Annotated in this window: 54 protein-coding genes and 1 riboswitch (1 of these 55 running past the window's edge); of the genes, 23 read left to right on the top strand and 31 right to left on the bottom strand. The window is 64.5% G+C overall.

Annotation, left to right across the window (positions count from 1 at the left end; genetic code table 11):
* The 3 genes in view from C7T96_RS19545 to C7T96_RS19535 are tightly spaced (at most 56 nt apart) and all read right to left on the bottom strand, a layout consistent with a single transcriptional unit that may run on beyond the window.
* A protein-coding gene (locus C7T96_RS19545; protein ID WP_106572941.1) for an alpha/beta fold hydrolase crosses the window boundary here: on the bottom strand, positions 1-601 show its 5' portion. Its footprint begins 185 nt before the window's first position; the window shows 601 of its 786 coding nt (coding positions 1-601); it begins with the start codon at positions 599-601; its stop codon lies beyond the left edge, outside the window.
* 20 nt (positions 602-621) lie between these two features.
* On the bottom strand, positions 622-1,188 hold the full coding sequence (locus C7T96_RS19540; protein ID WP_106572940.1) for an NAD(P)H-dependent oxidoreductase: 567 nt from the start codon (positions 1,186-1,188) through the stop codon (positions 622-624).
* A gap of 56 nt (positions 1,189-1,244) precedes the next feature.
* Positions 1,245-2,444 (bottom strand): acyl-CoA dehydrogenase family protein, encoded by a 1,200-nt coding sequence (locus C7T96_RS19535; protein WP_106572939.1) that lies wholly within the window; start codon positions 2,442-2,444, stop codon positions 1,245-1,247.
* Between the two features lie 299 nt (positions 2,445-2,743).
* On the opposite strand from C7T96_RS19535, the gene C7T96_RS19530 reads away from it, so the two are divergent.
* On the top strand, positions 2,744-3,496 hold the full coding sequence (locus C7T96_RS19530) for a LuxR C-terminal-related transcriptional regulator (protein ID WP_245414186.1): 753 nt from the start codon (positions 2,744-2,746) through the stop codon (positions 3,494-3,496).
* 101 nt (positions 3,497-3,597) lie between these two features.
* Here the strand turns inward: C7T96_RS19530 and C7T96_RS19525 are convergent, their stop codons facing one another.
* Positions 3,598-4,041: a YtoQ family protein gene (locus C7T96_RS19525; RefSeq protein ID WP_106572938.1), complete on the bottom strand. Its 444-nt coding sequence runs from the start codon at positions 4,039-4,041 to the stop codon at positions 3,598-3,600.
* A gap of 199 nt (positions 4,042-4,240) precedes the next feature.
* On the opposite strand from C7T96_RS19525, the gene C7T96_RS19520 reads away from it, so the two are divergent.
* The 7 genes from C7T96_RS19520 to C7T96_RS19490 all read left to right on the top strand — a co-directional run bounded on the left by C7T96_RS19520 (position 4,241) and on the right by C7T96_RS19490 (position 12,701).
* Positions 4,241-5,146, top strand: a complete 906-nt coding sequence (locus C7T96_RS19520; protein WP_106572937.1) for a helix-turn-helix domain-containing protein — start codon at positions 4,241-4,243, stop codon at positions 5,144-5,146.
* A 51-nt stretch (positions 5,147-5,197) separates the two neighbouring features.
* Positions 5,198-6,592 (top strand): amidase family protein, encoded by a 1,395-nt coding sequence (locus C7T96_RS19515; protein ID WP_106572936.1) that lies wholly within the window; start codon positions 5,198-5,200, stop codon positions 6,590-6,592.
* Between the two features lie 71 nt (positions 6,593-6,663).
* A riboswitch (cobalamin riboswitch) is annotated at positions 6,664-6,867 on the top strand.
* 193 nt (positions 6,868-7,060) lie between these two features.
* Positions 7,061-9,001 carry a TonB-dependent receptor gene (locus tag C7T96_RS19510; RefSeq protein ID WP_158264423.1) on the top strand — a complete coding sequence of 647 codons (1,941 nt, stop codon included), beginning with the start codon at positions 7,061-7,063 and terminating at the stop codon, positions 8,999-9,001.
* A gap of 5 nt (positions 9,002-9,006) precedes the next feature.
* Complete coding sequence (locus tag C7T96_RS19505) at positions 9,007-9,876, top strand: ABC transporter substrate-binding protein (RefSeq protein ID WP_106572934.1); 870 nt, start codon at positions 9,007-9,009, stop codon at positions 9,874-9,876.
* Positions 9,869-10,870, top strand: coding sequence for an iron ABC transporter permease (locus tag C7T96_RS19500; RefSeq protein ID WP_106572933.1), 1,002 nt, complete (start codon positions 9,869-9,871; stop codon positions 10,868-10,870). The genes C7T96_RS19505 and C7T96_RS19500 overlap by 8 nt, the downstream gene beginning before the upstream one ends.
* On the top strand, positions 10,867-11,673 hold the full coding sequence (locus C7T96_RS19495; protein ID WP_106572932.1) for an ABC transporter ATP-binding protein: 807 nt from the start codon (positions 10,867-10,869) through the stop codon (positions 11,671-11,673). Before C7T96_RS19500 ends, C7T96_RS19495 begins: the two co-directional genes overlap by 4 nt.
* The gene (locus C7T96_RS19490; RefSeq protein WP_106572931.1) at positions 11,670-12,701 is read left to right on the top strand and encodes a hypothetical protein; all 1,032 of its coding nucleotides are present in this window, start codon (positions 11,670-11,672) and stop codon (positions 12,699-12,701) included. The genes C7T96_RS19495 and C7T96_RS19490 overlap by 4 nt, the downstream gene beginning before the upstream one ends.
* A 42-nt stretch (positions 12,702-12,743) precedes the next feature.
* Here the strand turns inward: C7T96_RS19490 and C7T96_RS19485 are convergent, their stop codons facing one another.
* Positions 12,744-15,029: an NADP-dependent malic enzyme gene (locus C7T96_RS19485; protein ID WP_106572930.1), complete on the bottom strand. Its 2,286-nt coding sequence runs from the start codon at positions 15,027-15,029 to the stop codon at positions 12,744-12,746.
* A 200-nt stretch (positions 15,030-15,229) separates the two neighbouring features.
* On the opposite strand from C7T96_RS19485, the gene mutS reads away from it, so the two are divergent.
* The 7 genes from mutS to C7T96_RS19450 all read left to right on the top strand — a co-directional run bounded on the left by mutS (position 15,230) and on the right by C7T96_RS19450 (position 27,707).
* The gene (mutS, locus tag C7T96_RS19480; RefSeq protein ID WP_106573034.1) at positions 15,230-17,878 is read left to right on the top strand and encodes a DNA mismatch repair protein MutS; all 2,649 of its coding nucleotides are present in this window, start codon (positions 15,230-15,232) and stop codon (positions 17,876-17,878) included.
* 111 nt (positions 17,879-17,989) lie between these two features.
* Complete coding sequence (locus tag C7T96_RS19475) at positions 17,990-20,665, top strand: EAL domain-containing protein (protein WP_199190523.1); 2,676 nt, start codon at positions 17,990-17,992, stop codon at positions 20,663-20,665.
* An 84-nt stretch (positions 20,666-20,749) separates the two neighbouring features.
* Complete coding sequence (locus tag C7T96_RS19470) at positions 20,750-23,557, top strand: [protein-PII] uridylyltransferase (protein WP_106572929.1); 2,808 nt, start codon at positions 20,750-20,752, stop codon at positions 23,555-23,557.
* Positions 23,558-23,640: 83 nt separating this feature from the next.
* Complete coding sequence (gene murJ, locus C7T96_RS19465) at positions 23,641-25,233, top strand: murein biosynthesis integral membrane protein MurJ (RefSeq protein WP_106572928.1); 1,593 nt, start codon at positions 23,641-23,643, stop codon at positions 25,231-25,233.
* Between the two features lie 128 nt (positions 25,234-25,361).
* Entirely contained in the window at positions 25,362-26,429 is a 1,068-nt protein-coding gene (trpS, locus tag C7T96_RS19460) for a tryptophan--tRNA ligase (RefSeq protein WP_106572927.1), read from the top strand.
* A 109-nt stretch (positions 26,430-26,538) separates the two neighbouring features.
* Entirely contained in the window at positions 26,539-27,030 is a 492-nt protein-coding gene (locus C7T96_RS19455) for a universal stress protein (protein ID WP_106572926.1), read from the top strand.
* A gap of 107 nt (positions 27,031-27,137) precedes the next feature.
* On the top strand, positions 27,138-27,707 hold the full coding sequence (locus tag C7T96_RS19450) for a NifU family protein (protein WP_106572925.1): 570 nt from the start codon (positions 27,138-27,140) through the stop codon (positions 27,705-27,707).
* A gap of 102 nt (positions 27,708-27,809) precedes the next feature.
* Here C7T96_RS19450 and C7T96_RS19445 read toward each other — a convergent pair whose 3' ends face one another.
* Positions 27,810-28,427 carry a L,D-transpeptidase gene (locus C7T96_RS19445; protein ID WP_106572924.1) on the bottom strand — a complete coding sequence of 206 codons (618 nt, stop codon included), beginning with the start codon at positions 28,425-28,427 and terminating at the stop codon, positions 27,810-27,812.
* A 274-nt stretch (positions 28,428-28,701) separates the two neighbouring features.
* Here C7T96_RS19445 and C7T96_RS19440 point away from each other — a divergent pair, with 274 nt between their 5' ends.
* Positions 28,702-29,202 carry an MmcB family DNA repair protein gene (locus C7T96_RS19440; RefSeq protein WP_106572923.1) on the top strand — a complete coding sequence of 167 codons (501 nt, stop codon included), beginning with the start codon at positions 28,702-28,704 and terminating at the stop codon, positions 29,200-29,202.
* 37 nt (positions 29,203-29,239) lie between these two features.
* Here the strand turns inward: C7T96_RS19440 and C7T96_RS19435 are convergent, their stop codons facing one another.
* The 5 genes from C7T96_RS19435 to C7T96_RS19415 form a co-directional block, all read right to left on the bottom strand.
* Positions 29,240-29,653, bottom strand: coding sequence for a DUF1801 domain-containing protein (locus C7T96_RS19435; RefSeq protein ID WP_106572922.1), 414 nt, complete (start codon positions 29,651-29,653; stop codon positions 29,240-29,242).
* A 34-nt stretch (positions 29,654-29,687) separates the two neighbouring features.
* Positions 29,688-29,924, bottom strand: a complete 237-nt coding sequence (locus C7T96_RS19430) for a hypothetical protein (RefSeq protein WP_106572921.1) — start codon at positions 29,922-29,924, stop codon at positions 29,688-29,690.
* A 57-nt stretch (positions 29,925-29,981) separates the two neighbouring features.
* Positions 29,982-30,392: an SRPBCC domain-containing protein gene (locus C7T96_RS19425; protein ID WP_106572920.1), complete on the bottom strand. Its 411-nt coding sequence runs from the start codon at positions 30,390-30,392 to the stop codon at positions 29,982-29,984.
* Positions 30,389-30,712 (bottom strand): metalloregulator ArsR/SmtB family transcription factor, encoded by a 324-nt coding sequence (locus C7T96_RS19420; protein WP_106572919.1) that lies wholly within the window; start codon positions 30,710-30,712, stop codon positions 30,389-30,391. Before C7T96_RS19420 ends, C7T96_RS19425 begins: the two co-directional genes overlap by 4 nt.
* Positions 30,713-30,903: 191 nt before the next feature.
* Positions 30,904-32,514, bottom strand: coding sequence for a CHASE domain-containing protein (locus tag C7T96_RS19415; RefSeq protein ID WP_158264422.1), 1,611 nt, complete (start codon positions 32,512-32,514; stop codon positions 30,904-30,906).
* A gap of 225 nt (positions 32,515-32,739) precedes the next feature.
* On the opposite strand from C7T96_RS19415, the gene C7T96_RS19410 reads away from it, so the two are divergent.
* The gene (locus tag C7T96_RS19410) at positions 32,740-32,937 is read left to right on the top strand and encodes a CsbD family protein (protein ID WP_106572917.1); all 198 of its coding nucleotides are present in this window, start codon (positions 32,740-32,742) and stop codon (positions 32,935-32,937) included.
* Between the two features lie 104 nt (positions 32,938-33,041).
* On the opposite strand, the gene C7T96_RS19405 is transcribed toward C7T96_RS19410, so the two are convergent.
* From C7T96_RS19405 to C7T96_RS19395, 3 genes are all read right to left on the bottom strand, one after another.
* Positions 33,042-34,055: an HWE histidine kinase domain-containing protein gene (locus C7T96_RS19405; RefSeq protein WP_146149211.1), complete on the bottom strand. Its 1,014-nt coding sequence runs from the start codon at positions 34,053-34,055 to the stop codon at positions 33,042-33,044.
* 66 nt (positions 34,056-34,121) lie between these two features.
* A complete protein-coding gene (locus C7T96_RS19400) occupies positions 34,122-34,286 on the bottom strand; it encodes a DUF1328 domain-containing protein (RefSeq protein ID WP_106572915.1) in 165 nt (54 codons plus the stop codon).
* A 101-nt stretch (positions 34,287-34,387) separates the two neighbouring features.
* Positions 34,388-35,182 carry a response regulator gene (locus C7T96_RS19395; protein ID WP_106572914.1) on the bottom strand — a complete coding sequence of 265 codons (795 nt, stop codon included), beginning with the start codon at positions 35,180-35,182 and terminating at the stop codon, positions 34,388-34,390.
* A gap of 60 nt (positions 35,183-35,242) precedes the next feature.
* Between C7T96_RS19395 and C7T96_RS24550 the strand changes: the two genes are divergently transcribed.
* Positions 35,243-35,542, top strand: a complete 300-nt coding sequence (locus C7T96_RS24550) for a NepR family anti-sigma factor (protein WP_127599807.1) — start codon at positions 35,243-35,245, stop codon at positions 35,540-35,542.
* The gene (locus C7T96_RS19385) at positions 35,539-36,105 is read left to right on the top strand and encodes an RNA polymerase sigma factor (RefSeq protein WP_106572912.1); all 567 of its coding nucleotides are present in this window, start codon (positions 35,539-35,541) and stop codon (positions 36,103-36,105) included. The genes C7T96_RS24550 and C7T96_RS19385 overlap by 4 nt, the downstream gene beginning before the upstream one ends.
* On the opposite strand, the gene C7T96_RS19380 is transcribed toward C7T96_RS19385, so the two are convergent.
* On the bottom strand, positions 36,102-36,479 hold the full coding sequence (locus tag C7T96_RS19380; protein ID WP_106572911.1) for a hypothetical protein: 378 nt from the start codon (positions 36,477-36,479) through the stop codon (positions 36,102-36,104). The two genes, C7T96_RS19385 and C7T96_RS19380, sit on opposite strands and share 4 nt — an antisense overlap.
* Before the next feature lie 162 nt (positions 36,480-36,641).
* Here C7T96_RS19380 and C7T96_RS19375 point away from each other — a divergent pair, with 162 nt between their 5' ends.
* Positions 36,642-37,400, top strand: coding sequence for a Crp/Fnr family transcriptional regulator (locus tag C7T96_RS19375; RefSeq protein WP_106572910.1), 759 nt, complete (start codon positions 36,642-36,644; stop codon positions 37,398-37,400).
* 201 nt (positions 37,401-37,601) lie between these two features.
* Here the strand turns inward: C7T96_RS19375 and C7T96_RS19370 are convergent, their stop codons facing one another.
* The 6 genes from C7T96_RS19370 to C7T96_RS19345 all read right to left on the bottom strand — a co-directional run bounded on the left by C7T96_RS19370 (position 37,602) and on the right by C7T96_RS19345 (position 41,263).
* Entirely contained in the window at positions 37,602-37,850 is a 249-nt protein-coding gene (locus tag C7T96_RS19370) for a hypothetical protein (RefSeq protein WP_106572909.1), read from the bottom strand.
* A 102-nt stretch (positions 37,851-37,952) separates the two neighbouring features.
* Complete coding sequence (locus tag C7T96_RS19365; protein ID WP_106572908.1) at positions 37,953-38,465, bottom strand: DNA starvation/stationary phase protection protein; 513 nt, start codon at positions 38,463-38,465, stop codon at positions 37,953-37,955.
* Positions 38,466-38,576: 111 nt separating this feature from the next.
* Positions 38,577-38,921, bottom strand: a complete 345-nt coding sequence (locus C7T96_RS19360; protein WP_106572907.1) for a DUF883 family protein — start codon at positions 38,919-38,921, stop codon at positions 38,577-38,579.
* Positions 38,922-39,007: 86 nt separating this feature from the next.
* Entirely contained in the window at positions 39,008-39,802 is a 795-nt protein-coding gene (locus C7T96_RS19355; protein WP_348627259.1) for a PhzF family phenazine biosynthesis protein, read from the bottom strand.
* A 66-nt stretch (positions 39,803-39,868) separates the two neighbouring features.
* Complete coding sequence (locus C7T96_RS19350; RefSeq protein WP_199190522.1) at positions 39,869-40,552, bottom strand: class I SAM-dependent methyltransferase; 684 nt, start codon at positions 40,550-40,552, stop codon at positions 39,869-39,871.
* A gap of 114 nt (positions 40,553-40,666) precedes the next feature.
* Positions 40,667-41,263, bottom strand: coding sequence for a LysE family translocator (locus tag C7T96_RS19345; protein ID WP_106572905.1), 597 nt, complete (start codon positions 41,261-41,263; stop codon positions 40,667-40,669).
* A 684-nt stretch (positions 41,264-41,947) separates the two neighbouring features.
* On the opposite strand from C7T96_RS19345, the gene C7T96_RS19340 reads away from it, so the two are divergent.
* Together C7T96_RS19340 and C7T96_RS19335 are read left to right on the top strand one after the other, a co-directional pair.
* Entirely contained in the window at positions 41,948-42,133 is a 186-nt protein-coding gene (locus C7T96_RS19340; protein ID WP_245414185.1) for a hypothetical protein, read from the top strand.
* 280 nt (positions 42,134-42,413) lie between these two features.
* On the top strand, positions 42,414-43,769 hold the full coding sequence (locus C7T96_RS19335) for an integrase arm-type DNA-binding domain-containing protein (RefSeq protein ID WP_106572903.1): 1,356 nt from the start codon (positions 42,414-42,416) through the stop codon (positions 43,767-43,769).
* A 58-nt stretch (positions 43,770-43,827) separates the two neighbouring features.
* Here C7T96_RS19335 and C7T96_RS19330 read toward each other — a convergent pair whose 3' ends face one another.
* The 5 genes from C7T96_RS19330 to C7T96_RS19310 form a co-directional block, all read right to left on the bottom strand.
* Positions 43,828-44,556 (bottom strand): hypothetical protein, encoded by a 729-nt coding sequence (locus C7T96_RS19330; protein ID WP_106572902.1) that lies wholly within the window; start codon positions 44,554-44,556, stop codon positions 43,828-43,830.
* Positions 44,553-47,534, bottom strand: a complete 2,982-nt coding sequence (locus tag C7T96_RS19325) for a TrlF family AAA-like ATPase (RefSeq protein ID WP_106572901.1) — start codon at positions 47,532-47,534, stop codon at positions 44,553-44,555. The genes C7T96_RS19330 and C7T96_RS19325 overlap by 4 nt, the downstream gene beginning before the upstream one ends.
* A gap of 15 nt (positions 47,535-47,549) precedes the next feature.
* The gene (locus tag C7T96_RS19320; RefSeq protein WP_106572900.1) at positions 47,550-48,578 is read right to left on the bottom strand and encodes a nucleotidyl transferase AbiEii/AbiGii toxin family protein; all 1,029 of its coding nucleotides are present in this window, start codon (positions 48,576-48,578) and stop codon (positions 47,550-47,552) included.
* Entirely contained in the window at positions 48,571-49,164 is a 594-nt protein-coding gene (locus C7T96_RS19315; protein WP_106572899.1) for a DUF6088 family protein, read from the bottom strand. Before C7T96_RS19315 ends, C7T96_RS19320 begins: the two co-directional genes overlap by 8 nt.
* A gap of 142 nt (positions 49,165-49,306) precedes the next feature.
* Positions 49,307-50,038: an AbiV family abortive infection protein gene (locus C7T96_RS19310; protein WP_245414184.1), complete on the bottom strand. Its 732-nt coding sequence runs from the start codon at positions 50,036-50,038 to the stop codon at positions 49,307-49,309.
* 74 nt (positions 50,039-50,112) lie between these two features.
* Here C7T96_RS19310 and C7T96_RS19305 point away from each other — a divergent pair, with 74 nt between their 5' ends.
* A complete protein-coding gene (locus C7T96_RS19305; protein ID WP_106572898.1) occupies positions 50,113-51,273 on the top strand; it encodes a hypothetical protein in 1,161 nt (386 codons plus the stop codon).
* On the opposite strand, the gene C7T96_RS19300 is transcribed toward C7T96_RS19305, so the two are convergent.
* From C7T96_RS19300 to C7T96_RS19275, 5 genes are all read right to left on the bottom strand, one after another.
* Positions 51,270-51,503: a hypothetical protein gene (locus C7T96_RS19300; protein WP_245414183.1), complete on the bottom strand. Its 234-nt coding sequence runs from the start codon at positions 51,501-51,503 to the stop codon at positions 51,270-51,272. The two genes, C7T96_RS19305 and C7T96_RS19300, sit on opposite strands and share 4 nt — an antisense overlap.
* A 361-nt stretch (positions 51,504-51,864) precedes the next feature.
* Entirely contained in the window at positions 51,865-52,590 is a 726-nt protein-coding gene (locus C7T96_RS19290) for a DUF6602 domain-containing protein (protein ID WP_106572897.1), read from the bottom strand.
* The gene (locus C7T96_RS19285) at positions 52,587-53,072 is read right to left on the bottom strand and encodes a Mov34/MPN/PAD-1 family protein (RefSeq protein WP_106572896.1); all 486 of its coding nucleotides are present in this window, start codon (positions 53,070-53,072) and stop codon (positions 52,587-52,589) included. Before C7T96_RS19285 ends, C7T96_RS19290 begins: the two co-directional genes overlap by 4 nt.
* Positions 53,065-54,792 (bottom strand): ThiF family adenylyltransferase, encoded by a 1,728-nt coding sequence (locus C7T96_RS19280; protein WP_106572895.1) that lies wholly within the window; start codon positions 54,790-54,792, stop codon positions 53,065-53,067. The genes C7T96_RS19285 and C7T96_RS19280 overlap by 8 nt, the downstream gene beginning before the upstream one ends.
* A 4-nt stretch (positions 54,793-54,796) precedes the next feature.
* Positions 54,797-55,810 (bottom strand): nucleotidyltransferase, encoded by a 1,014-nt coding sequence (locus C7T96_RS19275; RefSeq protein WP_106572894.1) that lies wholly within the window; start codon positions 55,808-55,810, stop codon positions 54,797-54,799.
* Positions 55,811-56,279: the final 469 nt, after the last annotated feature.

Below are 56,279 nucleotides of genomic sequence, written 5' to 3'. Positions count from 1 at the left end.
GGTGCAGCCAGCGCGACAGCAACGGATTGCCCTGGATATCGTCGCCGACAATCCGCTGCGCCGCGCCCATCTCGCGTCCCAGCGCCGCCTCGAACGCCGGGTCCGGCCCGGCCGGCAGATATGGCAGGATCCGCGCCGGATCATGGGCGAGATAGGCCGGCATTTCCTGCGGATCCAGCGCAAACAGGTTCGGGGCCGGCGCTTGCGGGTCGACCAGTCCCGCCGGCGCCACCAGAACCAGTCTGGAAACGCGCGCGGGCTGGCGCAGGGCGAGCTCGGCCGCGATCCAGCCGCCGAGCGAAAAGCCGACCAGATCGACCGCTCCGAGCCCGAGGCGGTCGAACAGGTCGAGATAGTGCAGCACGTAGTCCTCGATGCCGTCATAGTCGGGACTGTCGCCCGACAGTCCGAAATTCGGATGGAACGGGATGATCACCCGATGCGAGGCGGCCCATTGCCTGGCCATCTCGAAGCCGGTGAAGGTGCCGGTTCCGTGCAGGAAGACCAGCGGCGGACCGTCGCCGATCTCCAGCAATTCGGTCCGGATGCCGTTGATCGTCTGGCTCGTGCGGGCAAAACCCTGCAAATGGGTGTCTTTCATGGCGGCTGGTTTTCCTGTTGTCATGCGGCCGAAGCCCTGCGGTGGTCGAATTGCCTGGCGAACTGCTCGGCGGCGATGCCGATCCGCGTCGTCAGCGGCACCGGCAGCGGGCGACCGGGCTCGAGTTCGGCCGCGCAGGCATAGACGGCGGTCGGCACGGTACGGGCCTCGAAGAAGCCGAACAGCGGGCGAAGCTGATGCTCCACCATCAGCGAATGGCGCATGCCGCCGCCAACCGCCGTCAAGAGCACCGGCCGGTCGCGCAACGCACCCGGCGCGACCATGTCGAAGACGTGTTTGAACAGGCCCGGGAAGGAGCCCTGGAAGACCGGGCAGCCGATGATGATGCCGTCGGCGGCCTGCAACTCGGCCAGGAGCGCGCGGGCGCGAGGCCCCATCGCCTCGGGCCGGGTCGAGCACAGATCGGGCACCGCGTCGACCAGGTCGTGGACGACCGGGTGCAAGCCGTGCGCGCGCCGCAATTCGCCGCCGACGGCCTCGACCAGCGCGTAGGCGCGGGCCGGACGCCAGGTCGTGCCGCAAAAGCCGACGATTCGCGGGGCGCGCTGGGCGGGCTCGGCATTCATCGGCCTTCTCCCGGCAAACGTCTCTCGGCCATGCGGCGGGCGATCGAGGTCGGGCGTCATCCCTTGATGCCGAAGACGGTCCACTCGGCGTTCTCGCCGGTTAAGCCGAGCAAGGCGCGCCCGCATTCCTCGACGATCTGGTCGGCCATCAGAATATGTTGGGTGCCGGCGTGGATGTCGCGATAGACGCGCTGCATCGGGGTGGCGTGCAGGGAGGCGCCGCGCGCGGCGCGGTGGGCGAAAGTGGCGACGTCGGAGATCACGTCGTGCAGGTGGCGCAGGCACAATTTGGCCATCGTCACCGCTTCCAGCGGCTGGGCTTCGCCTTTCATGGCGCGCGCGTCGATGGCGAGCCATGTCTCGTAGGCCAGCGCGCGTGCGGCGCGGTAGCGCGCCTCTGCCTGCGCGAATTGGAACCGGAAGCTCGGGCTGTCGGCCGATTTGCCGAACGGATCGGTGCGCTCGACGATCACCTTGGCCAGTTCGTCGAGGACGCGCCGGCCGACGCCGAGCGCCCAGCTCGTATGGCCGAAGGCGCTGAGCCCGGCCAGGCCCAGACCGCATTGCGGGCCGCCGCGCAGCGGTACCGTGTCGTCGAAACGGTAGGTCATGGTGGCGGGCACGAACAGCTCCTCCTGTCCGTCCGGCAAGGTGTAGTCGTAGCTGCCGGTGGCGCGCAGGCCGAGCACGTCCCAATTGCCGAGCAGCTTGATCGTGTCGCGGGGATGGTGGGTGATGATGATCTTCGGGCCATCCTCGCCCATCACCATGTTGCCCTCCTGGTCGGTGATGAAGCAGCCCGTGTGGATCCATTCGGCGTGATGGATGCCGCTGCCATAGGCCCAGCGGCCGCGGATCATGTATCCGCCGTCCACCGGCCGCGCGAAACCGCGCGGCACGCCGTTGCCGGCGATCGTGATGTCCGGCCCGTTGGCGAACACGGTGGCGATGCCTTCGTCGGCGATGAAGGCCGCCATCATCATGCCTTCCATGTTGTTGACCATCGTGCACCAGCCGACCGAGGCGTGGGCGTGGGACAGGCGTTCGACGACGCGCATCATCTCGACCAGCGTCGCGTCGCCGCCGCCGACGGCGGCGGGATACATCATCGTGTAGAGCCCGGAGCTGCGCATCGCGGCCACGACGTCGTCGGTCAGGTGTCCCTGCGCCTCGGCCGCGCCGGCGCGTTCCTCCACGAGCGGCAGGATCTCGTCGACGCGTTCGAGATATTCACGTTGCTTGGGGTGGACGTTCATCGATCTGCGCTCCCTGTGGACTGCGTAACGCGGAGACCCGATCGTCGCCGCGCGATTGGCGTCGGGATGGTCCGGCGGATCGCTCTAGACGCGGTCGGCTCGGCGCCCGATGTGGCAACCATGCTGGCGGCCTGCTCAAGGCGACAACCCCCGCGCCCGGGGGGGTAGGTGCCGGCGCCGCGACGCGATATGATCCCGTGTTCGACTGGTCGAAGCCTGCGCGCGACCGGCCGCAGGAGAGGCGGTTCGGGCGATCGGATCGGATCGGAGGGGAGGTCGATGTCGGGAGGACGGGAGGAATGCATGCTCCGCGCGTAACGGAGGCGGTGCTGGCCGACTGCGTGGCCTCGATCGCCTGCAGCGGCTCCATGAGCGAACTCGGGCTTGCCTGCCAGCGCGCCGTCAGCCGGCTCGTCGGCACGCCGACGCTCGGGTTCTACCTGCTCGACGGCTCGATGCCGGTGCTGAAATACAGCCACCAAGTCGATCCGGGCATGCTCGACGATTATACCGACCGGCTGGGCGCCAACGATCCGCTGATCGAGAGCCTGCATCAACGGCCCGTGGCGACCACCGGCATGTCGATCTACGGCGACCGCGACTGGCGCCACAGCGAGATGTTCAGGCTGCTTCGGCGCTGGGGTTACGACGGCAATCTCTGCGGCCCGCTATGTCTCGACGGCGCGCTGGCGGGGATCCTCTATACGGCCGGTCTCGGTCACGGCGGCCGCTCCGACGAACTCGTTCGCGCGCGCATGGACATCATCTGCCGCGCGAGTTCGATGGCGCTGGACCGGATCGCCGAAAGCGGGTTCGTCGCGCACGCGCCGTCGGGCGGCTGTGCCGAAGCCGCCCTGCCGCCCCGTTCGGCCGAGGTGGCGCGCCTGGTGCGCCTGGGACGCAGCAACAAGGAGATCGCGCGCGCCATGGCGATCTCCGAAAACACGGTGAAGGAGCACGTGGCCAATCTCCGCCACCGTTTCGGCGTCCGCAACCGGACCGAACTGGCTGCGCGGCTTTCGGCTCAGGCCGGCCGCGCCGCGTCCGCCTGAGGCGTCGTGCCGTTTGCCGTCCCGCCCGCGCGTGCCGGTTCTACCCTATTGTTCGACGCAGTTGAAACGGCGGGCCGGCGGCCACTTCGCCTGCAAACGCCTTATAGGGCGCCGGTGATCAGGTAGCGCAGCGCGCGCGCCACTTCGTCGGGGGTCCGCGCGACCGCGTTGGCGGCGGCGTCGACCTCCTTCAGCGCGTGGTCGAATTCGGGCGGGTGCAGCACGATGAACGGTTTGCCGAGCGCTGCCGCATAGCCGGCGTCGAAGGCCGCGTTCCATTGCCGGTATTTTTCGCCGAAACACACCACCAGCACGTCGGCGCGCTCGATGCCGGTGCGGATGCGCACGGCGTTGAGCAGCGCCCCCTTGCGGTCGTGCCAGAACTTGTCGCTTTCGGCGCCGAAGATCTCCACGCCGCAATCGTCGGAGGCGCTGTGGTCGGTCACGGGGCCGTACCAGTCGATGTCGAGCCCTTCGCAGGCCGACACGATCGTCTCGCGCCAGTCGGTATGGATTTCACCGGACAGATAGACATTGAGCTGCATGGGGAAACTCCCGTTCGGTTTCGCTGGATGATGCGCGCGTGTGGCGAACGGCTACCACGAACCGACCATGTTCGGCAGCATGCGGTCTCGAAAATTTTCCCGCTGCGTTCGGCGAACGGCTGTCACACATGCCGACGCCGGGCCCGGCGCGGAAAGCTGCGGGCTTTGATCACCGACGATTTTTCCGTAATGACGGGCAATGTCAGCCCCATCCGACACTGCCGCACGCAACGCCACCAAAATCGCCCGCGCCTGCGCTGTCATCGAGCGCGATCTGAGCGCCCGCCACCGGATCGCCGACCTTGCCCGGGATAGCGGCATGGCCGAGCATCATTTCCAGCGCCGCTTCGCGGCGGCCACGGGCGAAACGGTTGCCGGCTATCTCCGAAGCAGGCGGCTCGAACGCGCGGCGATCGCGCTTTCGCAAACCGACGCGCGCATTCTCGACATCGCACTCGATTGCGGGTTCGAGACCCACGCGGCGCTGACGCGTGCCTTCAAGGCGCATTTCGGCATCACGCCCGATGCCTTTCGCCGGGATGGGCTCGATCCGGCCCTGTGCGGCGCGCCGCCGCGGCCTTTCCTGAGACCTGTCGAGGCCCAATCGTTTGCCTTGGCCTGCGATCTGATGGAACTGCCGGGGCAATGGCTGTGCTGGCGGCGGGCGACCGGCATGATCGACGGGCGCTACTTCCCCGACCTGGCTTCGACACAAGCCGCGTTCGACGATCTGGCGCGCGTCTTGGGCAAGGACGAGGCGGCTTTCGCCGCCGGTTATGCCCAGGGTCCCGCCGCTTTCGAGGATCAGAGCGCCGTCGCCCATTTCGGTGCGCTTTTCGACACCGAGCGCGGCCTGGCCTGGGCGGAGGGGCGGACGCGGATAGAGGCCGGGCTCTACGCAATCTTTCCCCATCGCGGCCCGCTGAACACGCTGCACCTGACATGGCATCGCGCCGCGCGCGTCGGCCTGGGCCGGTTGAACCTGAGGCTGCGGCCCGGATGGATGGTGGAAACCTATCTGACGTCGCGGATCGAGGCGCCGGGCGCAGCGCTGAGTGCGCTTATCCACCTTCCGGTCCACAAAAGCACGATCGGGAAAGCCTAGGCCGGTCGGCGGGACTTATCCAACGGGGCGAACGCAGCGTTGGGGAAGACCATGACCATCGACATACCCGAAATCCTGACCCGTCCTTTGCGCGAGACCGTCGCCGGGCTCGCAAACGAAGCGACGCGCGAAGCCCTCTATGGCGCCTTGCGCGCCCGACGCGAAGACGTCGAACCGGTCGTCAACGCGTTCGAGGCCCGTCGCGAACAGTCGCCCCGCACGGCGAAAGGGCCGCTGAACGGCCTGCCCGTCACGGTCAAGGACCAGATCGCGGCCGGGGGGTGGCCGCGGACATTCGGGCTCGAGCGTCCCAGCCGGCGCGCGGACCGGGCGAGCGCGACGATCGTGGCCAGGCTGGTCGAGCTGGGCGCGGAGGTGACCGGCAAGACCGCGTTGCCGCCCAACGCGCTCGACTTCCAGACGTTCAACCGACGGCGCGGCCGCACCAACAACCCGCACGATCCCCGCTTCACCGCCGGCGGCAGCTCGGGCGGCGGCGCGGCGGCGGTGGCGAGCGGCATGAGCCTTCTCGATATCGGCGCCGATCTTGCCGGCTCGCTGCGCCTGCCGGCGGCATGGTGCGGCGTGACCTCGCTTACCCCGACGGAGGACGCCTGGCCTGCTGACGGCATGTTGCCCGGCGGGCAGCGCCTGCAACACTTCGCGCGGATAGGGCCGATCGCGCGGCGGGTCGACGATCTCGCCTTTCTCTGGGACTGTCTTGCCGGAGCCGAAGCCGGAAAAGAAACGTCGGGATCGTACCGGATCGGCCTGTGGACGCCGGATGGGCCCGCGCCGATGGAGGCAGCGGCCCGCGCGGTCTGGGACGGGTTTTCCACCCGGCTCGCCGCCACGGGCATCGCCGTCGAGACCGACCCGATGCGTCTCCTGTTTAAACCCGAGAGCTACAGGCTTTTCGGCGAGATCATGGGCTACGAGACCGGTGCGCTGATCCCAGCGCCGATTCGCTGGCTGCTACGGCGTGACCGGAGCCCGGCGCGGCGCTCGCCAGGTTTCCTCGCCCACGTTCATGCCGGATATCGCAGGGACGGTGCGCGCCATGCCGACAATCTGGCGCGCATGGCCGCAGCGCGGCGCGAGGCCGCCGCGCGTTTTGACGGCCTCGACGCGCTGGCTTTGCCGGTCACCGGCTTGTGCGCGTTCCGGCACCTCGCCCCGAGCTCGGACAGGGCCGGGGTGCGCGACTACGCACAGCGCTTCGACACCGCCGCCGGTCCGCTCTTCTATTTCGACGCGCTGACCCGTTTCACCGTCCCGGTTACCTTGCTGGGATGGCCGGTGGTCACCCTGCCGATCGGGCGCGATGCGAACGGAATTCCGCTCGGCGTCCAGGTTGTCGGCAAGCCGGGCAGGGAGCGGGTGCTGCTCGATCTCTGCGCCACGATCGAGACGCGCCTCCCGGCCTATTCGGGCACGGAACGATGAGCGAGAACTTTCCGATGGACCACGCCGGAGTTCTCCGCGTATGCGCTTGACAAGCTTTTGCTGATATCTCTAGGGTCGCGCTCGGATCTGGTTCCGCCCTCGGGTGGATGAAAAGGGAACACGGTGAGGTCGCATGCCGGCCAAATCCGTGGCTGCCCCCGCAACTGTAACCGTTGAGCCCGCTTCCATGATGCCACTGGCCGTTCGCGGCCGGGAAGGCGGAGCCGGGCGACGAGACGGAAGTCAGGAGACCTGCCAGGACCGGTCACCCATGCCAGGACACGGGGTGTGTTCAGGCGCGGCCGTCCGTTGCGGTGACATTCGATGAAGTGTTGCCGCAGCCGGGAACGGCCGAGGGGTGAGAACGTCTATGTCTGCCAATCTGCCCCTGACCGATCTCCGCCTGCGGTTTTGTCATGCCGCGCAACGCCCTGTCGGGTTGCGCGACCAGCCGCAAGAGGGGCAGCTATGCACAGAAAACATATCCTAGCGGGCGCGTTGGCGCTTGCCGGTGTGACGACCGCGCAGGCCGAGGACACGGGCGACGCCGATACCGAAATCACCAAGCTCGACCGGTTGTTGATCAGCGAGGGGCGCACGCCGGTGGAGGCTGAAAAGTCCGGCCGCGCGCACACGGTGATCCCGGGCGAGACCTTGCAGCAGAACCGGGTGCGCTATGTCGCCGACGCCCTGCGCATGGTGCCGGGCGTGGCCGTGTCGCGCACCGGCGCCTATGGCGGCCTGACGCAGCTGCGCATGCGCGGCGCGGAAGGCAACCACGTGCTGGTGATGATCGACGGCATCGAAATGAACGAGACCTCCTCGGGCGAGTTCGATTTCGGCAGCCTTCTGGTCGACGACATCGAGCGCATCGAGGTGCTGCGCGGCCCGCAAAGCGCGTTTTGGGGCTCCAACGCCACCGCCGGCGTGATCAACATCATCACCAAGCGCGGCGAGCGCAACGGATTTTCGACCTCGATCCGCTCCGAGGCCGGCACAGACGGCACCTGGCTCGGCGGCCTGTCGATGCGCGGCGGCGGCGAGAACTACGACGTGGCGCTGTCGGGCCTGTTGCGCAACACAGGCGGTTTCAACGTCTCCGACTACGGGACCGAACGCGACGGCGACCGCAACGCCACGATGAACGGTCGTTTCACGGTCGACCTGACGCCCGCGCTCAGCGTCGACGGCACGCTGCGTTACGTGGACCGCAAGAGCGACCTCGACGCGCAGGATTATGGCTGGGGCAGCCCGACCTACGGCCAGGTGCTCGACACGGACGACCAGGTCGCGAGCCGCGAACTGTTCGGCTCGCTCGGCGCGACCCATGTCGCCTTCGACGGCGCGCTGACCCAGCGGCTGCGCTTTACCGGCAGCGATACGTTCCGCGAAAACTTTGCCGGCGGGGCGCTGACTTCGTCCAATTCCGGTGCTCGCTATAACGGTCTTTACCAGGCGACGTGGGAATTCGACACGCCGAGCCTGCTGGAGGCCCGCCACCGTCTCACCGGCGGATATGAGTGGGAGCGGGAAACCTTCCTGCCGTCGCACCTGACGAACAAGCTTGCCCGCAACACCAATTCCTTCGTGGGCGAATATCGCGGCGAGTTCCTCGATCAGGTCTCCCTGAACGCCGCGCTGCGGCGCGACGACAACGACGCCTTCAGCGACGTCACCACCTACAGCCTCAGCGCTGCCTGGCGCATTCCCGGCACCGACACCCGCCTGCACGCCTCGCTGGGCACCGGGGTCACCAACCCGACCTTCTTCGAGCAGTTCGGGTATCTGCCGACCCAGTTCGTCGGCAATCCGGGCCTGTTGCCTGAAGAGAGTTTCGGCTGGGATGTCGGCGTCGAGCAGGGCTTTTTCGGCGGCATGCTGGTCGTCGACCTGACCTATTTCAACCAGGATCTCACCAACGAGATCGCCACCTCCTATGCCGGGCCTTTGCCGACGCCGGTCAATCTCGGCGGCCGCAGCGAGCGCCAGGGCGTCGAGGTCGCCGCGACGGTCGATCTGTTCAACGGGTTCACGGCCACGGCGACCTATACCTATACCGACGCCACCGAGCAGACGGTGGCCGGCGGGCCGCGCCTGGTGGAAGTGCGCCGGCCGAAGCATTCGGGATCGCTGAACACGGCCTATAATTTCTACGACAACCGTGCCCGCGTCTTCGGCGAAGTCGTCTTCAACGGCGAAATGCTCGATCTCGACTTCTCGACCTTTCCATCCTCCCGTGTGAGGCTGAAGCCCTATACGGTGGTCAATGTCGGCGGCAGCTTCCGCTTCAACGAGACAGTCGAGGGGTTCGCCCGCATCGAAAACCTGTTCGACGAGGAGTACGAGGACGTGCTCGGCTACAACACCCAGGGCCTGGTCGCCTTTTTCGGCCTCAAGGGCAGTTTCTGATCGCGATGACGCAACGACGCGTCCTTCGCCGATGGCTCGGGGCGGCGTGCGCCGCCGCCCTGGCGGTCTGCGCGCCGGCGCTGGCGCGCGCCGAAACCGCACCTGCCCGCGTCGTGTCGATGAATCTGTGCACCGACCAGCTCGCCATGCTGATCGCGGACAAGGACCAGCTCCATTCGGTCTCGTATCTGGCCGCCGATCCGGGCGCATCGGTGCTTGCCGCACGCGCTCGCGCCTATGTCGCCAATCACGGCTTGGCGGAGGAAATCTTCCTGATGCGGCCGGATCTGGTAATTGCCGGCACCTACACGACGCGCACAACGGTGGCGTTGCTGCGCCGGCTCGGCTTCCGCGTCGAGGAGTTCGCGCCGGAAACCGGTTTCGACGACGTCCGGCAAAACATTGCCCGCATGGGCGCGATCCTCAACCGGCAGGAGCGGGCGGCCATGCTGCTTGCCGATCTTAACGCCGGGCTTGTCGCGCTGGCCGCATCGCCGGCTCAGGGCTCGGTGGCCGTCTATTCCTCCAACAGCTATACGGTCGGGCCGGGCTCGCTCGCCGACGCCGTCATCGCCGAAACCGGGCTCGACAACATCGCCGCTTCGCTGGGCATCTTCGGAGCCGGTCGGCTGCCGCTGGAAAGCCTGATCGCCGCCGATCCCGACCTGGTCGTGACCGGCGCACGGCGCTTCGACAGTCCCGCGCTCGCCCAGGAAAATTTTCGTCATCCGGCCTTCCGCGCCTTTGCGCACCAGGTCGCGGAGGTCGAAATCCCGGACAAATACTGGCTGTGCGGCGCCCCTTTCACGCTGATTGCCGCTCGCATCCTCAAACAGGCCATGGACGACCGGCAGCGGGCGGCCCGGAATGAGTGAGGTGGCACGCTACCGCCTGTTGCTGGCACTGCTCGGCGGCGCGACAACGGTGTTGTTCGTCCTGTCGCTGACGGTCGGGCCCGCGGCGATCGGTTTTGCCGATTCGCTTGCCGCGCTCGTCTCCGGCGATGGCGGCGCGATCGTTCTGATCATGCGCGAAATACGCCTGCCGCGCGCGCTGCTTGGCCTGATGATCGGCGCCACGCTCGGCCTTTCGGGCGCCGCGCTGCAGGGTTATCTGCGCAATCCGCTGGCAGAGCCGGGGTTGATCGGGGTCAGCGCCTCGGCCTCGCTCGGCGCCGTGCTGGCGATCTATACCGGCCTGTCGGCCGCCTTTCCGCTCGCCCTGCCGCTGTCGGCGCTGGCGGCCGCGGTTGTCGGTGTGCTCGTCGTCCAGGCATTGGCCGGCATGCATGGCGGCACGCTGACCGTCATTCTGGCCGGCGTCGCGGTGTCGAGCTTCGCCGGGGCGATGACCTCGCTGGCGCTCAACCTGTCGCCCAACCCGTTCGCCGCGCTCGAAATCCTGTTCTGGATGCTGGGCTCGCTCACCGACCGCTCCATGGACCATGTCTGGCTGGCCGGCCCGTTCATCCTCCTCGGCTGGGCGATGCTGGCCATGCTCGCCCGCCCGCTCGATACGCTGACGCTGGGCGGCGACGCCGCCACGAGCCTCGGCGTCGACATGCGCCGGGTGCGGTTCCTCGCCGTTTTCGGCACCGCGGCCTGCGTCGGCGCGGCGACGGCGGTGGCCGGCGCGATCGGCTTTGTCGGCCTGGTCGTGCCGCATCTGCTCAGGCCCTTGGTCGGCGCGCGCCCGTCAAGGCTTTTGCCGGCATCGGCACTCGGCGGCGCCTGCGTCTTGCTGGCGGCCGACATCCTGGTGCGGCTGATCGCGCCCGGCCGCGACCTGAAGCTCGGCGTTCTGACGGCGATCGTCGGCGCGCCGTTCTTCCTCTGGCTGATCTGGCGCAGCCGCGGGAGGCTGACATGAGCCTGCTTGCCCTGTCCGGGATCGGTGTCGCGCTTGGCGGCCGCGAGGTTCTCGACGACGTGTCGCTGCGCGTCGGCGAAGGCGAATTCGTCGGACTGATCGGGCCGAACGGTGCCGGCAAGTCGACCCTGCTGCGCGCGGCGCTGGGATTGGTCGCGGCACGCGGCACGGCGGAGATCGGCGGCATGCCGGCGGCGCGGCTGTCGGCGCGGGAGCGCGCCCTGCGCATCGCCTACCTGCCGCAGGAGCGCGAGATCGCCTGGCCGGTCTCGGTCGAGATGCTGGTCGGGCTCGGCCGCGCCCCGCATCGCGGCCCGTTGACCGCTCCGGGGGTGCAGGATCGCGCGGCGGTCGACGCCGCGCTCGCGCGCATGGAGATCGCCGCCTTCCGCCACCGCCAGGCGACGGCGCTGTCGGGCGGCGAAAAGGCCAGGGTGCTGATCGCCCGCGCGCTGGCGCAGGAGGCGCCGCTGCTGCTTGCCGACGAGCCGACCGCCGGCCTCGATCCCGAGCACCAGATCGGCCTGATGCGCCTCTTCGCGGATCTCGCCCGCGAGGGTCGCGGCGTCGTCGCCTCCTTGCACGATCTCGGGCTTGCGGCGCGCTGGTGCACGCGGCTGGTGCTGCTCGACCGTGGCCGCATCGTCGCCGACGGTCCGCCCCGGCAGGTGCTGAGCCCGAAACGCCTGCGGGACATCTATGCCGTCGAAGCCTTTTTCGGCGAGGCGGCCGGCGGTCTCGTCGTGCAGCCGCTGGATCTGACGACACAGAACGCCAAGGACGAAAGGACGGTGCTCCGGTGAACGATCTTGAAAATCTGTTGCGACGCGCCCTGGCCGACTGGCAGTGCGGCTGGAGCATGGGCACTTTCGGCGCCATCGCCGAATTTCATCACGACGACGGCGAGACGACGGTCGTGGACGATCCCGCCACCCTGACGCGCGCCACCGCCCGCGGCGGCATCGCGCTCGACCGTGCCGCGCTGGCGGCGGTCGTTCCCGTCGCCTACGAGACGCTGAGCCCGAAACGGCATCGCTGGAGCCATGCGCTGGCGCTGTGCCTGCCGCAGACCGCGGCCCGCCGCGCCTGCCGCGCGACGCTCAGCGAACTCGGCCCCGACGACGGCGCCATTCGCGAGGCGGATCGCGGCGCGATCCTGTTCGACATGGGGCTGTCGCTGCCGCAATCGGATTTCTGCATCCGGACCCGAGACGCCGCGCTGCTTGCCGTTTTGCGGTCGTCGCTCGGTCGCTCGCTGCTGGAGCCGGGCAATCCGGCAATGGCGGCGATCCTTTCGGCCCATCCGCATCGCGTCGCCGTCACCGGGATCGGCCGGGTCGAGGTCTACCAGAAGATCGGCGGTCCCGACACGGGCGGCGTGTCGCCGCCGGGGCCGCATACCCACGTTCTGCCCAAGCTTCTCAAGTCGGGCCGCACCCATTCCGCCAACACGCCGATTCCCGACGGGCTGATGCCGCTCGCAGCGCTGCATCCGGGTCATCCGGTGATCGGCCCGTTGGGTGAGGACCGGGCCTTCGACGCCACGCTGGATGCCGGTTTCCAGGCCCTTTTGACGAAGTATGGCCTTCCCGAGGCGGTCGCGGAGAAGAACCGGTTGCTAACCGCCCTGTCGCGCGGCGAAGCGCCCGACGAGTTCACGCCGTCCGAAACCCGCCTCGCGCGCTCGGCCCTGCGGCTCGCCCTGCGCCAGGAGATGCACCGCTGCGGCCATCGCGGCGAGGACGCCCGCCTGCGATTGCTGACGCAATGGCAGGCGCGCTTCGAGCCGGCCGCCGACGACGAGGCCGAGGACGACAGGCCGGGACACTGATGGCGGCCTTGCCCGGCCCTTTTTAAGGGCCGGGCGGAACGGTCATGCCCCGGCATTGTAGGCCGCGATCGCGGCCATGTTGACGATGTCGCTGTCCTTGGCGTTGAGCGAGACGATCTGCACCGGCTTGTTCAGCCCGACCAGCAACGGGCCGATCACCATCGAGCCCCCCAGTTCCTGCAGCATCTTGGTGGCGATCGAGGCCGAGTGGAAGGCCGGCATGACCAGCACATTGGCCGGCCCCGACAGCCGGCAGAACGGATATTGCGCCATCAGCTTCGGGTTGAGCGCGACGTCGGCGGCCATCTCGCCGTCATACTCGAAATCGACCCGGCGCTTGTCGAGGATCTTGACGGCCTCCTGCACGCGCTCTGAGCGCTCGCCCGGCGGGTGTCCGAAGGTCGAATAGGCGAGCATGGCCACGCGCGGCTCGTAGCCCATGCGCCGCGAAAAGCCGGCCACCTCCTCGGCGATGTCGGCGATCTGCTCCGAATTGGGCATGTCGTGCACGGCGGTGTCGGCGACGATGACGGTGCGTCCGCGGCACAGCGCGATCGACACGCCGATCACCCGATGGCCGGGTTTGGCGTCGATCACCCGGCGCACGTCGTCGAGCACGGTGGAATAGTTGCGGGTCACGCCGGTCACCATCGCGTCTGCATCGCCGAGCGCGACCATGGCGCCGGCGAAATGGTTGCGGTCGTTGTTGATCAGCCGCTGACAGTCGCGAAACAGGAAGCCTTTGCGCTGCAGGCGTTCGTACAGATAGTCGGCATAAATGCCGTTGCGGCGCGACAGGCGCGCATTGATGATCTCGATCCCGGGCTTGTTGAGATCGACGCCGGCCTGTTTGGCGGTTTCCCGGATCTGCTCGTCGCGGCCGAGCAGGATCGCGGTGCCCAGGCGCTGGTTGGCATAGGAGACGGCGGCGCGCATGACCTGTTCCTCCTCGCCCTCGGCGAACACCACGCGCTTGGGCTGGCGGCGCACGCGCTCGTAGATGCGCTGCAAGGTGGAGGCGATCGGATCGCGCCGGGCCGACAGTTCCCGCGCATAGTTGGAAAGGTCGAGGATCGGCCGGCGGGCCACGCCCGAATCCATCGCCGCCTTGGCCACGGCGACCGGCACCGCCGAGATCAATCGCGGGTCGAAGGGCACCGGGATGATGTAGTTGGCGCCGAATTTCGGTCGGTTGCCCTGATAGGCGGCGGCCACGTCGTCGGGCACGTCCTGGCGCGCGAGCGCGGCCAGCGCCTCGGCGGCGGCAAGTTTCATGTCGTCATTGATGGTCGTCGCGCGCACGTCGAGCGCTCCGCGAAAAATATAGGGAAAGCCGAGCACGTTGTTGACCTGGTTCGGATAGTCCGAACGGCCGGTCGCCATGATGGCGTCGGTGCGGATTTCGGCCACTTCCTCCGGCGTGATCTCGGGATCGGGATTGGCCATCGCGAAAATGATGGGGTTCTTGGCCATCGACTGGACCATGGCAGGCGTCAGCGCGCCCTTGGCCGAGAGGCCGAAAAAGATGTCGGCCCCGTCGAGCGCCTCGGCCAGGGTCCTGTGCTTGGTGTTGACGGCATGGGCGGACTTCCACTGGTTCATGCCCTCCTTACGCCCCTGGTAGACGACGCCCTTGGTGTCGCACAGGATGACGTTTTCGGGCGGAAAGCCCATCGCCTTGATCAATTCGATACAGGCGATGCCGGCCGAGCCGGCGCCGTTGCACACCAGCCGGGTCGTCTTGATGTCGCGCCCGGTGATCTCCAGCGCGTTGATCAGCCCCGCCGCGGCGATGATCGCGGTGCCGTGCTGGTCGTCGTGGAAGACGGGGATGTCCATTATTTCGCGCAGCCGGCTTTCGATGATGAAGCAGTCGGGCGCCTTGATGTCTTCCAGGTTGATGCCGCCGAAGGACGGGCCGAGAAAACGCACGCAGTTGATGAACTCGTCGACGTCGTCGGTGTCGACCTCGAGGTCGATCGAATCGACGTCGGCGAAGCGCTTGAACAGCACCGCCTTGCCCTCCATCACCGGCTTCGAGGCCAGCGCGCCGAGATTGCCCAGGCCGAGGATCGCCGTGCCGTTGGAGATCACCGCCACCATATTGCCGCGGGTCGTGTAGTCGAAGGCGCGGCTGGGATCCTCGTGGATGGCCTTGACCGGCGCGGCCACGCCCGGCGAATAGGCCAGCGACAGGTCGCGCTGGGTCGCCATCGGCTTGGTGGGGTTGATTTCAAGCTTGCCGGGCCGTCCGGCGGCGTGAAAATCGAGTGCTTCCGCCGCCGAGACAGAGGGACCTTGTTGATCGTTCTTGCTTTTTTCGGCCATGATGGGTCTGCGCTTCCTGCCCGGTTTTGCGCCTTTTCGGCGCTTCTTTTGTGGAGCGTTTCGATTAAGGCTACACTTCGGGCCTGTAAATCGCCAAGCAGGAAACAGTTTCAGGATTTACGCGAAAACGGACCTTTGGCCGCGGCTCGAGAGTGAACCAGCATCGCCCCGTCAAGAACGCTTCCCCGGCGGCCACGCCGATGATGGAGCAATATATCGAGATCAAGGCTGCGAACCCGGATTCGCTGCTGTTTTACCGCATGGGCGATTTCTACGAACTGTTCTTCGACGACGCGCTGGTGGCCTCGCGCGCGCTCGGCATCACGCTGACCAAGCGCGGCAAACATCTCGGCGAGGATATTCCGATGTGCGGCGTGCCGGTTCATGCCGCCGACGATTATCTGCAAAAGCTGATCGCCCTCGGTCATCGCGTGGCGGTGTGCGAGCAGACCGAGGACCCCGCCGAGGCCAAGAAGCGCGGCTCCAAATCGGTGGTGCGCCGCGACGTGGTTCGGCTGGTCACGCCCGGCACCATCACCGAGGAAAAGCTTCTGGCCCCGTCGGAGGCCAACCATTTGATGGCGCTGGGGCGGGTGCGCGGCGAGGACGGGCTGGGGCTCGCCTGGATCGACATCTCGACCGGTACCTTCCTGGTCGCCGCCACCGCGCCCGACCGGCTTCTGGCCGACATTCTGCGGATCGATCCACGCGAGCTGATCGTCGCCGATCCGGTGTTCCACGATCCGGAGTTCAGGCCGGTCTTCGATGTGCTCGGCCGCATCGTCACGCCCTTGCCGCCGAGCCTGTTCGAATCGACCGCCGCCGCCGAACGCGCGGCACGGTTCTTCGGCCTCGCCACGCTTGACGGGATCGGCGATTTCGCGCGTGCGGAACTCTCCGCCATCGGCGGCGCGATCGCCTATGTGGAGCGCACGCAGAAGGCGGAGCGGCCGCCGCTGATGCGCCCCGCGCGCCAGGATGCCGGCACGACGATGTTCATCGATCCGGCCACGCGCGCCCATCTCGAGCTGACCCGCACCCTGTCTGGAAAGCGCGAGGGGTCGCTGTTCAACGTCATCGACCGGACGCTGACGGGTGGCGGCGCGCGCCTGCTCGCCGAGCGGCTGATGTCGCCGCTGACGGATCCTGACGCCATTAACGAGCGGCTCGATTCGGTCTCCTATTTCCGTGCCGAACGGGCTCTGGCCGATGCCGTGCGTGCGAGCCTGAAGGGCGTGGCCGACATGCCGCGTGCCCTGGCCCGCCTGGCGCTCAATCGCGGCGGGCCGCGCGATCTGGGCGCGCTCGCTTCGGGGATGGCGGCGGCCGCCGAGGCGGCGGCACTGTTTGAAGACGCCTCCCCGCCGGCCGAGATCGCCGGCGCGCTGGAGGCGATCGCCGCTTTGCCGGCGGCGCTGCGCGGTCATTTCAAGGCCGCACTCGCCGACGAACTGCCCTTGCTGAAGCGCGACGGCGGTTTCGTGCGGCGCGGCTATCATGCCGAACTCGACGAGATGCGGGCTCTGCGCGACGAGGCGCGCCGGGTGATCGCGGCGATGGAGACGAGCCTGATCGAGGAGACGGGCATCCGCTCGCTCAAGATCCGCCACAACAACATTCTGGGCTACTACATCGAGGTCACCGCCAACCATCATGCGGCGCTGACGGGGACGGACGCGGCCAAGGCGCGCTTCATCCACCGCCAGACCATGGCCAACGCCATGCGTTTCACGACCACCGAACTGGCCGGGCTCGAAACCAAGATCGCCAACGCGGCCGACCGCGCGCTGACGATCGAGCTGGAGATCTTCGCCACGCTTGTCGCCGAGGCGGTGGCGTGTGCGGATGCGATCCGGGCCGGCGCGCGTGCGCTCGCCGTGCTCGACCTGTCGACGGCGCTCGCCGTGCTCGCCGAGGACGAGGGCTACGCGCGCCCGGTGGTCGACACCAGCCTGGACTTTCAGATCGTAGCCGGCAGGCACCCAGTGGTGGAAAAGGCGTTGCGCGCCCAGGACGGCGAGCCGTTCGTGGCAAACGACTGCGACCTGTCGCCGGCGGACGCCGGCCGGCCCGGCGCGATCTGGCTCCTGACCGGCCCCAATATGGGCGGCAAGTCGACCTTTTTGCGCCAGAACGCGCTGATTGCCATTCTCGCCCAGATGGGCGGCCACGTGCCGGCCGCCGAGGCGCGCATCGGCGTCGTCGACCGGCTGTTTTCGCGCGTCGGCGCCTCCGACGATCTGGCCCGGGGGCGCTCGACCTTCATGGTCGAGATGGTCGAGACGGCGGCGATCCTCAACCAGGCCGGCGAACGCGCGCTGGTCATTCTCGACGAGATCGGCCGCGGTACCTCGACCTTCGACGGCCTGTCGATCGCCTGGGCGGCGGTGGAATATCTGCACGAAAACAATCGCTGCCGTGCCATCTTCGCCACCCATTTCCACGAGATGACGGCGCTCGCCGACAAGCTCGAGCGCCTGTCCAACGTCACCATGCGGGTGAAGGAGTGGGAAGGCGACGTGGTCTTCCTGCACGAGGTCGGTCGCGGCGCGGCCGATCGCTCCTACGGCGTTCAGGTCGCCCGTCTCGCCGGCCTGCCCGATGCGGTGGTGGCGCGTGCCCGCGCGGTGCTTTCCCAGCTCGAGGCGAGCGAGATGTCGGGCAAGGCCGGACGCCTGGTCGACGATCTGCCGTTGTTTTCGGCCGTCGCCGACCGCCCGCCGCAGCCCGCCGCTCCTCTGGAACCCCTGACCGGCGCGCTCGAGGCGCTCGACCCCGACGACATGACGCCCAAGGAAGCGCTCGAGGCGCTTTACCGGCTGAAGGGGATGGCGCGCAAAACGCCCTGAGAGCGACGTCTCCCAGGGTCTTTCCCTCCTGCTCAATGCAAATTTAAGGACTGCCAACTATTTTCGTGCGGTGTATGGGCGAGCCCCGGACGAAGAGGCCAGTTGGACAGTATGAAGTCAGTCCTTGCCCGGATCGGGAACGGAATTTTCCGGGTCACCAACATTCCCGTTGCGATCGTTTTCGTCGTGGTCGTCGCCGCGGGCTTGTTCGCCGAAAACCAGCATCGCGAGGCGTTCCGGCGTGATCTGCGCGCCGAGGTGCTCGGCGATATCAGCCTGATCCGCGCCAAGCTGGAAGGGAACATCAAGGGCAATATCGAGCTCGCCCGCGGCCTGGTCAGCGTGCTGGAGGCACAACCGGATACCGATCAGGCCGGCTTCGCCGCGCTGGCGCGCCGCCTGCTGGCCGGAGAATCCCAGATCCGCCACCTCGCGGCAGCCCCCGGCCTGGTCGTTTCGATGGTCTATCCGCTCGAAGGCAACGAAAAGGCGATCGGCCTCGACTACCGCAGCAACGACACCCAGCGCGCGGCGGCCGTCCGCGTGCGCGATTCGGGCAAGATCGTGCTGGCGGGGCCGCTCGATCTCGTCCAGGGCGGCAAGGCGCTGATCGGCCGGTTCCCGGTCTTCACCGGGCCGGAGAGCGGGCAATTCTGGGGCATCGTGTCGGCGGTGATCGACATCGAGCGGCTTTACGCCGCCAGCGGCCTGAATGCGGTCTCCGACAGGCTCGATATCGCAATCCGCGGCAAGGACGGCACAGGTGCCGCCGGCGGGCCGTTTTACGGCACCGCAACCGTCCTGGCGCAAGACCCCGTCGTCGTCGATGTCGGTCTTCCGATCGGCTCCTGGCAGGTCGCGGCGGTGCCGAGAGGCGGCTGGGATTCCATTGCCCCGAACGCCTGGCCGTTGCGGCTGTTGGTTTTCGCCGCGGGCGCGCTGATCCTGATTCCCACCTTCTTCACCGGCAGGCTGATCGAAGAGCGGCAACGCCATATCGGCGAACTGCGCAACCGCCAGAAGCTGCTGGCGCGCCTGTCGCGCCGCCTCGGCCTGGCGCTGGCCACGTCACGGATCGGCGTTTGGGAAATGGACATCGACAACAACGAGCTGTTCTGGGACGATCGCATGAACGAGCTCTACGGCTATCCGCGCGATGACGGCGCGCGCGCCTACGACCACTGGGCGCAGCGGCTGCACCCCGACGATCTCGCGCAGGCGCAAGAGGAGTTCCGCGTCGCCGTGGACACGCGCGGGCGTTATGATTCGCAATACCGGCTGTGCCTGCCGGACGGATCCGTCCGGCACATTCGCGCCATCGGTGCGGTATATCGCGACGAGGGCGAGCCGACCCGGATCGTCGGCGTCAATTGGGACGTTTCCAGCGACATCCTGCTGACCGAGGACCTGAAGCGGGCCAAGCAGCTCACCGAGGCCCGCAACACGGAACTGGAGGCGACCAGGGCGCGTATCGAGCACAATGCGCTGCATGATTCGCTGACCGGGCTCGCCAACCGCCGCTACCTGGACGAGATGCTCCGCGAAAGCGCCGGGGCACATGACAGCGCCCGAAAGGTCACCGCGCTTTTGCATATCGACCTCGACCGCTTCAAGCAGATCAACGACACGCTCGGCCATGCCGCCGGCGACGCGATCTTGACCCACGCGGCGTCGGCTTTGGCCGATACGGTCGAGGCGGGCGATTTCGTCGCGCGCGTGGGCGGCGACGAATTCGTGGTGCTGTGCCGCCGTCCCGTCGGTGCGGGCGCCGGGCCGGCCGAGGCGCTGGCGCGGCTGGCCGAGCGCATCATCGCCCGCATCCAGCGTCCGGTGGTCTACGAAGGTCATGAATGCCGGGTCGGCGGCAGTATCGGGATCGCGTTCGCGGCCGATGACGGGGCCGATCCGAAAAAGCTCCTGGTCAATGCCGACATCGCGCTCTACCGGGCCAAGGGCCGCGGTCGCAACCGCTACCAATTCTTCACCGAGGCCCTGCAGGCCGAGATCGTCACCACCAAGCGCGTGGCCGACGAGATCCTGACCGGCATCGAGCGCGGCGAGTTCATACCCTATTACCAGCCGCAGTTCGACGCCGACACGCTCGCCCTGACCGGCGTCGAGGCGCTGGCACGCTGGCGGCACCCGCGCGAGGGCATCCTGGCGCCGGATCGGTTCATGAAAATCGCCGAGGAACTCAACGTCGTCGACATGATCGACCGCATGATCCTGGAAAAGACGCTGGCCGATATGCAGACCTGGCAGCGTGCGGGCCTGGCGATCCCCAAAGCCTCGGTCAACGTATCCGCGCGCCGGCTGCGCGACGAGGACCTGGTCCGCAGCCTGCGCGACCTGGAGATCGCGCCGGGCACGATCTCCTTCGAACTGGTCGAGTCGATCTTCCTCGACGAGCAGGACGAGATCGTGGCGTGGAATGTCGATCACATCAAGGAACTCGGCATCGACGTGGAGATCGACGATTTCGGCACCGGTTACGCCTCGATCGTCAGCCTGCTCAAACTGAAGCCGCGCCGCCTGAAGATCGACCGCCAGTTCATCCTGCCGATCGTCGACGACGACCAGCGGCGGCAATTGGTTGGTTCCATCATCGATATTGGGTCGTCGCTCGGCATCGAGGTGCTGGCCGAGGGCGTGGAGACGATGGCGCATGCCCGCATCCTGCGCCAGATCGGCTGTCATGCGCTGCAGGGTTATGCCTTCGCACGGCCGATGCGCGCCGGCGACCTGGCCGATTTCGTGCAGTCCAGGCGCTGGCGGGCGGCGTCCTGACGTTCCGCGCCGGCCTGCCCCGTATCGCCGGAGCGCGTTTCACGCTATAGACGCCGTCGCGGCGATCCCGAACGGCTCCGAGACATGGCCAAGGTACCCCTCAAGCTCGGCGAAATCATCAATGGTACGCTCCTGCGCGAGCGGCTGTCGGCGTTTGCGTCGGAGGCCGGCGGGGACGGCTCGGGCCACGCGGTGCGCGCGGCGGTGCTGAAGGCGCTGCGCGAGGAGTTCGCGGCCGGCCGTGCCAAGGCCGAGGCGATGCTGATGAAGGACGGGGGCGGCACCGCCTGCGCGGCACGGCTGTCGCACCTGATGGACGAGATCATCCGCGCGCTGCACGATTTCGCCGTCTCGCACGTCTACGCCTCGAAGAACCCGTCCGCGGCCGAGAAGATGGCGATCGTGGCGGTCGGCGGCTATGGCCGCGGCACGCTGGCGCCCGGATCCGACATCGATCTGCTGTTCCTGCTGCCCTACAAGCAGACGCCCTGGGGCGAGCAGGTCACCGAATATGTGTTGTACATGTTGTGGGACATGGGCCTGAAGGTCGGTCATGCCACCCGCAATGTCGACGAATGCGTGCGCCTGTCGCGCACCGACATGACGATCCGCACCGCGGTCCTGGAAGCCCGTTTCCTGTGCGGCGAGACCGCGCTTTACGACGAGCTTCTGCATCGCTTCGACACCGAGCTGATGCGTCAGTCGGGCGGCGAATTCGTGCAGGCCAAGCTCGCCGAGCGCGATGCCCGCCATGCCAAGGCCGGCGAAAGCCGCTATCTGGTCGAGCCCAATGTCAAGGATGGCAAAGGCGGTCTGCGCGACCTGCACACGCTGTTTTGGATCGGAAAATATTATTATCGCGTGCGCAGCGGCGAGGAGCTGGTCGAGCGCGGCGTCTTCACCCGCAAGGAATATCTTGTCTTCCGCAAGGCGGAGGATTTTTTGTGGGCCGTGCGCTGCCACATGCATTTCCATGCCGGCAAGGCCGAAGAGCGCCTGCATTTCGACATTCAGCGCGATATCGCCGACCGGCTGGGTTATACCAGCCACCCCGGCCTGTCGGCGGTCGAACGGTTCATGAAGCACTATTTCCTGGTCGCCAAGGATGTTGGCGACCTGACCCGGATTTTGTGCGCGGCCCTGGAAGAGGAGCAGGCCAAGCACGTGCCGGGCTTCAACCGGCTGATCCAGTCCTTTTCGCGCCGCCGCCGCAAGGTGCCCGGGACGAGCGATTTCATCATCGACAACGATCGTATCAACGTGGCCGACCCGCAGGCCTTCGAGCGCGACCCCGTCAACATGCTGCGCCTGTTCTGGTTCGCCGACCGGCACGGGCTGGAATATCATCCCGAGGCGCTGAAATTGCTGCGCCGTTCGTTGAAGCTGATCGACCGCAATCTGCGCCGCGACGCCGAGGCCAACCGGCTGTTCCTCGACGTGCTGACCTCGGACCGCAATCCCGAGCTCAACCTGCGCCGCATGAACGAGGCCGGCGTTTTGAGCAAGCTCATCCCCGATTTCGGCAAGATCGTCGCGATGATGCAGTTCAACATGTATCACCACTACACGGTGGACGAGCATCTCGTGCGCTGTGTCGGCGTCTTGTCGGAGATCGAGCACGGCGACGACGCCCGCGTGCACCCGCTTTCGCACAAGCTGATGCCAGGCTTGCGGCCGCAGCGCGAAGTGCTCTACACGGCCGTTCTGCTGCACGATATCGCCAAGGGCCGGCCCGAGGACCATTCGATCGCCGGCGCGCGCATCGCACGGCGCATGTGCCCGCATATGGGATTCTCCGCCGCGGATACGGAAACCATCGCCTGGCTGGTGGAAAACCATCTGGTGATGTCGAACACGGCACAGATGCGCGACCTCAACGACCGCAAGACGATTGAGGATTTCGCCGCCGTCGTGCAGTCGGTGGAGCGGCTGAAACTGCTTCTGGTGCTGACCGTGTGCGACATACGCGGTGTCGGACCGGGCGTATGGAACGGCTGGAAGGGGCAGTTGCTGCGCACGCTCTACTACGAGACCGAGCTGCTGTTGACCGGCGGCTTTTCCGAGGTCGCCCGCGACAAGCGCGCGGCCCATGCACGCGCGCAGCTCGCTAGCGCCCTCGACGACTGGCCCGAGGCCGAAAGCCGGCGCTATGTCGACCTGCACTACGAAAACTATCTTTTGACCGTCGATCTGGACGACCAGCTTCGCCACGCCGCCTTTGTGCGCGAGGCCGACGCGGCCGGCCGCCGCTTGGCGACCATGATCAGGACGCATGAATTCGAGGCGGTGACCGAGATCGCCGTGCTCGCGCCCGACCACCCCCGCCTGTTGTCGGTGATCGCGGGAGCCTGCGCGGCCGCCGGCGCCAACATCGTCGACGCCCAGGTCTTCACCACCTCGGACGGGCGCGCCCTGGACACGATCCTGATCAACCGCGAGTTCGACCGCGACGAGGACGAGCGCCGGCGTGCCGAGCGGGTCGGAAAGCTGATCGAGGAGGCGCTGGCGGGCAGGTCCTGGCTGCCGGAGATCATCGAAAAACGCGCCAAGCGCCGGCGCGGTGCGGGCGCCTTCCGCATCACGCCGCAGGCCGAAATCCGCAACACGCTGTCGAACCGCTTTTCGGTGATCGAAGTGTCGGGCCTCGACCGGCCGGGCCTGTTGTCGGAAATCACCGGCGCGCTGTCGGACCTCTCCCTCGACATCGCCTCGGCCCATATCACCACGTTCGGCGAAAAGGTGATCGACACGTTCTACGTCACCGACCTGACCGGGCAGAAGATCGAAAATCCGACCCGTCAGGCCGCGATCCGCGAGCGCCTGGTCGCCACGCTGGCGGGGCCTGCGCCCTCCAGGCCGGCGCGCGGCGGCCGCGCCGCGGCGGCGCAATAGGCAAAAGGTGGGTACCCGATGATCCGGCCAGTCCGTCCACGCGGCTTTTGCCGCTTCGCCACGACCGCAAGGTGCCTGCCCGCATGAGCCTGATCAGAAAATTCGCCAGCGTCGCCTCGGGCACGATGGCAAGCCGCGTCTTCGGCTTCGCGCGCGAGGCGCTGATCGGCGCTACGCTGGGTGCGGGGCCGGTCGCCGACGCGTTTTATGCCGCCTTCCGCTTTCCCAACCTGTTTCGGCGGCTGTTCGCCGAGGGCGCCTTCAACACCGCCTTCATTCCGCTGTTCGCCAAGGAACTCGAAGGCGGCGGCATCGACGGCGCGCGCCGCTTCGGCGAGGAGGTGCTGGCGGTGCTGGTCATGAGCCTGGCGGTGCTGTCGGTCGCGGCGATCGTGTTCATGCCGTCTCTGGTCGGCACGATCATCGCGCCCAAATTCGCCGACACGCCGGACAAGTTCGACCTGACCGTCGTGCTGACGCGGATCATGTTCCCCTATCTGTTCTGCATGTCGCTGGTGGCGATGCTGTCGGGCATCCTCAACTCCATGCGCCGCTATTTCCTCGCCGCCGCGGTGCCGGTGCTGCTCAACATCATCCTGATCGCGGTGCTGGTCACGGCGCTCATCATGGGGGCGGAACAGCGTGTCGTCGGGCTGGGACTGGCCTGGGGCGTGCTGGTTTCGGGTATCGCGCAGCTCGCCATCCTGGTGTGGGCGGCGGCCCGCGAGGGCTATGCCATGCGCCTGCGCTGGCCGCGTCTGTCGCCATCGGTCAAGCGCCTGCTCGTTCTGATGGGGCCGGCGCTTCTGACCGGCGGCGTCACCCAGATCAATTTGCTCGTCGGCCAGATCATCGCCTCGGCCCAGGACGGGGCGATCGCGCTTTTGAACTATGCCGACCGCATCAACCAGCTTCCGCTCGGCGTTATCGGCATCGCGGTCGGCGTGGTGCTGTTGCCGGAACTGTCGCGCGCGCTGAAGGCCGGCGACGCGGCCGACGTGCAGCACCTGCAAAACCGCTCGCTGGAATTCGCGCTGGCGCTGACCCTGCCGGCCGCGGTCGGCTTCGCCGTCATGCCCGCACCGATCGTAGCTCTGCTCTACGAACGCGGCGCCTTCACCGCGGAGACCACCGCACTGACCGCCGCCGCCCTTGCCGCCTTCGCCGTCGGCCTGCCGGCCTTCGTGCTGAGAAAGGTGTTCCAGCCGGCATTTTTCGCGCATGAGGACATGAAGACGCCGATGTGGTTCACCGGCGTCGAGGTCGCGCTCAACATTTCCCTCAGCCTCGCCCTGTTCCCGGTCTACGGCCATGTCGGCATCGCCGCGGCCACCTCGATCGCGGCCTGGGCCAACGTCGCGCTGCTGGTCGTGACGCTCTGGCGTCGCGACCTGTTCCGGCCCTCGCCGGCGACGCTGCGCCGCGTCGCGCTGATCGTTTTGGCGAGCGCGATGATGGGCGGCGTGGTCTGGTGGCTGCAGGAGACGTTTTCGTCCAGCCTCACGGGCGCGCCGCTGCTGATCCGCCTCGTCGCCGTCGCCGGGGTGATCGGCGCCGGCGCGGCGGTCTATTTCAGCCTCGCGATCGTCACCGGTGCGCTCGACCGCAGGGAACTGGCCGGGCTTGTCCGTCGCCGTCGCGCCAGGGCGCCCGCCGCTCCGGCCGAAACGGACTGAGCCGTCCACGACGGGCCTGGGTGCCATATCCGGCTTGAAAGCGTGCCCGGCCTCGTTCATAAGCCCCTCGCACTCGCGATGCCCTCGCCATACACGAGGCCCTCCACAAGCCCCGGAGACCAACAGCCATGTCGTCCTTCAAGCAGCTCGTCTTTTCCGGCGTCCAGCCGACCGGGAATCTGCACCTTGGCAACTATCTCGGCGCGCTGCAGAAATTCGTGGCGCTGCAGGATAGCCACGACTGCATCTATTGCGTCGTCGACCTGCACTCGATCACCGCCCAGCTCGTGCACGACGACCTCGTGGGGCAGACCCGGGCCATCACCGCGGCCTTCCTGGCCTCGGGCATCGATCCGAAGAAACACATCGTCTTCAACCAGAGCCGGGTGCCGCAGCACGCCGAACTGGCCTGGATCTTCAACTGCGTCGCCCGCATCGGCTGGATGAACCGCATGACGCAGTTCAAGGACAAGGCCGGCAAGGACCGCGAAAACGCCTCGCTCGGCCTGCTCGCCTATCCCAGCCTGATGGCGGCCGACATCCTGGTCTATCGCGCCACGCACGTGCCGGTCGGCGACGACCAGAAACAGCATCTGGAACTGACGCGCGACATCGCCACCAAATTCAACAACGATTTTTCCAAGCGGATCGCCGAGCGCGGTCTCGGCGTCGAGATGGCGATGGGCGAGGAGACGGTCAACGGCTTCTTCCCGCTCACCGAACCGCTGATCGAGGGGCCGGCCACCCGGGTGATGAGCCTGCGCGACGGCACCAAGAAGATGTCGAAGTCCGACCCGTCGGACCTGTCGCGCATCAATCTGACCGACGACGCCGACCAGATCGCCAAGAAGATCAAGAAGGCCAAGACCGATCCCGAGCCGCTGCCCTCCGACGTCGAGGGCCTGGCCGGCCGCCCGGAGGCGGAAAACCTGGTCGGCATCTACGCGGCGCTATCCGGCATGACGCGCGCCGCCGTGATCGGCGAATTCGGCGGCAAGCAGTTTTCCGTCTTCAAGCCGGCCCTGGCCGAGCTGGCGGTCGACAAATTGGCGCCGATTTCCGGCGAAATGCGCCGGATTTCGGCCGATCCGGGCTTTGTCGACGGGGTTTTGCGCGACGGCGGCGCGCGCGCCGGCGCACGCGCCGAAAAGACGATGAAGGACGTGCGCGCGATCGTCGGACTGCTGGGCGATTGAGCCGGCGGCGGCGCGGCCGGCCGTCGATCGGGGTCCGCGAAGCCATGCCTTGCCGTGCCCGGCGCCGGATGGCAAATTGCGCCCGGGCATGATGCCCCAGGATGACTGAATGGTTTCGAAACGACTGAGCCGCGAAGCCGGACACCGGCGCAAATTCCTCGCGATCGTGGACGAAACGCCGGAATGCGAGCGCGCCGTGGCGTATGCCTCGCGGCGGGCCCAGAGCACGGGCGGGGTTCTGGTGCTTCTGTTCGTGATCGAGCCGACCGATTTTCAGCAATGGTTCGGCGTCGAGAAGATCATGCGCGAGGAGGCCAACGCCGCCGCGACGGCCGCGCTCGACGCCGCGGCGCGGCGGGTGCGCGAGCAAATCGGCATCGAACCGGAACTGGTGGTCCGCGAAGGCGAGCCCGCCGAGGAAATCCACAGGCTGATCGAGGAGGACCAGGACATCGCCATCCTGGTGCTTGCCGCCGGCGCGGCCAAGGAGGGCCCCGGCCCGCTGGTGTCGTCGATCGCGGGCAAGGGCGCGGCCTTTCCCATCCCGGTCACCGTCGTGCCGCTGAACCTCAGCGACGAGGATATTGAAAGCCTGGCCTGAGAAAACTATTTCGCCACAGCCGGCACGGCGGCCCCGTCATCGCTTGATCAAACCGGCCGCAGCCATTATTTAGAATAATTCAAAACTGGAAAGGCTGGAGTCCCGCCATGTTCATTCAGACCGAGGCGACCCCCAATCCCGCGACGTTGAAATTTCTGCCCGGCGTGGTGGTCATGAACGAAGGCACCGCCGATTTCCGCGATGCCGCCCAGGCGCGCGAGGCCTCGCCGCTCGCCGGCCGCCTGTTCGACGTTCCCGGCGTGACCGGCGTGTTTTTCGGCTACGATTTCGTCACCATCACCAAGGACGGGCCCGACTGGCAGCATCTCAAGCCGGCCATTCTCGGTGCGATCATGGAACATTTCATGTCCGGCCAGCCGGCCATGGCGATGCCGACGGCCGGTTCCGAACCGGTCGAGGAAGGCGAGTTCTACGATCAGGCCGACGAGGAAATCGTCTCCACGATCAAGGAGCTGCTCGATACGCGGGTGCGCCCCGCCGTGGCGCAGGATGGCGGCGACATTACTTTTCGCGGTTTCGAGAACGGCACCGTTTTCCTGCACATGAAGGGCGCCTGCGCCGGCTGCCCGTCCTCGACCGCCACGCTCAAGCACGGGATTCAGAACCTGCTTCGCCATTTCGTGCCCGAGGTGCAGCAGGTCGAGCAGGTCGTCTGAGCGCGCCGCCGGCGCCGTTTCCGTTCCCTTTCACGACAAAAGGCCGGGTTGCGAAAACCCGGCCTTTTTTGGGACGTCCGTGTTGCCTGGACGGTCCGCGGATTATTTCACGATCACCTTGGCGCCGATCTCGGCGCGGTCATAGAGATCAATCACGTCCTGATTGATCAACCGGATGCAGCCCGACGACATCGCCCGGCCGATCGAGGCCCATTCCGGCGTGCCGTGCAGGCGGTAGCCGGTATCGCCACGCTTGTTGTGCAAATAGAGCGCGCGCGCGCCGAGCGCATTGTTAAGCCCGGGGGGCATTCCGCCGGCATATTTGGCCAGTTCCGGCTGCCGCTTGATCATTGCCGGCGGCGGCGTCCACACCGGCCATTCCCGCTTGGCGGCGATGCGTGCGGTGCCGCTCCATTCGAAGCCCTCGCGCCCGACGCCGATGCCGTAGCGCATCGCCTTGCCTTCGGGCATGACGAAATAGAGGAATTTCTCCGACGTATCGACGATGATCGTCCCCGGCTTTTCCTTGCTGTCGTAGCGCACGATCTGGCGATGATATTTGCGCGGAACCTTGCTGATCGGGATCGACGGCAGCCGATACCCCGCATCCCGCTTCGATCCGTATTCCGACGTAAACACCCGGAAGGACGTACTCGTGCACCCGGCCAGGGCCACGACCAATGCCAGCCCGGCGGCAGTTACCAATGATCTGATTGTCATGCTCACGATCCGCGCGTTCCCCACCCTGCGCAATTGCGCCCGATTCAAGCCATGTTTATGCCACGTTCGTTAAACTGCGATAAACCAGTTTTGCCAAGTCGGGAAGTGGGCCCGACGGGCGCGGAGAAGCATTTGCGGCGTTCATCATTGCATTTCAGCAACATTTTCACGCATTTGTGATAGATAATTGCCGAACACCTTGTCCTGTCAGGAGTGAATGCGTTCGCTCGCCGGGCCGGTTTGCGGGCCGGCGCGATCATGGCATGGTGGCGCCATGCCGATCGTGAGTCCCGTTTCCGCCAACCCGCTGGCCGATGGCCGCCAATCGCAGAACGCGCTTCTGGTCAGGCGCGGCGTGCAGCGCATGCTGGTCCAGATGAACGCGCACGTGCTGCCCGAACTGTCGCTGGCCGGCGGCCGCCGGGCCGACCTGGTGGCGATCATGCGCAACGGCGAGTTCTGGATCATCGAGATCAAATCGTCGGTGGAGGATTTTCGCGTCGATCGCAAATGGCCTGACTACCGGGCGCATTCCGACCGGTTCTTCTTCGCCACCCATCCCGATGTGCCCGCATCGATCTTCCCGCCCGAATGCGGCTTCATCCTTGCCGACGGCTACGGTGCCGAAATCCTGCGCGAGGCGCCCGAGCACCGGCTGGCGCCGGCGACGCGGCGCGCGTTGATGCTGCGTTTCGCGCGCGCCGGGGCGGCGCGGCTGACCAATGCCGAATTGGCCGGGCTGAGCGTGCCCGTGCTCGACGGCGAAAGTGATTAGCCGGCGTCGGCCGGGCCGGCGCGCGGCCCGGTTCGCGTCATGACGTCTTGCCGGCGCGTTTGTTTGCGCCCGCGGACGCGTTTTTCTTCAAGCTGGTCCGGTTGTGGTCGATCGCTGCGCGCACCAGCGCGGTCAGGGCGCGCGCATCGACACGATCGCCCTCGAAGAGATCGATCGCCCGCCGCGCATTGCCGTCCAGCCCCGCATTGAACAGGCCGTCGGGGTCCGGCAGGCTGGCCCCGTGGGCGAAGGTCAGCTTGACCTTGTTCTTGTGAGCATTGCCGACCGCGATCAGCCCGTCGCGCGACCAGGTCGGACTGCCCATCCACTTCCATTCCTCGACGATCCCGGGGTCGGCCCGAAGAACGGCCTTGCGCAGGTCGGCCAACGCCTTGCCGCGCCAGTCGGCTAACTCGGCGATCATCTGGTCGATGCGTTGCGATGCGGTCATGGGACGGTTGTGCCTTCGATGTCTGTCGGTGCGTTCACGCCGCGCCGCGCCCGCCGCGCCGCCTGGCCGCATAGGGCAGTACGAACAGGTACAGCCCGCTGGGCAACAGCAGGAACAGCGGGATCAGCACCAGCAGATAGACCCAGAAGGCCGGGTCTTGCCCGGTGCTGATGGCGACGATGTTGACGAGGAAGCCTGCTGTGAAGGCGATCGACAACCAGCGGTGACACTGTCTGATCCACGTGCTCCAGCTCCATCTGCTCCGGGTCAAGGAAACCTCCTTTTCGGTGATTGGCGTCGGCGGATCGGCGGGCCGGCCGGGCGCTTTTCAGTCCAGCCCTTCCAGAACCCGCTCGAGATCGGCCATAAAGCGCGGCCAACCCGCCATGGCGCCTCGGTAATAGGACGACTGGTCGGGCCGGAAGCCGGTTTGCTCCAGGCGCAGCCTTGTGCCCTGCGGGGTGGGGGTGAGCCTCCAGGTGACGACGCTTCTAAGGTCCTTGGTGTCCCAGGTGTAGGACAGCGTCCGGTTGGGCTCGATGGCCTGAACCTGGCAGGCGACGGCGCCCCAATCCGCGCGAAGGCCGAAACGGTGGCCCAAAACGGGCGAAAAATCGTTTTTCATCAGCCACTCGGCGATCAGGTGCGGTTGGGTCAGCGCGCGCCAGACCTTTTCGGGTGGATGCGGCAGCTCGCGCTCTACGACGATGGTTTTCGTCTCGCTCGCGGCCTCGTTCATTGGTCCATCCTTTCGAGCAGGTCTTCCAAATCGTCGAACCGGCTCTGCCAGAAACCGGCCATCTGCTGCGTCCAGTCGACGAGCGGAGCCAGCGCGCCCGGTCGTGCGCTATAATGGGTCTGCCGGCCTTGGTGACGGTCGCGCACCAGTCCGGCCTGCCGCAACAGAGCGAGATGTTTGGAAACGGCCGGTTGCGAAATGCCTGCCTGGGCCGTCAGCGCCTTGACCGTCTGCTCCCCGTCCCGGCACAGGCGCTCGAAGATCGCCCGGCGGGTCGGGTCGGAAAGCGTCTTGAAAAGCGTGTCTTGAGGCTGTGGCATCGCGATTGATAACTTTCCGGCTATTGAATAATCAATAACCATCCAGCTATGGTTTCGTCAAGCCGCGCGGCGCAAAGCGCAAAGCCAAGAGACCCGATCCCGGCCGGCAAGTTCGAGATGGCGTGAGGTCTGTGCGGCGCGTATCGGCCGGCAAGGCGCGAATGGCCACCGGCGACACGTCGCGCCCGCCGCTACCGGCGGTGTGGAACGGTGATCGTGACCGAAAACCCGGTCTCGCCATAGCTGCGTTCGACACGGCCGCCCAATTCGCCGATGATGTTGGCGTCGATCAGGCGGCTGCCGAAGCCGCGTGTTTCCGGTTCGCGGATGGCCTCTTCGGTCTGTTCGGTCCAGATCAGGCGCAGCATCCGCTTGCGCGGCGGCCCCTCAAGGCGCCATGTCACCTTCAGCCGTCCCTGCGGTTCGGCGCCCGAGCCGTATTTCAGCGTGTTGGTCGCCAGCTCGTGGAAGGTGAGCGCAAAAGCCTGGCTCTGTTTTTCGTCGAGTTCCACGCGGGGTCCCGCGACACGGTCCCCGCCCAGCGCTTCGCCGAAGACCTGATCGAGTTCCGTGCACAGCAATTCGCGCAGATCGGCCTTTTGCCAACGCGACCGCGTCAGCATGTCCTGCGCGTTGGCCATCGCCTGCAGGCGGGCGGTGAAGGAGTCCGAAAACTCCTCAACCGAGGCCGCCCGCGCCCCGGTCTGGCGCGCCATGGCCAGAATGCGCGCGATCGCGTTCTTCAGCCGGTGCTTCATCTCCTGGAGGATCAGTTCCTTCTCCTTGACCGTTCTCTCGGAGATAGCGTGAAGCGCATGCGCGCTTTCGACCGCCTTGATCTGCCAGCGGGCCGAGGCGGCGATCGCGGCGGCCAGAAGCAGCGAGATCGCGCCGACGATGAACGTGTAGAAATTTGTGCGGCCGCGCAGGAAGCCGGGACTCTCGTGCATTCTCAGCGTCCATTGCCGGCCGGCGACCTCGATCGAGCGACTGACCACGTAGCGCGCCGTCGTCTCCTCGTCGTCGAAAGCCTCGGAGCGATAGAGCACCCGGGCGTCGTCGCCGGTCGTATCGAGCGTCTCCACCTCGACCGGCAATTGGTAGCTCGTGTTGAGCGCGGCCGCGTGCAGGTCGCCGGCCCGGAACGGCGCGTAGACGAACCCGGCATGCTCTCTAAGACCCGCGCCGCGCGCATCCCGCAAAGGCAACGGCAGATAGACCAGGAACCCGGCCTGTTTTTCGTTGGTGATTTCCTGAACCAGTTCCACCGGCGCGCTGGCACGCGGCTTGCCGCTGGCCATGGCGCGCTCCATCGCGTCGCGCCGCGTTGTCTCGGCATACATGTCGTAGCCAAGGGCCTCGCGGTTGCGCGCGTCCTGCGGTTCCAGCATGACGATCGGCGCGCGCAGCGCCTGGTCCGTTGCCGGTCTCACGGCGCGCTCGATACCGTAATTGCGCGCGATTTCGCGGACGATTTCAGCATCGTCGGCCGGCGTGGACAGGCGCGCGAAGCCCAGACCGTGGATGCCGTCGAACTCACCGTCGAGATCCAACCCGTCGACGAACCGGGTCAACGCCCGCCGCGTGACCCTGCCGTCGTTCGCCTCGAAGAACGACATCGTCGCCACCAGCAAAGCGATATGCTGGTTGACCCGGTTGCTGATGCGATCGACGGCCTCGTTGGCGATCACCTCGAAACGGGCGCGATTGGCCGCCTCCTCGGTCCGGTAGACCACGGAGGCGACGCCGGCCCCGACCAGGGCGACGAGCAGGAAGGCGATCAGGGGCAGATATCGTTTCACGTCCTGTGTCCGCATTTGGCAGCCGGCGAGTGTTAGCATCGTTGCCGGCGGCTGCAACGACTTGTTTCGCGCCGGTGCCCGTCCAAATCCGTCCGACGCGCCGATGGCGGCGCTTTTCGGCCAAGCCTGCCCATTTCGACGTTTACGGTGGAACTCCGCCGCCTGCCGGACGTTTTGAACACGACGATCGCAGCATCGATTGTCTGACAAGAAAAGGAGAATGGCATGAACTGGAATCAGGTTGAAGGAAACTGGGAGCAATTCAAGGGCAAGGTGCAGGAGCAGTGGGGCAAGCTGACCGGCGACGACCTCGACGTGGTGGCGGGCAATCGCAAACAGCTCGCCGGCAAGCTGCAGGAACGGTACGGCAAGGCCGAGGCCGACGCCGAACGCGAGATCGACGATTGGCTGAGCCGCCACTGACGTGCCTGGGGCGGGCGCGTATGCCGGCCGCGCAGAAGCGGGCCCTGACGGGTCCGCTTTTTTGTGCGTGCCTTGCCGACCCCGCCATGGTTGCGCGCCGCGCTCTACCGGTTCGCATGCAGCGGAAAGGTCAGATCGTAGGAAATCACCCCTTCGACGTCGCCATAGCGCGCCGTCCCCTCGAGCGCGGAAGGTGTGATCCGGTTGAGAACGGCGCTGCCGAAAGCGTCTTCGGTCTCTTCGCCGTGAGGTTCGAGATCAGTCGGCGTTCGATGTTCCCGCCATTGGATCGACGCCGTTTCGATGCCGGCCTTTTCGACGACCGTGCAATCGAGTTCGATATGCGGCGCGCCGCCATTCAACCGCGACGCCGCAAGCGCGTTGACGATCAACTCATGCAGCGCCAGCCCGACATGAACCGTCTCGTTCGGCGACAGGGTCGGGTCGTCGCCGCTCAGCCGCATTGCCTTCGCCACGTCGCGAAAATATTTGGCGCCCTGCTGCTGGGCCAGGGTGCGGAAGCTGGCGCCGCGCCAGCTCGAATCGGTGATCAGATCCTGCGACCGCGATAGCGAGTGCAGCCGGCCGTAGAAATTGGGCAGGAAACTGGCGAGCGACCCGGACGAGCGCGCCGTCTGCGACGCGATGCTTTGGATGATGGCCATCAGGTTCTTCGATCGATGGCTGACCTCGCGCAACAGGCTTTTGAGTACCTTCTCGCGCCGACGCTCTTCGGTCAGCTCCGTCACCGTCGTCAAAATCGCGACGTCGAAACCGTCCGGATAGGATTCGATGAAAAACTCGAAATAGCGACCGTCCGCCTGTTCGGTATGAACGCGCTCGGGATTGCCGCTGTTGCAGACCCTGGTCTTGGCCAAGTCGAGGCGGCCCGAGAGTTCGGCGCCGTAAATCTCCGCGTCGCGCGGCTCGGCCCCGTCGGGCAAGGCCCAGCTGTCGGGAAGATTGATGATGAAGACGTAGCGGCCGCGTCCGTCCTGCAGCGTCAGGCAAATGCCCGAGCGCAACAAGGCGGTGACCAGATGATGCCGAAATTTCTGCGTATCCTGGTCTGGCCGTTCCCAATTCCGTCCGGTTTCGTCGGTTGTTTTTCTACTCAACGCTATTCCCCGCCAGCGACCCGGCCGCCTGTGTCGCGGCCGGACCGGTTTCGGATCGGATCTATCTCATGTTCGCCTTATAAAACCCGCCACCAGCGAGATGACCAGCAATATCAGAAAGAGATAGAACAGAATTTGTGCGATCCCCGTCGCCGCTCCCGCGATGCCTCCGAAACCGAGGACGCCGGCGATGATGGCAATCACGAGAAAGACCAGAGCATAATAGAGCATTGCCGTTCTCCTTTGGATAGGTAGGAGAACAAACGGTTGCGCTCGCCTTATGTTCCGCTGAACGTGTTGAAATCATTGTCCGCCCGGCGCCCAGGCCACATTTACGCGGCCGCTTCTGCGTTTTCGTTGAAAAACAGCGCCTGGCTGATCAACGCCTTCAGCATTTGCGGATTGAAGGGTTTCGTCATCAGGAAGGCCGGCTCCGGCCGCTCGCCGGTCAGCAGGCGCTCCGGGAAGGCGGTGATGAAGATCACCGGCACGCTCGCTGTCTTCAAGATATCGTTGACCGCGTCGATGCCCGAGCTGCCGTCGGCGAGCTGGATGTCGGCGAGCACCATTTTCGGATTCGTGCCGCGATAAAGCGCGACCGCCTCCTCGTGCGTGCGCGCGATTCCCGTCACCGTGTGGCCGAGCTCTTCGACGATCTGCTCGATATCCATCGCGATCAGCGGTTCGTCCTCGATGATCATAATGTCGGTCGCGACCTGGCGCGAAATCTCCGTGGCAGCCGCCTCGAGCAGGACGCCGATCTCGGCTTCTTCGAGATCGAGGATCTCGGCCGTCTCGGATTGGCTGAATTCCTCGACCGCCACCAGCAGGTAGGCCTGGCGCGCGACCGGAGGAATAGCGGCCAGATTGGACACGGCGCGCTGCTCCCAGGCGAAGGGCGACTGCGGCGGCTCGATCTTGACGGCGGTGGAACCGAACACGGTCGAAAAGAGTTTGTAGATCGCAACCCGGTCGCTCGAGGTGTCGGGAAAGGCCGACACATCAGCGATCAGAGCTTCGAGCACGGCGGCGACGTAGGCGTCGCCCGAGGTCTGCGAACCCGTGACCGCGCGCGCATATCGCCGCAGCAGAGGCAGATGAGGGGCGATGCGGGTGGAAAGCGACATCGTGACGGGTCTCCCTTGTCATGACAGTGGTTGGGCGTTCAAAGTGCTGGTCAACGCATCATGAACAAAAAAGTTCCTGGAAATGGAACTTTTTGTCGGCTTTCGCATTTTGGTTCGAACCAGGGCTCGGGAATCCGTCGAAAAATGAAGGAAAGTAAGAAAATGCCGGCAATCGATCCAGCGCAAGCCGACTTTGCCGGATCGTCTGAAACGGGCGGTCGCATCTCGATGAAATTGCGTGAACTCTACGATTCCATCAAGGAGGAGGCGATCCCCGATCGGTTCCTCGATCTGCTTGAAAAACTGGACGAGGCCGAAAAATCGGCGTCCGCCCCCAAGGGCAGAAAGGACCGGGCATGAGTTGCGCTTCCGCCGGCGACAAGTTGGCGTTCAAACGCGAACTTCTGGCGTCGCTGCCCAATTTGCGCGCCTTCGCGGTCTCACTGATCGGCCGGCACGACCGGGCCGACGATCTGGTCCAGGATACGATCATGAAGGCCTGGGCCAAGCAGGACAGTTTCGAGCCTGGCACCAATTTGAAGGCGTGGCTGTTCACCATCCTGCGCAACGAGTTCTACAGCCAGATGCGCAAGCGCGGTCGCGAGATCCAGGACAGCGACGGCATCTTCACCGAAAGATTGTCCACCCATCCCGCGCAGTACGGGTCGCTCGACCTGGCCGATTTCCGCAAGGCGCTGGGTGAACTGCCCGACGATCAGCGTGAAGCGATCATCCTGGTCGGCGCGTCCGGGTTTGCCTACGAGGAGGCGGCGGCGATCTGCGGCTGCGCGGTCGGCACGATCAAGAGCCGAGTCAGCCGGGCCCGCCAGCGCCTGCAGGAACTGCTGGCGGTTTCGGGCGAAGCCGATTACGGGCCGGATCGCGATTCGGCCTCGATCGTCTCGCGCGCCTTCGCCGGCTAACGGGCCGTGGGGCGTCTGGCGTGCAGAATGGCCGTCACCGACCGGGCGATCTCGCCGGAAGGAAACGGTTTTAAGACGACGGGCCATTGGCAAAACCCGTCGACGCCGTCGCGGTCCTCCTCGGAGGTGGAGGTGAAGACCACCGCGCCGCCGGCCGCGCACGCGGCGGCAGCCAGAGCCTCGGTCATGGCCCGATCGTCCTGGACCTCGATCACGACAATGTCGAAGCGGCGTGTGCGCAGCACCTCGCGGCCCGCCTCCGGTGTGGCCGTCTCCACCTCGCAGCCCAGTTCCTCGGACAGGATCTGCGCGGTGTCGAAGGCGATCAGATATTCCGAATCGATCACCAGGATGTCGGGTTTGTGGTCGGGCAAGGCATGTGTCCAGTCTGTGCTGTCGGCCTGGCCCCGATCGGGGGGCGGCCTGTTCTTGAGGGCTTCAAGTGCCGTTTGCGGCGCGCGCTGTCATTTAAAAAAGACACGACCCCGCACCGGCGCCGTTGGCGGCGTGGATAGGCGTGCATCAGGGGGAGTGCGATGGCAAAAAACGGCAAGCTGATCGCTCCGCGCACGAAATGTTCGGCCTGTCCGCTGCGCAAGCGCGAGCATTTTCGCGATTTCGAGGCGGACGAGCTCGATTTCGTATCCACCTTCAAGACGGGGGAACTGACGGCCGATGCCGGTGCGACCATCCTGGTGGAAGGCACCCACAGCGCCCATTTGTTCACCGTCCTCGACGGCTGGGCCTTCCGTTACAAGATCCTCGACGACGGACGCCGCCAGATCCTGAACTTCATCCTGCCCGGCGATCTCGTCGGCCTGCAGGGGTCGCTGATGGGGGAGATGCAGCATTCGGTGGAGGCGCTGACGCCGCTGACCCTGTGCGTGTTCGAGCGCGCACGGCTGGCATCCTTGTTTTCAGGCTATCCCGATCTCGGCTTCGACCTGACATGGATCGCGGCGCGCGAGGAGCGTATTCTGGACGAACACCTGTTGAGCCTCGGCCGCCGGTCGGCGCTCGAGCGCGCGGCCTATCTGCTGGCTTTCCTCAACCGGCGCGCGCGCCTCGCCGGCCTGTTCGACAGCGGCCGCAAGAAGATGCTGCCGGTTTCCCAGCAACATCTGGCCGACACGCTCGGCCTGTCGATCGTGCACACCAACAAGACCCTGCGCAAGATCGCCGCGCGCGGGCTTGTGCGCTGGCTCGACCGCGGCTGCGCGGTCTTGGACGAGGACGGACTGTGCAAGATCGCGGGCTGGAGCGATCCGGTTGGCGGCAAGCGCCCGTTCATCTAGCCCCGGCTGGCTTTCCGCGAAATCGCAGACCGGCCCTAACTCATTGTTCTAACGCGTTTGCGAACGGCGAACCGGCTTCCACTTCGCCTGCAAACGCCAAGCCTGGCCGTTTGCAGCGGCCAGGACAGACGAATGCCCGGCGGCCGTCCGGTCGCCGCCGGGGCGTTGATGGGCGTCGACAGGCATCGATCACGGCAAACGTCAGAGCGTCGCCGCGCCCTTGTCCTCGCGCGAAACCGTCTTGACCCCGAGCCGCTGCAGGGCGAGCTCGATTTCGTGCAGATCGTCGTTCAGGCCGTCATCGGCGATCATATCGGCCTCGGTCGCCGCGCGCTGCCTGTCGCGGGCCTCGCGGCGCAGCGCCTCCAGGCGTGAAATCCGCTCGTCCCGGCCCAGGCTCTCGTCGGCCAGGATGGCGCGCATTTCGGTTTGCATCGCTGTCTCGCTCATGAGTTGCCTCGCTGCTTCCCGTGGATCGGCGCCCGCGCCGCGCAGGGTGCGGGCGCGGGCGGTGTGGTTTTGACCGGCGCGCACCGAGCGCGGCCCGGTGCCTCAGTCGGCGACGGTCGCCCGCAGCATCCAGATCGCCTTCTCGTGGAAGGTGAGGCGCTCGGTCAGCATGTCTTCGGTCACCACGTCGTCGGCGTCGCCGGCCTTGGACGCCGCCTTGCGCAATTCGCGCGCCGCCGCCTCGTGATCCTTGATCAGATCCTTTATCATGGCGATCGCGGAGGTGTGATCCACATCGCCCGACGCGGGTGCGAAGCCCGCCGCCTTGCCGAGCCCGGCCGGGGCCAGGTGACCGAGCGCCCTGATCCGCTCGGCGATGACGTCGGTGGCCGAAAACAGCGCGTTATAGTGCTCCTCGGTCAGGTCGTGCAGCGGCTTGAACAGCGGCCCGACGACGTTCCAGTGATAAAGATGGCTCTTGACGGTGAGCTGGTATGTCGATGCCAGGATCGACGTCAGCGCTTCGGCCATGTCGGCGCGATAGGCGTCGTCGAGGCCGGTATTGATCTGTTCCTGATGGGCTTCCGGTTTCAAAACCGTGGCGACCTGGGCCATGTCTGTCTCCTTTCATCTTTCATCGAGCACGCAGACCGCGCGGATGCGGCCTGCCGACGGGATTTCGAAAACTATGCGGCCGAATGCGCCGTCGGCGCGGCCGCGCGCCTGCTACGACCGCTTGGCAGCGAGGGCGAGCAGGAAACCGGCGCCGGCCGCCAGGCCGAGCGCGCGCCAGGGGCTGCGCTTGACGCCCGCCTTCAGCTTGCGCTCAAGCAACTCGATGTCGGTGCGCAGCATATTGACGGCTTCATGGGGCAGCGCGGCGACCGCGTCGCCCGTGCGAGCCACACGGCTTTTCGCCGTGCCGGCCGTGTGCGCCCCGAGCGCGCCGATCGTCTTGGCGAGTTCGGAAATGTCGGACTTCAGCTGCGCGATCTGCTCCTCGAGCTGTTCGGCCGAGGGGGGAGCGGAGCCGTTGCCGGTTCTGCTGGCGGCGCTTCTGGATTGTGCCATGTCGTGCCTCCTTTCGCCCTTGAAAACGCCCGACCGGCACGAATGTTCCGACCGGACGCAACGGCGACGTTGGCGGTGACGCGTGGTCAAAACCCGGCGCCGTCGCCGAAATCGATCTCGGCCGTCATGAATGTCACGGCCTGGCCGGCAATCAACACCCGCTCGCCGTCGAGCAGGCAGGCAAGGCGGCCGCCGCGCCGCGACGCCTGGAAGGCCGCCAGCCGCGGCTTGCCGAGGCGTTCGGCCCAGTAGGGCACAAGCGTGGCGTGGATCGAGCCGGTCACCGGATCCTCGGGAATGCCGGCGCCGGGCGCGAAATAGCGCGACACGAAATCGTGCGCGCCGCCCTTGGCGGTGATCGCCAGGCCCATCGGGAACAGGCGCGCGATCCGGGCGAGGTCGGGAACGAAGCTGCGCACCGCCGTCTCGTCCTCGAGCTCGGCGAAAATGTTCTCGAAATTTCGGAAGACCGCGACGGGCGCCCGGTCGAAGACCCCGTCGAGTGCGTCCGGCAAGGCCGTCAGCGGTTGCGGGTCGAAGCGCGGCAGATCGAGCCGGTAGCCGTCCTCGCCGCGGGTCACGCGTAAGGTTCCCGCGCGCGTTGAAAAGCGCAGCGGCCCCGTCGTTGGGCGCCGGCTGAAAAGCACATGCGCGGTCGCCAGCGTGGCATGCCCGCAAAAATCCACTTCGTGAACCGGGCTGAACCAGCGCAGCTTCCAGCGCTCCGGCGACCCGTCCGGGCAGGCGAACGCCGTTTCGGCCAGATTGTTCTCGTCCGCGATCGCCTGCATGAGCGGGTCCGGCAGCCAGCGTTCCAAAACCAGGACCGCGGCCGGATTGCCGCCGAACACACGGTCGGAGAAGGCATCGACCTGATACATCAACATCGCCGGTGTTCTCCGTGGTCGCGGTCCAGCCATGCCAGGTCGGGGAGCGGTTTCATAGGCTCACGCCGCCCGCGACGTCGCGCCAGGGCCCGGGCCGGCGGCCCGTCTGCAGATCAGGATCAGCGACAGCGGATCGCCGCCATCCGCCCCCACCGGCTCGACGATCTCGACCACGGCCAGCCCGGCCGTGCCCAGTTCGCCGGTCCACGACGCAAGCGTGCGGAAGTACCAGGGCATCGCGTCCCAGGCCTCGCCGCCGAGAGCGGCGAAGGTCTCCGTTTGCCAGCCGTCGCGATAGCGCCCGCCGGGGCGGCTTTGCCAGGGATGCAGGGTCTGGATGACGATCGCCCCGCCGGGCGCCAGCGCGGACGTGAGCGCTGCAAGCAGCGGCGAGAGGGCCTGGCCGAAAAGCGCGAAATTGCAGGCGATCAGGTCGACCGCCTCCGGCAGGCGCGCGGGCTCGGCGATGATCGCCTCGTAGGACAGGTGGAGATAGGTCGAGCCGGGGTCGAGACGCCGCGCGGTCTCGACCAGATCGCGGCTTCCGTCGGCGCCGACGACCCGGCAGCCCAGGCGCTCGACGAGCGCCCGCGTCAGCCAGCCCTCGCCGCAACCCAGGTCGAGCACGCGCCGCGGCCGCAGCCGGGCGATCGTCTCCACCATCGCCCGGTCGGTGCCGGCGCGTCTGCTTGCGATCCGGTTTCGGCGATCGCCCGCGACCACGCGCCGGCATTGCGCTCCCAACTGCTCGCGATCTCCCTCTCCCGATCGTACGTCATCGGCAAATCCCGGTCTCGCCTCGGCGGGCGGCGGCTGAAAACCCGCCCCCTCGCGCGGGGAGCGGCCTGGCCGCGCAGCCTATCGCAGCATCATCCAGACCGCCACCGCGGCCAGAACGGTGGCGAAGATCAGGTTGATCGCCCTGGAACTCGATTCCCGGCGCAGGCGCGCCGCGATGCGCTCGCCGACCGCGGTCCAGACCAGGAAGGCGGCGAGATTGTTCAGGGTGAAGACGGTGGCGATCCACAGGACCAGCATGGTGCGATTGCCCTGCGCCTCGCTCAGGAACTGCGTGAACATCAGCGCGATGATCAGATAGGCCTTCGGATTGAGCGCCAGCAAAATGACGCCGTCGAGGAAGCCGGCAGGGCGGGCTTCCTGCACGCCCGCGATGAGGCCGGCCCGCAAAAAGGTCCACGCCAGAGAGAAAACGTAGGCCGCGCCGACCCATTTTATCGCCAAGAAAAGCCCGGGCGCGTGTCGGATGGCGACCGCGAACCCGAAACCGATCGCAACCGTCACCAGCCAGGTTGCGACATGGTAGCCGGTCGTGGCGGGCAGGGTGGCGCGCACCCCGTAGCGCGCGCCGTAGGCGGCAAAAAACATGTTGCCGGGGCCGGGACTGTAGGCGAGCGGGAAGAGAAAGACGACAAGCGCCACCGTCAATTCGATCATGCAGGAAGCCTCTTGAGACGCGAGCGACCCTGCGACGGCGGCGCGCACCCTGCCACCCGTTTCCTGCGAGCCGCCACAGCGGCGCGTCGCCACCGGCAACAAGCCGGGTGGGACCTTGCCGGAACTATTTGTTGGAAGTGATCGAAAGACGGAAACACTTCCCCTTGTCGATCGGCTCGGAATCGGGACCCTGGGCCGGCGTCCGAACGGGCCCCTTTTAGGCGCGAGGGTGAGCGCCCGACCGGAGGGATCTGGTCGGGGTAGCGCGGCCCGGAGCATTTCAGCGGAAGCCATGACCAGCTAACTGATGAGCGTCTCGAGAGATAGGTGACGAAACGTACCGGACACATGGGTAACACTTTTGGCTTTGCCGGAGGTGTTGATGCCGTGGAGAGAGAGTTCGGTTATGGAAAAACCTGTCCGCTTCGTTGGCCGTCTTCTGGACGGCGAGGGCATGAGCGCTGTGCGCCGGGCATTGGGCATTTCACGCGAGACCGGCGACGGCCGCTACTGTTAGCCCCCTGACGGTCACCGACCAGGTTTCGCGCATGACCCCGCCTGCGAAACCTTCGAAAGCACGAAGGAGTAGCCGGCACTCGAAACCTTCCTGCGCCTTGTTCCGGGAACGCGGCCTACCCCTTCCACGATAGGGACATCCTCGTCACCGCCTGCGGCCGCATCTGCATGGCAAGAAAGACGATCAACGTCTCGACCGTGCTCGCCGGCCAGAGGCTCGGCATCAAAGAAGTCGACGACGGCATTTGGCTCGTCAGCTTCATGCACTATGATGTGGGATATATGGACCTGGAACAGAGGACCTTGCAGACCATCGACAACCCGTTCGGCACGAGGTTGTCACCCATGTCTTAGGGACAATCTGTTACCCATGTCTCCGGGTCGTACCTGGCGGTACCTGGCGCACCCGACAGGATTCGAACCTGTGACCTCTGCCTTCGGAGGAAATATGTCTGTCTTTCCGAAAAACACGATAGAATGCGCTACGGTACGCTAAGCCTCTGACTTTCATTGCATTTTCAGATCATCCTGCCGCAAGCTTCTATCCTAACCTACGCTCTGATTTCCGTCCGAGTGCTTACGTGGTGCTTACGTGGCGCTTACGCGAAGTCCGAGCCCGGAAAGGAGACACGACATGGCACGGATCACGAAGCGCACGGTCGACGCCGCCAAAACCAAGGCCAAGGACTACGTCATTTGGGACGACGAGCTACCGGGGTTTGGACTGCGCGTGTTCGCGTCAGGGAAGCGCAGCTACGTCATCCAGTATCGCGCGGTCGGTCGGTCGCGACGTTACACGATCGGCTTGCATGGCATTTGGACGCCGGAAACAGCGCGACGGGAAGCAAGGATACAACTCGGCAAGGTCGCGCAAGGTGAAAACCCCGCCGAAGAGAAGCAGGTCAACCGAACCGCGATCACCGTCAAAGAGCTGTGCCAACGATACGTTGAGGACATGAATGCGGGGCTGGTACTCGGAAAGAGCGGTCAGCCCAAAAAGGCATCAACGATCGGCACCGACATCGGCCGCATTAACGGGCACATCATCCCTCTGTTGGGGAAACGGCGTGTCCAGGATTTGACCCGAGCCGACGTCGCGAAGGCGATGAATGACATTATTGCAGGGAAAACCCGCGCGGTTCGCAAGAGCAAGAAGCTACGCGGAAAGTCGATCTTGAGGGGCGGAACTGGCACTGCGGCCAAGGCGATATCGCTGCTCGGTGCTATCCTGACTTATGCAATCAACGCCGGGATCATAGAGCACAACGTAGCCCACGGGGTGCGCAAGCCGAAAGACAGAGTGCGCGACCGTCGTCTTACTGAAAACGAATACCGGACGCTGGGAGAGATGCTCCGCGAAGCCCAAATGAACGACAAATACAGCATGACCGTCGAGATCATTCGCCTGCTGGCCCTCACGGGCTGCAGGCGAAGTGAAATCATTGGGTTGCTGTGGGCTGAGGTGGACACTGACGGAAGCTGTCTGCGGCTCACTGATTCCAAGGAAGGCGCATCCACTCGTGCCATTGGCCTCCCGGTTGTGGATTATCTCGATCAACATCGGAAGGACGCGCTCTCCACTTACGTCTATCCAGGAACTCGCGGAGGCGAGGCTTTCGGCAGCTTTCCCAATCACTGGAAGCAGATTTTTGATGGCTCACCGCTCGCCGGGATAACACCGCACATTCTCCGGCACAGCTTTGCTAGCGTCGCGAATGATCTCGGCTTCACCGAGGTGACGATCGCGGCCTTGGTCGGCCACTCCAAGGGAACGGTCACGAGCAAGTACATCCACTCGCTCGACACAGCACTGATAATGGCCGCGGACACAATTGCCGGATATGTCGAAGCGCTTCTCGACGGCGTGGAATTCCGGGGAACGGTCCATGCACTCGACAGGAATTCCCGCCGCGCGGCCCTCGACCAGTTCCTGCAAAACGCGAGCGATCAGCATGCTGAACCCCCGGAAGCCAAGCTCCGCGCGGCATAACCTGGTGGTCGATAGCGCAGCCGACTTACCCGTAGCGTGAAGACAACCTACACCCGACCTACTTGGTAGTCGTCGCCTGAGGCAACCAATGGCGTTGTTCGCGCTCCCGAGCGAGCTTCGCCACCAGGCTTGGGTGCTTTCGCTCAATGCTCTCGTTGTAAATGTATTCAGCGTCGCGCCAGAACTCGGCGATCGCCTCTACGAATTCTTGCAGACTCTCGACGGGAATATCCATCATTGCGACACTGGGGGCGACTTCCGGCCCCGGTAAATGCATCTCAGTAGGCATCGGCGGAACCGGTGACCAGAAATCCGGACACCGCTTCGATAACTCGATTGCCGATGCACCATCTCCGTGACGACATGCATTGCCGAGATGCTGTAGCGTATCCAGTGTCTGGTAGCTTGGAAAATTGTCGAGCCCAATTCCTCGCAGATCGCGGAAATGTTTCTGCAGGTCTTTCCAGTCGGCCCGCGCAACTCGATTTTCAAGCGGTTCATCCGGTCGGAGTTCCTTCGCACAACCCCGCAGATATGCCCTGAACTGACGCTCCCAGATCGACTGGACAGACAGCCCGAATGCAAGCTTTGCCTCTCGAAGGACATCCTCCATATCGGCTTGCGCGAACACATCGCCGGGAGAGTGGCTTCGGCCAAGCGCGCTGATCTTTTCTTCGAGAGTTGCGATTGCCGGCACGATGACGTCCTCAAAATAGGAGCGGATTGTCATGTCATGCTTCGAGGCCTGCACGTCCGCGTAGCAGTTCGTCCAGCGGAATGGCGTCATCTCGAAAGCCTGACGCGCAATCGTCTGGCCCTCTCCTGGAATGCGTTTTCACCGCCTTCGAGAATGTCGCAGACCAGCTTGCGTATCGCGGCGTTTTCCAGCCCACCGGATGTATAGGTAATCGGAGGCAGCGAGCCATGCGGATGTGGTCCCGCTTCGGCGATGATGATCTGGTCGGCGTCAGTGTTGATCACCAGGTTCGCATTGTGGGTCACCATAATGACCTGACGATGCGACTTCGCTTCGATGAAGAGATGCACCAGTTCGTCAAAGACCGATTTCGGGTCGAGATTTTCTTCAGGCTGGTCGATCACCAGCGGCCGATCGTCATTGTCGTCGAGGCCGAGATAGAGAAGCAGGAGGACAATGCCGCGCGTACCCGGAGAGAGCTTCCGGATATCAACGCCATCATAGTCAATTCCGTAGCGGATCTCGATGTGGTCGGTGCCAAAGAGCCATTGGGCAAACCGTTTTGACCATGCCCGAAATTCGGCCTGCTCCGTGCGCGGAACCGGAGAATGGTCGAGGAGATCGCTCTGGTAGAGCCGTCGGAATTCCGCCATCGCTGCGATCACGCCAGCCGAATCTCCAGTCTCCCAGGCTTCCTTCAGCACTTCGTTGGCTTTCTGCACCAAAGTGCCCTTGCCGCGGAACGACCCGACCTTTCTCAGGTCGATAAGCCCTTCCTCGGCTTCTGTCGCCCATTGTTCGACATCCGCGACTCGAGCGACGGAAAAGGACAGCTTCCGCAAAGTCCCGGACGACGATGCGAGCCGCGCCATCAAGGGGGCATAGAGGTCCTCGAGAACCTCCTGTTCTGCGACCAGCGCGTCGAATGCCCTGCCATAGGCTGCTTCACGATCAGCCTGCAACTGACGGGCGCGTTCCTTCGCGCCCTTCGCATCGTTCAACTTCTCGGTCAGCGTCTGCAGTGCCGCCGTTTCTGTCGCGATATTGGTAGACAGGGTGGCATACCGGCGCTGTGCCTCCTTGTCGGCATTCACCAGCTTTTCGAGGCGCGCCATCTCCGCATTCAAAACAGCCTGTGTCAGCGTGGTGAGATCAATATCGTCCGCAAAGTATGGCGTGTCTGGGTCGCCAGGTGGGGGCGGTGTTCCTTTCAGTTCACCGATCTTGCCGTCGACCCACTTCACGTAACCAGAGAGATTGTCATCCACCGGTCCGGTATAGTCCAGCAGGAAGGCAGCCCATTGTTCATCGGACATGCCGCTATGCTTATGACGCGCCTGAGTCTGGCGAAGTGTCTCAGGCGCCTGGTTACGACGTAGGTTTGCGACTTCGTCCTGCATGGCGAGAAAAGTCTGTCGCTGGCCCGTATACTGCCTCAGCTTAGTGCGGATCTCGTTTGCCGCTCCTGCCAGTTCGGTGTGCCGCTGCGCCCGCTTCTCACTCCCCTTCGACACGAGCTTTGCGCGATCCGCCGTATATGCATCCACCAGCTTCTTTTTCTTGGCGACCTCCGCCTCGTAGGACGCGACGAGCTTTTCTTTTTCAAGTTCGGTGGCGATGCGATCCGAAATTTGCGCGACCGCTTCCGCTTCCCTTTCACGCGCGAGCCGATGACGTGATGCGCGCTGTTCCAGAAGTTCCCCGAAATCCAATGCGCCATCACGACTCTCTTCCGGATGTGCCTCAAAGATGACGCGTTCAATTTCCCGAAGGAGCTCGTCAGTGAGGCCACTTGAGGAGCATAGGTCCTCCACGAATTGCTGTGAGAGGTAGCGCACGCGCTCATAGGCAAAGGGGCCGTTGGCATCGGAACCGTCAAGCGCGCGTGTTTCCGGATCTCCCGCCGCCCAGTTGACTGTCACCTTGCCGGAACCAACGAGGGGTCGTGCCCGTACGAGGAACGAGGGATTTGCCCATTCATCCGCGTTCCAAGCCTCATCGGGAATCGAGTCGCAGCCGGCCGCGATCATGTCCGCCAGGGCTGTCTTGCCGGAGCCACGCGCACCGATGATTGCGACGAGCCCGGGATTGAGCGGAATCACCGGCGTCGTCATCCATGGCGCATCGGCAACCTCGATGCCTGAGATTACCTGCGACGGTGTTGCCGACGCCGGCGGCTCAGCGCCGACATAGGACCGACCGCCGGGGTCGATGCAGGCCTGGCGCAATGAATCAAATTCGAGACCGCCTTTGATCCATGAAAACCGATCGCCGAACGGCGAGGCAACATTATCGAGATCGTGAGCATCACTCCCGTGCAGGCAGGGTTTGAGGCCGCCATATGTCGCGCGGATCTCATCCGGAGACATCGATGGCTTGCGCCCAAGCCAGAATTCCCGTTGCGCCTCGCTGCTTGCGAAAATGACATGGGCGAACCCCTCAATCTCGCGCCGGAGTGTCTGGTCGGCAGCTTCACGCACGCCTGATGTGCCATCGTTCGATCCGCCGGCCACGCCGATCAGGATGTTCTTCTTTGCCCATCCGCTCTCGGCGTATACTTCGCGAAGCTGCTGGAAATTGACCTTGAATTGGCTTGCGCCGTATTCGAGCGCAGCGCCATCATCCGTAATCGCCGGATCAGCCTTCTTTCCCAGCCTGATGAGGTCGGCTCGCGTACAATCAAAGCGGTCCTCCATCACGTTGAACTGCAAACGCGACAAGAGCCGCTGGAGCTCTTCGATATGGCTCGGGTCTTCCGGGCTGACGAACAAATGCAGATTGACGAATCCACCTCTCGCCGTCGCGACGTCCAACCTGACTTCCACATTCGGAAATATGAGCTGGGCGTTCTGCAACCTGCCGGCAGCTTTCTGCCGGATCACTTCCTCATAGGTTTCGGTGACGTAGTAGTCGGTGACTGCGATCGCCTCGATGGTCGGCGTCGCGTCTTCGAGAGCCGTGAGATAATCCTCCCACGCATTCGGCCCCTTGAACTGATTGTTCATCACCGTTCCGGGCGCGTGTATATGCGGCTCCCATCTCCGCCATTCCGATCCGCGATTTAGCATCCTCGCTCCCCCGTCTCATTCTTCTTGAGCGTCCACCGCCTCATTCGCCCGCACGGTCAGTATTTCGCATTGCTCCATCAGAGCCTCGAACGGTTCTGCGTCGTCCAGCAGCAATCCGTCCTCCACCATCTGCTGGTAATCGTCTTCTAGCGCAGCGCGTGCTCTCCCGTTCGGGACAAGCTGGAGTCCGCCATTGACGGCAACGCCATAGTCGATGCCCCTCCCATCGTCCGCCTTTTCCGCGAAGAACATGCTCTTGTGCCGGGCAACGGCGTTCGCGAGCGCGCGATCTGCAACTGCTGACGCGGCAAAGCCTGCGTCGTCAAGTCTGGCTACATCATGCCAATGTCGCGAGAAGCGTTCGCCACGCAGCCGCTGCTGCAGACAGAAGACATGCATGGCGGTCGCCTTTTCCCAATAGGTCCGTTCCGCGTGCATGACCCATGGTCGCGCGATCGGAAACTCGACCCCTTCGAGAACACCGGCGGCGTCACAGATCACGTCGCGTAGGCTTGCAGGTTCGCCTGTCGCCCTAGCGCCGAATTCCAGCATCACATGAGGGGCGACATAGCCCGACCCCGTTTCCATGGCCTCGTATTCGACAAAGAGCTTTTCGCCGTCTTGTCGGGTTTTGGCTGGAAACCCGCTCCCGGCAAGGGCCGTGGCAAGGATCGGCTCGACATCTCCGGCGATCCATTCCGGTAGGCGATGACGAACCGCTTTCGACCAACGCTTCTCTTCGCTGCGCGTTCTCGGCAGCGCGTCCCCATCCGTACCCACCAGATCGGGTGCAATAGCGCGAATGTCATAGGTGAGATCGACGTCTTCCGAAAATCTCCGGATAACACCGTAACCCTTCGACAGAGATGTCCCGCCCTTGAAAACCAAGTGCTTGCCCAGCGGCGATCCGTAGAGTGTAGCCAACACCCAAACGACCCAGACGTCTTTCTCCAAGAGGTGGGCCGGGCGGACCAGCCGGTCTGCCGCGACACCAAGCGCATCGCGGCGGTCTTGAACAGACAGATCAAAGAAGCTGTCAGCCATGCGCTACCTTTCCCACGCTGCGCGCGAGCCAGGTTGGAAACTGAGGGGCCGCCGCCACCAACTCGCTGAAGACAGAGGGAGGGAGCTTGCGCTTCAGGGTGTGGAGAGCGGCCTCGGCCTTTTCCGGCCCGAGCCAGGCAAGCGCCCGCACCGCCTGACCCGCTGGCCGATGCGGCATGGCGAGCTGCCAGCGTGGCGCGTGCCGAAGCTCGACGGTCTGCTTACCAAGGCTCATTTTCCGGGTGCGCCCCGACGTCAGATAGACGGATCGCACCGGCACCTGCGTCGTAAGTCCAAGGCTATTGGCGGCGGCCACACCGCTCGAGACAATTACCTCGCCCCGCTGGGTGGCGAGGGCCTCGACCGCCTGCTCCACGGAAGGCGCCCTGGTCCCGAACCGGCTCGTGACCGGCAAGAGGTAAACACCGCGTCCTGCCCGGGTCAGTTGCCCTCGCTCGGCCAATCGTGACAGGGCTTGGTCCACCGCGGCGCGGTTACCAAGGTGAAGCAAACACTTAGCTGCGACGGGCGTACCCTCCGGCAGCCTTTTCGCATGCTCAAGGATCTGTTCGGTCAAGCGCGGCATGGCAGTTCTCCTGTCAGAAATATACGTGGTTTTCTGACAGTTTTCAAGGCATGCCTAATGCGGCGAAGATCCTTCCGCGATCTCAGCCTGCCACCCTCGGAGAGCTCCCCATTTGAAGACGAGGGGGCGCACGACGTGGAACTTATCTCTTCAGCTTCTGCTTGCCCTCTTCGCGAAAGCCCGACAGCAATGTCTCCATCGCCCCCATCATGTCATCTGGCTTTTCTTCGCGCAGCTTTTCGGCCTGTTCGACGAAACCCGAGAGCAGGCCCTTCATTTCATCGGGAGCCTTCTCCAGACGTCGCAGCATGTTCAGCCCGTTCTGGGCATAGCCGAGAAACTCGGCGTTTCGCTGAGTAATCTCGGCCAGCATCTCGTTGGTGATGCGATCGCTCGGTGCGGCGAATTCACCGTCGACCCAGTCCACATACAGCGAGGCGTTCTTGGCGCGGTTTGACGTCTCGTGAAACTCGTCCTGGGTATGCCTGAACGCCTCCATGGCAGCCTCCCAGTCGCCACGGGCCTTCGCATCTGTTTCCGCCTCAGAGCCCTTCAGCATGTACGCATTGGATTTGTTCTTAGCCGCGTGACGCCCGAAAGCGGCGAGCACCTTCTTCTGATCGACTTCGAACCCAAGAACCAGGCTAACCGCCCAGGCGCCGAGGTTGTTGACCTTCGAGCATTCCTCCAGGGAGATCTGGTGGAGGCAAAGGGCACGCGCCACCGCGCCAGCTTTCGCCAGAAGCTCCGCCTCGTAAAAAAGACGCTCAGCATTATCAAATGTCTTCTCGGCGCCGCGGACGAGAACCTCCAAAGGCGCCTGGTCGCGTTTCTCAGCCTTCTCTCCCCTGTATTCTTGCTTGGTATCGTTCATTGTTGTTCCGGCGTGTTGTAAGCAGAAATACTTCAGCCATTACAGGCCTAAGCCCGCCGAGACAGGAATAACACATGACTGCTGCCGATTGGACGCCGGTATTCGTCCTGCCAAATATTCCTCTGGACGCCGCGATCGGCTGCGACATCGCGGCGCTCGCGCCCGCGAATGACCACCGCGTTGCGGCCCTCAAACGAACGCATCCGACGCTCCAGCGTTTCCTCAACCGTTTTGCCGACAACTTCGGACAGAAGTTCGAGCCCTCAGTCCTGATCCTGGACGCGGCCGCACCGCCCATCTTTCGCGACGTGGCGGCGCTGGCAAGCTTCCGCGATCTCATCGCGCTCTCGGCAATCACCCACGGCCGGGTGCTGGAGCTCCGACATCCGCGCGGGCACCGCGTCCTCTTCGGCGAGGCCTTCGCGATCTACCCCTGGATGCTCGACCGACACTATGAGGATGTGATCGGCAGCACGCCGGCCATCCTCGGCACGCATGAACTCTCGCGCTTCAAGGGCCAATCCTCGCCAGCCCTGTTCCGCACCTCACTCGGCGAAAGCGACATTGACCAACCGCTCCTTGCCGCGCTCATGGCGCGCTGGCATCGACGCTACGAAGCGGCAGAGCCCGCCTGGGAGGACGTCGCGCTGATGCGTTCGCTCAACATGGCGTATCACGCCTCCCTTTTGCCGGCCGGGACGGACACGACGTTCTATGACGTCGGGCGGGTCATCTCCCTCTGGGTCAGCGCTTTCGAGATTCTCGTGCACCCCGGCGGAAATGGCCAGGCCAACCGGGACAAGGTGTTCGAGATGATCGAGCGGACATGCTGGGCAAAGGCCGAGAGCGGCCGGCTCGCGCATGACACGGGCGGGAAGACCAAGGTAAAGCGCACTCTGGCATCCTGGCTCTACCAGATGCTCTACGAATGTCGGAACGACTTCCTTCACGGCAATCCCGTCGAGCGCGACAATCTCATTCTTACCACGCCGCAGCGGATGATCTTCGAATATGCCGCACCGCTCTACCGCATCGCACTGACCGCGTTTCTTCCGCTCACATACGACGTTCCGATGCCATCGGCCGAAGACGCGCACGCACTAGGTGGCTATATCGCCGATCGCATGGACTTCATGGGACCGCAGAAATCCACCGAGGAGGCGCTCCTGACCGCGACACGCCCACCAGCAGGCCGTACCGCGCGCCGCACCCGCGTCATTCCGCCTGCTCGCTAATCATCAACGCTGACGTCCGGCTCCGCGATCAACTCCTCCGCCAGCTCTGAAAGCCACGACGAGACATCCTCGATCCTCACTGCGCCAGCGTGAACCGTGTAGTATTCCCCAACCGTTCGAAACGCACCGCCAAAACGGTCCGCGAACATCTTCTGCAGCTTGTCATTCCGGCCCAGCACGCTCGACAGGGCACGGCCGCCCCGCAGGTCACCATGGATTCTGGAGGGCAAAGCCTTGCCCTGCGGCCGAGGCAGTAGTCTCGGTTGCCCCCTTCGAGCGGGGGATCCCACCGCAACGCCCCCTTTGAGATGGAGAGTGCGGATGGGTTTGCCGTGACGGGATGAGGACCGGAGGAGAGGCCCCCGGCGCGGAGACCCGCGATGTCCAGACACAACAGCTAATCCGGCGCCCGGCACGACGGGACCAATTTCTATTCCGAAATCGCCGACAGGATCATCGCCGACCTTGAGGCCGGCCGTGTGCCCTGCGCTCAGCCCTGGGGGATGTCGATGGCGAAGGCACCCCTTGGCCATCGAACAATGCCTCCACCGATCGCCAGTAGCAGATTGAAGATGTCCGTGTGATGCGAAGTTATTCCGCCAACCACTCGCTATAGGCCTGAATATCGATCATCGGAACGGTGCCGCTGAATTGAAGCTGGGAAATCAGCTTAAAAAGAAAGGCAGTGGCGGGTTTGCCGCCAGTATGCATGACATACTCCGTCGGATCTTCGTCCGTGTGGAAATAGCCGTGCCCGGCTACGCAACCGAAGTCTATTTTCCCCTCTCCCTGATCCTGCTTCAACGCGTCAAGGAGACTATCTCCGAGCCCAGGCTTCCAATCGCTTTCAAAGGTCAGCAGTCCACCATAGATCGGGATGAGCGGCTTCGCGGGATACGTGCCTCCTGCGTGCGGTATCGGCAAACTCGTTCGATGAAGCGCTCGCACGCTCCGAACCTTTTCCTGGGCGTACTGGACATGTTTCAGATTGGCCGATTGTTTCGCCTCGAAAACCGCATAGACGCTTTCCGCAGGAACTATGACTTCGCCCTCGTAGTGAAAAATGAATGGCGAATATTGGCGATCATATATGACAACATCAATCTGCTGACTGATTGTGCCTTCGCTGTCCACGACATGTGCCTTGTCCGATTTGTAGCGCGCCGGAAGATAGGTGTTGAAAAGCTCATTCCAAACCCGTTCGCTCGCGTCTCCCTTGGACACTGGGTGCGGCATTGCTTTGCGAATTGTTTCTAGACGATTTTGAATATCGTCGTGCAAGCCCGAGAGCACATCCTTCAGCGACCATTCGCTCATCTCTCGTCCTCCTCATCGCTTGTTGCGGCGTTACCCTCGGCATCTTCAATCTCAATCTCGCAATTCAGCTTATGTCCCGAAGCAAGATAGGTCGTAGCGCAGATGTGAAACCGGGCATCTCCGCCAAGCTTCACGATGATCAACACAAGGAAATTAACCGCCTCGCCCTGATCAGCGAGGAGTTGATACATGGTGGTCTCGTCCCGCAGGCTTGGCAGAGCCGGTACATTCGGATGGGAATGCCATTCGCCCAAGTAGTTGAACCGTTCCGGATTGCCGCCGAATTTCTTGTGCAGCGCCAGGATTTCCCTGCGTGCGGTTCCACCGCGACGATTGAACGTCGCCGCCGTCCCACCGAAGAAGCGCTGGCGCGTTGCTTCAGCGACGCGGAAGTCCCCTTCCGAAACCTGCTCGCCAAAGAGCACGCCGCCTATTTCCTTGCGCCCCGCCTTCTTGAGATCGGAAACCCAGCGTTCAATCATGGTTTTCGGAATCCGCAGTTTCACCGCTTGCACCCTGAAATAAGGATTTGATGAAGTCCGATTCTACTGCGGCCCCGGAAACCGGGGACAATGAGCTTCGGACTGGAGCATCTACGATGATGGGGCGCGCATCAAACGGGCCGTCGAACAGCCATCCCCGCTTTAACCCCACGAGATAGGCATGCGCATCGTATTTCGATGGCTCGGTATCGCTCAGCGTGTCGAGTGCAAAGGCGCTGATATGTGCAGCGAAAACTGCTACATCGGCATCTGCCGCCTGCATGGGTGCAGCCTCGCCGATGGAACCATCATAACCGCTCCCTGTCGCAACCGGCGGCGTCTCATCGCTGATCTCGTAATACTGGTTGATCACTGTGCGGATGTCATAAGGCGAAGGGTCCTTGTTGACCCTCGCCCTCGCCATTTCTCCGCCGACACCGCCAGCGTAAACAGCTCCCCAGAGAAAAGAACGATTGTGTCGTAGACTCAGGCTGGCCAGATGATTGAATAGGTCTGGATTGGCGGTGGCATCGATAATGACGTCACAGGAAGCGAGCGCCTGGTTAACATTCGCGGCTTCCTGCGACGAAACCTGCGCGCCAATCGCACTTCGCCAAACATCGACCTCAATGTCGCGACGAATGAGGCGCAGCCGATGCGCCGTCAGTTCTACCTTGTGACGACCTACATCCCGCCAATCCCCATCATGGCGTTGCAGATTGCCGATGTGCAATATGTCGCCATCGACCAGCTCAAACTGGCGAACGCCTGACCTTGCAAGTGAGACAGCAATCTTCGAGCCGAGCGACCCGAGTCCGACAATCCCGACCTTCTTCTTCCCGATATCAGCTGATGTGAGGCCCGATCGATCACCGTCGAATGGGGCAAGGACGGTTGTAAACGTCATGAGGTCATCATCATTCGCAAAATGGCAGAGCAACGTGAGCCCGCCCTCCGACCCGCGAAGCACAACCGCCCAATGCGCATCTTCCGCCATGGAGAGCCGATCACCGAGCAGATCGACCAGATTCTTGAACGTCTTGATCTTCTTCAGCACCGTGGTCGGTGTATCCGTTGCGAAGACAACACCCTCCTTAACAACACAGGTTTTTCGAAGCGCATCGGGCGCAAGGTTTTGTTTTACACCATTCACTTGGTCGCATATCGAAAGAATATGCGCCATGAATGTCCGGCCGCTGTAGGAGTCGATCCCGATCTCCAGCGGCAGTCCATCAATGTTGTCATCCGCCAACAAGAGGCGCGCCAACGGACCGATATAGAAACGTGTCACCTCGGACCGTAGAGCCAATGTTGCCGGGAAATCATGCGCTGACGGCGCATGGACAGGAGCTCCTTCGTCATCCGGCGCCTCGGTTTCAAGGAGCCGCCTTGCGCTTTCGATCATCATTGCGCCGGTTACGTCCGGCGTCCAATTGTCGTTGCGGATTTCGAGGCAGAGATCTCCACCGGCACCGTATTGATGACCGGAGAGCCGGGCGTCGCCGTCGGCAGGAACAATGCTCGGTGGTGATGCGGGGAAGGTGTTGTGATAGGTTAACTGGAGCGGATAATTCCCGCGCACGATCACGATGTCGAAGCCGAGCGTCAATCGCAATTGCTCATCCACGGACCAAACCGGGTTTTGAAACCAATCGGCGTCAAGCGCTTCAATGGCTTCACGTTCAATTCGCAATCGCGCCTGGTCGGTCAGCCACCACATGAGCCTAAGCGAATTTCGCAGGCCGTGCTGACGGCGCCGCCTGCGCACCGGTGAAGCTCAAGGGAGACATCGCGGCAGCAGCGCTTTTCGTGGATAGCCCGGATATTTTCGGTTTGGGAAACCGGTCGCCGAAGATCCGGCGCCAATAGTCCGTTGCCTTGTCCTGATCTTCTGCGGCCAGCGCTTTGGCGGCATCGTCACGGTGTTTTTCGATCTTGTCGTAGTAAGCGCAGAACTCTTCGTTCGTCACTCCGGCAAGTATGTCGCCTCCCGGCACAGCCGGATCTTCGAGAAACGGACATGTCCCGAACAACCGATCGTTGGCATAGGCGTCAAGAAATGATTGACACCAATTATGAAAGAGCTGGCCGTAGTTTGTCTCGGTCTCACTGATGTGCGGCGCGATGAGAGTTTCGAGCGCAAAACTCTTTGGATGCCGGGACACGGTCTTGTTCTGGCGACGCGCCCACTTCACCATGCGCGTCATCGGATTAAACCGACCCGAGCAACGTTCGTTTTGCGCTGCGGACCAATCCGTGTGCTCTACCGGGTCCGTCTTGTACCATTCCCCGGTATCGCGATTACCGATCCGAAAAAGGTTATCGTCCTGCCGATCAAGCAGAATCGAGACGTCAAGGTCTGCCTTGTTCATCGATAGAGCGATCGAACATCTGTTCCGCTTGATCGACGTGATACCGAGCTCATCGCGAGCCCGATTCAATGCGGCATACAATTCGTCCATGAGCTCTGCCGGATCAGAATCCCATGGAGTGCCGTCTACGACGGCATAGAGGTCCACATCAGGTCGCTCGGTCGAGCCGTTCTTTGTTCGTGGCCGAATGGCGGTGTAACGCTTGTACGAACCCCCCAGAAAGATCCGCTTCACCCTTTCTTTGAACTTGCCATCCTTGAGCAGCGCCGTCCGCACCGAGGTGTGAGCGCTCTTACAGTTCGACACGGTTGTCTCACTCGGGGTGATGTCCGTGATGAACTCGGCAAATCTGGCATTCGGCGTCATGGCGGCCTCTTTGTTCAGCTTATGTTCTTAGCATTTAGCACTCTATGCGCCCGAGTGCCAAGCCCAAATTTCACTATGTCTAGTAGTATACCCCGCGATAACCCCCCAAATATATCGAGAGCCGCTCTTCCCACCGCGGCGGCAACGGCCAAGCGCTCGGTTGCTGGACGTACGTCCGATTTCCGGCGAGGGACCCTTGGGCGCCGCTCAGTCAATTTCCGCTGGGCGGCCGCGCCGTGCACATGCCAAGCGATCGTCACGCACGGTCGCCAATCCCTGCATCGGCTTCCGACCCTTTCAGCCTTAGACCAATTCCTGGATCATGCCATTTCGGCCGATTTCGATCGGCGTTGACGTGCTCCCCTGAATGTACCCATTCATAGGCTAGCGCTGTTCACGTTGTGGTCCATTCGTGACCGGGTTGCAAATTCGTTCGGTGTGAGGCCCTCAAGGCTCGTGTGCGGTCGAT

Source organism: Nitratireductor sp. StC3 (assembly GCF_003015025.1).
Classification (GTDB): domain Bacteria; phylum Pseudomonadota; class Alphaproteobacteria; order Rhizobiales; family Rhizobiaceae; genus Mangrovimarina; species Mangrovimarina alexandrii.
Note: the sequence above shows the minus strand (reverse complement) of the source record. Positions and strands in the feature narration are given on the sequence as shown.

Bases quoted from the DNA above. Each gene is read 5' to 3' on its own strand.
- C7T96_RS19540 (WP_106572940.1), bottom strand. From the start codon at position 1,188: ATGAATGCCGAGCCCGCCCAGCGCGCCCCGCGAATCGTCGGCTTTTGC.
- C7T96_RS19535 (WP_106572939.1), bottom strand. From the start codon at position 2,444: ATGAACGTCCACCCCAAGCAACGTGAATATCTCGAACGCGTCGACGAG.
- C7T96_RS19530 (WP_245414186.1), top strand. From the start codon at position 2,744: ATGCATGCTCCGCGCGTAACGGAGGCGGTGCTGGCCGACTGCGTGGCC.
- C7T96_RS19525 (WP_106572938.1), bottom strand. From the start codon at position 4,041: ATGCAGCTCAATGTCTATCTGTCCGGTGAAATCCATACCGACTGGCGC.
- C7T96_RS19520 (WP_106572937.1), top strand. From the start codon at position 4,241: ATGTCAGCCCCATCCGACACTGCCGCACGCAACGCCACCAAAATCGCC.
- C7T96_RS19515 (WP_106572936.1), top strand. From the start codon at position 5,198: ATGACCATCGACATACCCGAAATCCTGACCCGTCCTTTGCGCGAGACC.
- C7T96_RS19510 (WP_158264423.1), top strand. From the start codon at position 7,061: ATGCACAGAAAACATATCCTAGCGGGCGCGTTGGCGCTTGCCGGTGTG.
- C7T96_RS19505 (WP_106572934.1), top strand. From the start codon at position 9,007: ATGACGCAACGACGCGTCCTTCGCCGATGGCTCGGGGCGGCGTGCGCC.
- C7T96_RS19500 (WP_106572933.1), top strand. From the start codon at position 9,869: ATGAGTGAGGTGGCACGCTACCGCCTGTTGCTGGCACTGCTCGGCGGC.
- C7T96_RS19495 (WP_106572932.1), top strand. From the start codon at position 10,867: ATGAGCCTGCTTGCCCTGTCCGGGATCGGTGTCGCGCTTGGCGGCCGC.
- C7T96_RS19485 (WP_106572930.1), bottom strand. From the start codon at position 15,029: ATGGCCGAAAAAAGCAAGAACGATCAACAAGGTCCCTCTGTCTCGGCG.
- mutS (WP_106573034.1), top strand. From the start codon at position 15,230: ATGATGGAGCAATATATCGAGATCAAGGCTGCGAACCCGGATTCGCTG.
- C7T96_RS19475 (WP_199190523.1), top strand. From the start codon at position 17,990: ATGAAGTCAGTCCTTGCCCGGATCGGGAACGGAATTTTCCGGGTCACC.
- C7T96_RS19470 (WP_106572929.1), top strand. From the start codon at position 20,750: ATGGCCAAGGTACCCCTCAAGCTCGGCGAAATCATCAATGGTACGCTC.
- murJ (WP_106572928.1), top strand. From the start codon at position 23,641: ATGAGCCTGATCAGAAAATTCGCCAGCGTCGCCTCGGGCACGATGGCA.
- trpS (WP_106572927.1), top strand. From the start codon at position 25,362: ATGTCGTCCTTCAAGCAGCTCGTCTTTTCCGGCGTCCAGCCGACCGGG.
- C7T96_RS19455 (WP_106572926.1), top strand. From the start codon at position 26,539: ATGGTTTCGAAACGACTGAGCCGCGAAGCCGGACACCGGCGCAAATTC.
- C7T96_RS19450 (WP_106572925.1), top strand. From the start codon at position 27,138: ATGTTCATTCAGACCGAGGCGACCCCCAATCCCGCGACGTTGAAATTT.
- C7T96_RS19445 (WP_106572924.1), bottom strand. From the start codon at position 28,427: ATGACAATCAGATCATTGGTAACTGCCGCCGGGCTGGCATTGGTCGTG.
- C7T96_RS19440 (WP_106572923.1), top strand. From the start codon at position 28,702: ATGCCGATCGTGAGTCCCGTTTCCGCCAACCCGCTGGCCGATGGCCGC.
- C7T96_RS19435 (WP_106572922.1), bottom strand. From the start codon at position 29,653: ATGACCGCATCGCAACGCATCGACCAGATGATCGCCGAGTTAGCCGAC.
- C7T96_RS19425 (WP_106572920.1), bottom strand. From the start codon at position 30,392: ATGAACGAGGCCGCGAGCGAGACGAAAACCATCGTCGTAGAGCGCGAG.
- C7T96_RS19420 (WP_106572919.1), bottom strand. From the start codon at position 30,712: ATGCCACAGCCTCAAGACACGCTTTTCAAGACGCTTTCCGACCCGACC.
- C7T96_RS19410 (WP_106572917.1), top strand. From the start codon at position 32,740: ATGAACTGGAATCAGGTTGAAGGAAACTGGGAGCAATTCAAGGGCAAG.
- C7T96_RS19400 (WP_106572915.1), bottom strand. From the start codon at position 34,286: ATGCTCTATTATGCTCTGGTCTTTCTCGTGATTGCCATCATCGCCGGC.
- C7T96_RS19395 (WP_106572914.1), bottom strand. From the start codon at position 35,182: ATGTCGCTTTCCACCCGCATCGCCCCTCATCTGCCTCTGCTGCGGCGA.
- C7T96_RS24550 (WP_127599807.1), top strand. From the start codon at position 35,243: ATGAACAAAAAAGTTCCTGGAAATGGAACTTTTTGTCGGCTTTCGCAT.
- C7T96_RS19385 (WP_106572912.1), top strand. From the start codon at position 35,539: ATGAGTTGCGCTTCCGCCGGCGACAAGTTGGCGTTCAAACGCGAACTT.
- C7T96_RS19375 (WP_106572910.1), top strand. From the start codon at position 36,642: ATGGCAAAAAACGGCAAGCTGATCGCTCCGCGCACGAAATGTTCGGCC.
- C7T96_RS19370 (WP_106572909.1), bottom strand. From the start codon at position 37,850: ATGAGCGAGACAGCGATGCAAACCGAAATGCGCGCCATCCTGGCCGAC.
- C7T96_RS19365 (WP_106572908.1), bottom strand. From the start codon at position 38,465: ATGGCCCAGGTCGCCACGGTTTTGAAACCGGAAGCCCATCAGGAACAG.
- C7T96_RS19360 (WP_106572907.1), bottom strand. From the start codon at position 38,921: ATGGCACAATCCAGAAGCGCCGCCAGCAGAACCGGCAACGGCTCCGCT.
- C7T96_RS19355 (WP_348627259.1), bottom strand. From the start codon at position 39,802: ATGTATCAGGTCGATGCCTTCTCCGACCGTGTGTTCGGCGGCAATCCG.
- C7T96_RS19345 (WP_106572905.1), bottom strand. From the start codon at position 41,263: ATGATCGAATTGACGGTGGCGCTTGTCGTCTTTCTCTTCCCGCTCGCC.
- C7T96_RS19340 (WP_245414185.1), top strand. From the start codon at position 41,948: ATGGCAAGAAAGACGATCAACGTCTCGACCGTGCTCGCCGGCCAGAGG.
- C7T96_RS19335 (WP_106572903.1), top strand. From the start codon at position 42,414: ATGGCACGGATCACGAAGCGCACGGTCGACGCCGCCAAAACCAAGGCC.
- C7T96_RS19330 (WP_106572902.1), bottom strand. From the start codon at position 44,556: ATGACGCCATTCCGCTGGACGAACTGCTACGCGGACGTGCAGGCCTCG.
- C7T96_RS19325 (WP_106572901.1), bottom strand. From the start codon at position 47,534: ATGCTAAATCGCGGATCGGAATGGCGGAGATGGGAGCCGCATATACAC.
- C7T96_RS19320 (WP_106572900.1), bottom strand. From the start codon at position 48,578: ATGGCTGACAGCTTCTTTGATCTGTCTGTTCAAGACCGCCGCGATGCG.
- C7T96_RS19315 (WP_106572899.1), bottom strand. From the start codon at position 49,164: ATGCCGCGCTTGACCGAACAGATCCTTGAGCATGCGAAAAGGCTGCCG.
- C7T96_RS19310 (WP_245414184.1), bottom strand. From the start codon at position 50,038: ATGAACGATACCAAGCAAGAATACAGGGGAGAGAAGGCTGAGAAACGC.
- C7T96_RS19305 (WP_106572898.1), top strand. From the start codon at position 50,113: ATGACTGCTGCCGATTGGACGCCGGTATTCGTCCTGCCAAATATTCCT.
- C7T96_RS19290 (WP_106572897.1), bottom strand. From the start codon at position 52,590: ATGAGCGAATGGTCGCTGAAGGATGTGCTCTCGGGCTTGCACGACGAT.
- C7T96_RS19285 (WP_106572896.1), bottom strand. From the start codon at position 53,072: ATGATTGAACGCTGGGTTTCCGATCTCAAGAAGGCGGGGCGCAAGGAA.
- C7T96_RS19280 (WP_106572895.1), bottom strand. From the start codon at position 54,792: ATGTGGTGGCTGACCGACCAGGCGCGATTGCGAATTGAACGTGAAGCC.
- C7T96_RS19275 (WP_106572894.1), bottom strand. From the start codon at position 55,810: ATGACGCCGAATGCCAGATTTGCCGAGTTCATCACGGACATCACCCCG.